55 protein-coding genes and 8 tRNA genes (2 of these 63 cut by a window edge) are annotated in these 57,671 nt (G+C 47.1%); 30 read left to right on the top strand and 33 right to left on the bottom strand.

Translation table 11 applies throughout. The features are described from left to right. Both carB and Q4Q52_RS12870 read left to right on the top strand, forming a co-directional pair. Window positions 1-2,787: the 3' portion of a carbamoyl-phosphate synthase large subunit gene (gene carB / locus Q4Q52_RS12875; RefSeq protein ID WP_263221762.1), read on the top strand. It extends 438 nt beyond the left edge of the window; 2,787 of the gene's 3,225 nt are visible here — the last part of the coding sequence; its start codon lies off the left edge, out of view; it ends in the stop codon at window positions 2,785-2,787. Window positions 2,788-2,995: 208 nt separating this feature from the next. Continuing rightward, window positions 2,996-3,730 (top strand): RluA family pseudouridine synthase, encoded by a 735-nt coding sequence (locus Q4Q52_RS12870; protein ID WP_311990777.1) that lies wholly within the window; start codon window positions 2,996-2,998, stop codon window positions 3,728-3,730. A gap of 87 nt (window positions 3,731-3,817) precedes the next feature. Here the strand turns inward: Q4Q52_RS12870 and Q4Q52_RS12865 are convergent, their stop codons facing one another. The 4 genes from Q4Q52_RS12865 to Q4Q52_RS12850 all read right to left on the bottom strand — a co-directional run bounded on the left by Q4Q52_RS12865 (window position 3,818) and on the right by Q4Q52_RS12850 (window position 8,303). Further along, a complete protein-coding gene (locus Q4Q52_RS12865) occupies window positions 3,818-4,591 on the bottom strand; it encodes an ABC transporter substrate-binding protein (protein WP_311990776.1) in 774 nt (257 codons plus the stop codon). Between the two features lie 216 nt (window positions 4,592-4,807). Beyond that, window positions 4,808-5,896, bottom strand: a complete 1,089-nt coding sequence (locus Q4Q52_RS12860; protein WP_106651402.1) for a methyl-accepting chemotaxis protein — start codon at window positions 5,894-5,896, stop codon at window positions 4,808-4,810. A 306-nt stretch (window positions 5,897-6,202) separates the two neighbouring features. Next, window positions 6,203-7,576, bottom strand: coding sequence for a magnesium transporter (mgtE, locus tag Q4Q52_RS12855; protein WP_311990775.1), 1,374 nt, complete (start codon window positions 7,574-7,576; stop codon window positions 6,203-6,205). A 19-nt stretch (window positions 7,577-7,595) separates the two neighbouring features. Then, window positions 7,596-8,303 carry a hypothetical protein gene (locus Q4Q52_RS12850; protein ID WP_311990774.1) on the bottom strand — a complete coding sequence of 236 codons (708 nt, stop codon included), beginning with the start codon at window positions 8,301-8,303 and terminating at the stop codon, window positions 7,596-7,598. Between the two features lie 782 nt (window positions 8,304-9,085). On the opposite strand from Q4Q52_RS12850, the gene Q4Q52_RS12845 reads away from it, so the two are divergent. Next, the gene (locus tag Q4Q52_RS12845; protein ID WP_311990773.1) at window positions 9,086-10,312 is read left to right on the top strand and encodes an endonuclease/exonuclease/phosphatase family protein; all 1,227 of its coding nucleotides are present in this window, start codon (window positions 9,086-9,088) and stop codon (window positions 10,310-10,312) included. 76 nt (window positions 10,313-10,388) lie between these two features. On the opposite strand, the gene Q4Q52_RS12840 is transcribed toward Q4Q52_RS12845, so the two are convergent. The 3 genes from Q4Q52_RS12840 to Q4Q52_RS12830 form a co-directional block, all read right to left on the bottom strand. Continuing rightward, entirely contained in the window at window positions 10,389-11,201 is an 813-nt protein-coding gene (locus Q4Q52_RS12840; protein WP_311990772.1) for a DNA-binding domain-containing protein, read from the bottom strand. Beyond that, window positions 11,198-12,097 carry a DUF692 domain-containing protein gene (locus tag Q4Q52_RS12835; protein ID WP_311990771.1) on the bottom strand — a complete coding sequence of 300 codons (900 nt, stop codon included), beginning with the start codon at window positions 12,095-12,097 and terminating at the stop codon, window positions 11,198-11,200. The genes Q4Q52_RS12840 and Q4Q52_RS12835 overlap by 4 nt, the downstream gene beginning before the upstream one ends. Window positions 12,098-12,214: 117 nt before the next feature. Further along, window positions 12,215-12,667 carry a hypothetical protein gene (locus Q4Q52_RS12830; RefSeq protein WP_087486520.1) on the bottom strand — a complete coding sequence of 151 codons (453 nt, stop codon included), beginning with the start codon at window positions 12,665-12,667 and terminating at the stop codon, window positions 12,215-12,217. A 497-nt stretch (window positions 12,668-13,164) separates the two neighbouring features. Here Q4Q52_RS12830 and Q4Q52_RS12825 point away from each other — a divergent pair, with 497 nt between their 5' ends. Beyond that, a complete protein-coding gene (locus tag Q4Q52_RS12825) occupies window positions 13,165-14,355 on the top strand; it encodes a class I SAM-dependent rRNA methyltransferase (protein ID WP_106651397.1) in 1,191 nt (396 codons plus the stop codon). A 254-nt stretch (window positions 14,356-14,609) separates the two neighbouring features. Here the strand turns inward: Q4Q52_RS12825 and rpiA are convergent, their stop codons facing one another. Further along, window positions 14,610-15,272 (bottom strand): ribose-5-phosphate isomerase RpiA, encoded by a 663-nt coding sequence (gene rpiA / locus Q4Q52_RS12820; RefSeq protein WP_028761507.1) that lies wholly within the window; start codon window positions 15,270-15,272, stop codon window positions 14,610-14,612. A 251-nt stretch (window positions 15,273-15,523) separates the two neighbouring features. Between rpiA and Q4Q52_RS12815 the strand changes: the two genes are divergently transcribed. Genes Q4Q52_RS12815 through Q4Q52_RS12800 form a run of 4 tightly spaced genes read left to right on the top strand, consistent with a single transcriptional unit; the run spans window position 15,524 to window position 18,586 of the window. Next, the gene (locus Q4Q52_RS12815) at window positions 15,524-16,459 is read left to right on the top strand and encodes a DUF808 domain-containing protein (RefSeq protein WP_311990770.1); all 936 of its coding nucleotides are present in this window, start codon (window positions 15,524-15,526) and stop codon (window positions 16,457-16,459) included. 48 nt (window positions 16,460-16,507) lie between these two features. Beyond that, entirely contained in the window at window positions 16,508-17,443 is a 936-nt protein-coding gene (locus tag Q4Q52_RS12810) for a 3'-5' exonuclease (RefSeq protein WP_311990769.1), read from the top strand. Beyond that, window positions 17,440-17,598, top strand: a complete 159-nt coding sequence (locus Q4Q52_RS12805; protein ID WP_220590941.1) for a hypothetical protein — start codon at window positions 17,440-17,442, stop codon at window positions 17,596-17,598. The genes Q4Q52_RS12810 and Q4Q52_RS12805 overlap by 4 nt, the downstream gene beginning before the upstream one ends. 46 nt (window positions 17,599-17,644) lie before the next feature. Further along, window positions 17,645-18,586 (top strand): hypothetical protein, encoded by a 942-nt coding sequence (locus tag Q4Q52_RS12800; protein WP_311990768.1) that lies wholly within the window; start codon window positions 17,645-17,647, stop codon window positions 18,584-18,586. A gap of 111 nt (window positions 18,587-18,697) precedes the next feature. On the opposite strand, the gene Q4Q52_RS12795 is transcribed toward Q4Q52_RS12800, so the two are convergent. Continuing rightward, on the bottom strand, window positions 18,698-19,036 hold the full coding sequence (locus Q4Q52_RS12795) for a PBPRA1643 family SWIM/SEC-C metal-binding motif protein (RefSeq protein WP_106651392.1): 339 nt from the start codon (window positions 19,034-19,036) through the stop codon (window positions 18,698-18,700). A gap of 368 nt (window positions 19,037-19,404) precedes the next feature. Between Q4Q52_RS12795 and Q4Q52_RS12790 the strand changes: the two genes are divergently transcribed. From Q4Q52_RS12790 to Q4Q52_RS12775, 4 genes are all read left to right on the top strand, one after another. Continuing rightward, window positions 19,405-19,481 (top strand) — tRNA-Trp (locus Q4Q52_RS12790). 243 nt (window positions 19,482-19,724) lie between these two features. Beyond that, the gene (locus tag Q4Q52_RS12785) at window positions 19,725-20,015 is read left to right on the top strand and encodes a DUF2946 domain-containing protein (RefSeq protein ID WP_311990767.1); all 291 of its coding nucleotides are present in this window, start codon (window positions 19,725-19,727) and stop codon (window positions 20,013-20,015) included. An 85-nt stretch (window positions 20,016-20,100) separates the two neighbouring features. Next, window positions 20,101-22,263: a TonB-dependent siderophore receptor gene (locus tag Q4Q52_RS12780; RefSeq protein ID WP_311990766.1), complete on the top strand. Its 2,163-nt coding sequence runs from the start codon at window positions 20,101-20,103 to the stop codon at window positions 22,261-22,263. After that, on the top strand, window positions 22,253-23,536 hold the full coding sequence (locus Q4Q52_RS12775) for a heparan-alpha-glucosaminide N-acetyltransferase domain-containing protein (protein ID WP_311990765.1): 1,284 nt from the start codon (window positions 22,253-22,255) through the stop codon (window positions 23,534-23,536). Before Q4Q52_RS12780 ends, Q4Q52_RS12775 begins: the two co-directional genes overlap by 11 nt. A 137-nt stretch (window positions 23,537-23,673) precedes the next feature. Here Q4Q52_RS12775 and dpsA read toward each other — a convergent pair whose 3' ends face one another. After that, complete coding sequence (gene dpsA / locus Q4Q52_RS12770; RefSeq protein ID WP_311899901.1) at window positions 23,674-24,141, bottom strand: DNA starvation/stationary phase protection protein DpsA; 468 nt, start codon at window positions 24,139-24,141, stop codon at window positions 23,674-23,676. A 253-nt stretch (window positions 24,142-24,394) separates the two neighbouring features. Here dpsA and Q4Q52_RS12765 point away from each other — a divergent pair, with 253 nt between their 5' ends. Together Q4Q52_RS12765 and rimI are read left to right on the top strand one after the other, a co-directional pair. Further along, window positions 24,395-24,760, top strand: a complete 366-nt coding sequence (locus tag Q4Q52_RS12765; protein WP_106651378.1) for a hypothetical protein — start codon at window positions 24,395-24,397, stop codon at window positions 24,758-24,760. A gap of 48 nt (window positions 24,761-24,808) precedes the next feature. Then, window positions 24,809-25,357 carry a ribosomal protein S18-alanine N-acetyltransferase gene (rimI, locus tag Q4Q52_RS12760; protein WP_371830300.1) on the top strand — a complete coding sequence of 183 codons (549 nt, stop codon included), beginning with the start codon at window positions 24,809-24,811 and terminating at the stop codon, window positions 25,355-25,357. 163 nt (window positions 25,358-25,520) lie between these two features. On the opposite strand, the gene lipA is transcribed toward rimI, so the two are convergent. The 14 genes from lipA to leuS form a co-directional block, all read right to left on the bottom strand. Beyond that, on the bottom strand, window positions 25,521-26,486 hold the full coding sequence (gene lipA / locus Q4Q52_RS12755; RefSeq protein WP_028761485.1) for a lipoyl synthase: 966 nt from the start codon (window positions 26,484-26,486) through the stop codon (window positions 25,521-25,523). Continuing rightward, entirely contained in the window at window positions 26,483-27,136 is a 654-nt protein-coding gene (gene lipB, locus Q4Q52_RS12750) for a lipoyl(octanoyl) transferase LipB (RefSeq protein WP_063883405.1), read from the bottom strand. The genes lipA and lipB overlap by 4 nt, the downstream gene beginning before the upstream one ends. Window positions 27,137-27,229: 93 nt before the next feature. Then, window positions 27,230-27,496: a DUF493 family protein YbeD gene (gene ybeD / locus Q4Q52_RS12745; protein ID WP_063883373.1), complete on the bottom strand. Its 267-nt coding sequence runs from the start codon at window positions 27,494-27,496 to the stop codon at window positions 27,230-27,232. Between the two features lie 119 nt (window positions 27,497-27,615). Continuing rightward, a complete protein-coding gene (locus tag Q4Q52_RS12740; RefSeq protein ID WP_106651376.1) occupies window positions 27,616-28,791 on the bottom strand; it encodes a serine hydrolase in 1,176 nt (391 codons plus the stop codon). Between the two features lie 141 nt (window positions 28,792-28,932). Further along, on the bottom strand, window positions 28,933-29,766 hold the full coding sequence (locus tag Q4Q52_RS12735; RefSeq protein WP_220590935.1) for a septal ring lytic transglycosylase RlpA family protein: 834 nt from the start codon (window positions 29,764-29,766) through the stop codon (window positions 28,933-28,935). Then, window positions 29,750-30,820: a lytic murein transglycosylase B gene (mltB, locus tag Q4Q52_RS12730; RefSeq protein ID WP_311988231.1), complete on the bottom strand. Its 1,071-nt coding sequence runs from the start codon at window positions 30,818-30,820 to the stop codon at window positions 29,750-29,752. The genes Q4Q52_RS12735 and mltB overlap by 17 nt, the downstream gene beginning before the upstream one ends. Window positions 30,821-30,836: 16 nt before the next feature. Continuing rightward, complete coding sequence (gene rodA, locus Q4Q52_RS12725; RefSeq protein ID WP_106651373.1) at window positions 30,837-31,943, bottom strand: rod shape-determining protein RodA; 1,107 nt, start codon at window positions 31,941-31,943, stop codon at window positions 30,837-30,839. Beyond that, a complete protein-coding gene (gene mrdA, locus Q4Q52_RS12720) occupies window positions 31,940-33,796 on the bottom strand; it encodes a penicillin-binding protein 2 (RefSeq protein WP_106651372.1) in 1,857 nt (618 codons plus the stop codon). The genes rodA and mrdA overlap by 4 nt, the downstream gene beginning before the upstream one ends. Window positions 33,797-33,857: 61 nt before the next feature. After that, window positions 33,858-34,328, bottom strand: a complete 471-nt coding sequence (gene rlmH / locus Q4Q52_RS12715; protein ID WP_006082752.1) for a 23S rRNA (pseudouridine(1915)-N(3))-methyltransferase RlmH — start codon at window positions 34,326-34,328, stop codon at window positions 33,858-33,860. Continuing rightward, window positions 34,328-34,657: a ribosome silencing factor gene (rsfS, locus tag Q4Q52_RS12710; RefSeq protein ID WP_106651371.1), complete on the bottom strand. Its 330-nt coding sequence runs from the start codon at window positions 34,655-34,657 to the stop codon at window positions 34,328-34,330. Before rsfS ends, rlmH begins: the two co-directional genes overlap by 1 nt. A gap of 107 nt (window positions 34,658-34,764) precedes the next feature. Then, complete coding sequence (gene nadD, locus Q4Q52_RS12705; RefSeq protein ID WP_311988230.1) at window positions 34,765-35,412, bottom strand: nicotinate-nucleotide adenylyltransferase; 648 nt, start codon at window positions 35,410-35,412, stop codon at window positions 34,765-34,767. Window positions 35,413-35,436: 24 nt separating this feature from the next. Further along, entirely contained in the window at window positions 35,437-36,468 is a 1,032-nt protein-coding gene (gene holA, locus Q4Q52_RS12700) for a DNA polymerase III subunit delta (protein WP_311906384.1), read from the bottom strand. Between the two features lie 35 nt (window positions 36,469-36,503). Beyond that, window positions 36,504-36,998, bottom strand: coding sequence for an LPS assembly lipoprotein LptE (gene lptE, locus Q4Q52_RS12695; protein ID WP_006086960.1), 495 nt, complete (start codon window positions 36,996-36,998; stop codon window positions 36,504-36,506). Window positions 36,999-37,098: 100 nt separating this feature from the next. Continuing rightward, window positions 37,099-39,678: a leucine--tRNA ligase gene (gene leuS / locus Q4Q52_RS12690; RefSeq protein WP_311990764.1), complete on the bottom strand. Its 2,580-nt coding sequence runs from the start codon at window positions 39,676-39,678 to the stop codon at window positions 37,099-37,101. Window positions 39,679-39,799: 121 nt separating this feature from the next. Here leuS and Q4Q52_RS12685 point away from each other — a divergent pair, with 121 nt between their 5' ends. After that, a complete protein-coding gene (locus Q4Q52_RS12685; protein WP_106651367.1) occupies window positions 39,800-40,300 on the top strand; it encodes a zinc ribbon-containing protein in 501 nt (166 codons plus the stop codon). Window positions 40,301-40,389: 89 nt separating this feature from the next. On the opposite strand, the gene Q4Q52_RS12680 is transcribed toward Q4Q52_RS12685, so the two are convergent. From Q4Q52_RS12680 to Q4Q52_RS12645, 8 genes are all read right to left on the bottom strand, one after another. Next, window positions 40,390-41,049, bottom strand: a complete 660-nt coding sequence (locus tag Q4Q52_RS12680) for a methyltransferase domain-containing protein (protein ID WP_311990763.1) — start codon at window positions 41,047-41,049, stop codon at window positions 40,390-40,392. Between the two features lie 222 nt (window positions 41,050-41,271). Next, the gene (locus Q4Q52_RS12675) at window positions 41,272-41,775 is read right to left on the bottom strand and encodes a prepilin-type N-terminal cleavage/methylation domain-containing protein (protein WP_311906386.1); all 504 of its coding nucleotides are present in this window, start codon (window positions 41,773-41,775) and stop codon (window positions 41,272-41,274) included. A gap of 10 nt (window positions 41,776-41,785) precedes the next feature. After that, a complete protein-coding gene (lnt, locus tag Q4Q52_RS12670) occupies window positions 41,786-43,360 on the bottom strand; it encodes an apolipoprotein N-acyltransferase (RefSeq protein WP_311990762.1) in 1,575 nt (524 codons plus the stop codon). A 6-nt stretch (window positions 43,361-43,366) separates the two neighbouring features. Then, window positions 43,367-44,242 carry a CNNM family magnesium/cobalt transport protein CorC gene (gene corC / locus Q4Q52_RS12665; RefSeq protein WP_006082742.1) on the bottom strand — a complete coding sequence of 292 codons (876 nt, stop codon included), beginning with the start codon at window positions 44,240-44,242 and terminating at the stop codon, window positions 43,367-43,369. A 39-nt stretch (window positions 44,243-44,281) separates the two neighbouring features. Beyond that, the gene (ybeY, locus tag Q4Q52_RS12660; protein WP_012587022.1) at window positions 44,282-44,743 is read right to left on the bottom strand and encodes an rRNA maturation RNase YbeY; all 462 of its coding nucleotides are present in this window, start codon (window positions 44,741-44,743) and stop codon (window positions 44,282-44,284) included. Next, window positions 44,733-45,779: a PhoH family protein gene (locus Q4Q52_RS12655; protein WP_006082740.1), complete on the bottom strand. Its 1,047-nt coding sequence runs from the start codon at window positions 45,777-45,779 to the stop codon at window positions 44,733-44,735. The genes ybeY and Q4Q52_RS12655 overlap by 11 nt, the downstream gene beginning before the upstream one ends. A 224-nt stretch (window positions 45,780-46,003) precedes the next feature. Then, window positions 46,004-47,428, bottom strand: a complete 1,425-nt coding sequence (gene miaB, locus Q4Q52_RS12650) for a tRNA (N6-isopentenyl adenosine(37)-C2)-methylthiotransferase MiaB (RefSeq protein ID WP_311990761.1) — start codon at window positions 47,426-47,428, stop codon at window positions 46,004-46,006. Between the two features lie 85 nt (window positions 47,429-47,513). Next, a complete protein-coding gene (locus Q4Q52_RS12645) occupies window positions 47,514-47,921 on the bottom strand; it encodes a hypothetical protein (protein ID WP_311990760.1) in 408 nt (135 codons plus the stop codon). A 418-nt stretch (window positions 47,922-48,339) separates the two neighbouring features. On the opposite strand from Q4Q52_RS12645, the gene Q4Q52_RS12640 reads away from it, so the two are divergent. From Q4Q52_RS12640 to Q4Q52_RS12595, 10 genes are all read left to right on the top strand, one after another. Next, window positions 48,340-49,632 carry an FAD-dependent monooxygenase gene (locus Q4Q52_RS12640; protein WP_311990759.1) on the top strand — a complete coding sequence of 431 codons (1,293 nt, stop codon included), beginning with the start codon at window positions 48,340-48,342 and terminating at the stop codon, window positions 49,630-49,632. A 152-nt stretch (window positions 49,633-49,784) separates the two neighbouring features. Further along, window positions 49,785-50,372, top strand: a complete 588-nt coding sequence (pth, locus tag Q4Q52_RS12635; RefSeq protein ID WP_311990758.1) for an aminoacyl-tRNA hydrolase — start codon at window positions 49,785-49,787, stop codon at window positions 50,370-50,372. A 129-nt stretch (window positions 50,373-50,501) separates the two neighbouring features. After that, window positions 50,502-51,593 carry a redox-regulated ATPase YchF gene (gene ychF / locus Q4Q52_RS12630; protein WP_106651360.1) on the top strand — a complete coding sequence of 364 codons (1,092 nt, stop codon included), beginning with the start codon at window positions 50,502-50,504 and terminating at the stop codon, window positions 51,591-51,593. 208 nt (window positions 51,594-51,801) lie between these two features. Further along, window positions 51,802-51,878 (top strand) — tRNA-Met (locus Q4Q52_RS12625). 95 nt (window positions 51,879-51,973) lie between these two features. Further along, a tRNA-Leu gene (locus Q4Q52_RS12620) sits at window positions 51,974-52,058 on the top strand. A 45-nt stretch (window positions 52,059-52,103) separates the two neighbouring features. Then, window positions 52,104-52,178 (top strand) — tRNA-Gln (locus Q4Q52_RS12615). A 24-nt stretch (window positions 52,179-52,202) separates the two neighbouring features. Continuing rightward, window positions 52,203-52,277: transfer RNA gene (locus Q4Q52_RS12610), tRNA-Gln, on the top strand. 1 nt (window position 52,278) lies between these two features. Continuing rightward, window positions 52,279-52,355 (top strand) — tRNA-Met (locus Q4Q52_RS12605). 75 nt (window positions 52,356-52,430) lie between these two features. Then, a tRNA-Leu gene (locus Q4Q52_RS12600) sits at window positions 52,431-52,515 on the top strand. Between the two features lie 41 nt (window positions 52,516-52,556). Next, window positions 52,557-52,631, top strand: a tRNA-Gln gene (locus Q4Q52_RS12595). Window positions 52,632-53,100: 469 nt separating this feature from the next. Here Q4Q52_RS12595 and Q4Q52_RS12590 read toward each other — a convergent pair. Next, a complete protein-coding gene (locus Q4Q52_RS12590; protein ID WP_311990785.1) occupies window positions 53,101-53,805 on the bottom strand; it encodes a hypothetical protein in 705 nt (234 codons plus the stop codon). 471 nt (window positions 53,806-54,276) lie between these two features. On the opposite strand from Q4Q52_RS12590, the gene Q4Q52_RS12585 reads away from it, so the two are divergent. The 5 genes from Q4Q52_RS12585 to Q4Q52_RS12565 all read left to right on the top strand — a co-directional run. Continuing rightward, window positions 54,277-54,873, top strand: coding sequence for a PepSY-associated TM helix domain-containing protein (locus tag Q4Q52_RS12585; RefSeq protein ID WP_311990757.1), 597 nt, complete (start codon window positions 54,277-54,279; stop codon window positions 54,871-54,873). Window positions 54,874-54,889: 16 nt separating this feature from the next. Next, window positions 54,890-55,402, top strand: coding sequence for a DUF2271 domain-containing protein (locus Q4Q52_RS12580; protein WP_311988218.1), 513 nt, complete (start codon window positions 54,890-54,892; stop codon window positions 55,400-55,402). A 54-nt stretch (window positions 55,403-55,456) separates the two neighbouring features. Continuing rightward, window positions 55,457-56,275, top strand: coding sequence for a DUF4198 domain-containing protein (locus Q4Q52_RS12575; protein WP_063883390.1), 819 nt, complete (start codon window positions 55,457-55,459; stop codon window positions 56,273-56,275). A 352-nt stretch (window positions 56,276-56,627) separates the two neighbouring features. Then, on the top strand, window positions 56,628-57,104 hold the full coding sequence (gene greA / locus Q4Q52_RS12570; RefSeq protein WP_028761461.1) for a transcription elongation factor GreA: 477 nt from the start codon (window positions 56,628-56,630) through the stop codon (window positions 57,102-57,104). A 456-nt stretch (window positions 57,105-57,560) separates the two neighbouring features. Continuing rightward, window positions 57,561-57,671: the start of a hypothetical protein gene (locus Q4Q52_RS12565; protein WP_311990784.1), read on the top strand. It continues 498 nt past the right edge of the window; only the first 111 of its 609 coding nucleotides appear in the window; its start codon is at window positions 57,561-57,563; its stop codon lies beyond the right edge, outside the window.

The following is a 57,671-nucleotide window of genomic DNA, read 5'->3' as shown; positions in this document are numbered from 1 at the left end:
GGCATTGCCCACAACATGGAAGAAGCTTACGGCGTACTCGATCAAGTGGGTTTCCCTTGTATTATCCGTCCATCCTTTACTATGGGTGGCTCGGGCGGCGGTATCGCCTACAACAAGGAAGAGTTCGAAGAGATCTGTTCACAGGGCTTAGAGTTATCGCCAACAAGTGAACTGCTGATCGACGAATCACTGATCGGTTGGAAAGAATACGAGATGGAAGTGGTACGTGACCGCAACGATAACTGCATTATCGTCTGTGCCATCGAAAACTTCGATCCTATGGGTGTACACACTGGCGACTCTATTACCGTTGCGCCAGCGCAAACCCTGACTGACAAAGAATACCAAATCATGCGTAACGCCTCTATGGCCGTACTGCGTGAGATTGGTGTTGAGACAGGCGGTTCGAACGTACAGTTTGGTATCAACCCGAAAGATGGCCGTATGGTTATCATCGAGATGAACCCACGTGTATCGCGCTCTTCAGCATTGGCATCAAAGGCAACGGGTTTCCCGATTGCGAAAATCGCCGCTAAGTTAGCGGTCGGTTTTACCCTTGATGAGCTGATGAACGATATCACTGGCGGTCGCACGCCAGCGTCATTCGAGCCTGCTATCGATTACGTTGTGACTAAAGTGCCACGCTTTAACTTTGAAAAGTTTGCTGGCGCCAATGATCGCTTAACTACACAGATGAAGTCTGTGGGTGAAGTGATGGCGATTGGCCGTACTTTCCAAGAGTCACTGCAAAAAGCCTTACGTGGTTTAGAGGTTAGCCGTAACGGTTTAGACCCTATCACAGATATGGCAAAACCGGAGGCAATGCAACGTATTCGCCATGAGCTGAAAGAGCCAGGTTGCGACCGTATTTGGTACATAGCCGATGCGATGCGTGCGGGGCTGAGCTTAGATGAAATCTTTAAGTTGACCAATATCGACCCTTGGTTCCTCGTACAAATCGAAGAGCTTATCAAGCTTGAAGGTGTGGTTGCTGAAGTTGGGCTGGCTGGTCTGGATCATGACTTACTGCGCAAACTGAAACGTAAAGGCTTTGCTGATGCGCGTCTGGCCGATGTATTAGGCGTGAACGAAGCCGAAGTGCGTAAGCTGCGTGACAAGTTTGACCTGCACCCTGTCTATAAGCGTGTGGATACCTGTGCGGCTGAGTTTGCAACAGACACAGCTTACATGTACTCAACGTACGAAGAAGAATGTGAAGCTAACCCATCGACCCGTGACAAAATCATGGTGTTAGGTGGCGGGCCAAACCGTATTGGTCAAGGTATCGAGTTCGATTATTGCTGTGTACACGCGGCGTTAGCGCTACGTGAAGACGGTTATGAAACCATCATGGTGAACTGTAACCCTGAAACCGTTTCAACCGACTACGACACTTCAGACCGTCTGTACTTCGAACCAGTCACACTGGAAGACGTATTAGAAATCGTCCGCATCGAGAAGCCAAAAGGCGTTATCGTGCAGTACGGTGGTCAAACACCATTGAAATTGGCCCGAGCCTTAGAAGCCGCTGGCGTACCTGTCATTGGTACTAGCCCAGATGCAATTGACCGCGCCGAAGACCGTGAGCGTTTCCAACAAGCGATTCAACGCTTAGAGATGAAGCAGCCTGAAAACGATACCGTGACTACGGTTGAAGGTGCTGTGATTGCCGCTGAGCGTATCGGTTATCCGCTAGTTGTGCGTCCATCCTATGTACTGGGCGGCCGCGCGATGGAAATCGTCTACGACAAGCAAGATTTGCTACGTTACTTCAACGAAGCCGTGAGCGTATCGAACGCGTCGCCAGTATTGCTCGATCGTTTCTTAGATGATGCGATTGAAGTGGATATCGACGCAGTATGTGACGGTGAAATCGTGGTGATTGGCGCGATTATGGAGCATATCGAACAAGCGGGTGTTCACTCAGGTGACTCAGGTTGTTCGCTGCCGCCATACACGCTAAGCCAAGAAATCCAAGATCGCATGCGCGTTCAAGTCGGCAAGTTGGCGATGGAACTCGGTGTTGTCGGCCTGATGAACGTACAGTTTGCCGTGAAAGATAACGAAATCTATATGATTGAAGTTAACCCACGTGCTGCCCGTACTGTGCCATTCGTGTCTAAAGCGACCGGTGTGCCTTTGGCTAAGATTGCCGCGCGCGTGATGGCGGGTCAAAGCTTAACGTCGCAAAACTTCACTAAAGAAGTGATCCCACCTTTCTACTCAGTGAAAGAAGTGGTGTTGCCCTTTAACAAGTTCCCGGGTGTTGACCCACTGTTAGGCCCAGAAATGCGCTCTACCGGTGAAGTCATGGGCGTGGGTGATACGTTCGCCGAAGCCTATGCCAAGGCGCAGTTAGGGGCCACTTCTGAAGTGCCTAAGTCGGGTCGTGCATTATTGTCTGTGCGTAACAGCGATAAGAAACGCGTTGCCGATTTAGCGGCTAAGTTAATCGAGCTCGGTTACCAAATCGATGCCACTCACGGTACTGCGATTATCCTTGGCGAAGCGGGTATCAACCCACGTCTAGTGAACAAGGTACACGAAGGTCGTCCACACATTCTCGATCGCATCAAGAATGGTGAATACACTTATATCGTGAACACTACCGAAGGTCGCCAAGCGATTGAAGATTCTCGTCAATTGCGCCGCGGTGCACTGCGTTACAAAGTTAACTACACGACGACCATGAACGCTGCATTCGCCACGTGTATGGCCCATGCCGCTGATGACCGTACTAACGTGACGTCAGTACAAGAACTGCATTTACGCGTACTGGCTAAATAAGCCACAGCGTTAATGCCGTGAATTAGAGGGCCGCATAACTTAGGTTATGCGGCCTTATTATTTAGGCCCGTGTCTGTTTTTCTAAGTTAATGAGTCTGTTTTATCGAATTATTGGGTCTATTTTATTTAGCCTGTTTTATTGAGTTGTGCAGTTTGTTTTGAGTATGACTTCACTCATTTTATTGCCCATTTAGGTTGCCTGAAAACTATGTCTGCTCCTGCCGATAGCCCTGCCAAAGTTGATACTTTTATTGCGCCGCCTTGCCTCGGGCAAATACGCGTGCTTTATCAAGATAGCGACATTCTGCTGATTGATAAGCCGAGCGGATTATTGAGTCTGTCGGGGAAGAATCCGCTCAATCTCGATTCAGTGCATTATCGCTTAGTGCAGGATTTTCCGACGGCCACTTTGCTGCACAGACTTGATTTTGGCACTTCGGGCATCATGCTGGTGGCGCTGAATAAAAGCGTGAATGGCTTGCTGACCAAGCAGTTTCAGGCGCGCACGGTCGAGAAGCGTTATACCGCCTTGCTGCACGGACATATCGCCGCTGACAGCGGGGTGATTAATCTGCCGATCGCTAAAGATTGTGACCATTTCCCACTACAAAAGATTTGCCACAGCACAGGTAAACCTGCGATCAGCGAATATCGGGTGCTGGAACGGTTAACCGACCCTTTCGCCACGCGGGTCGAATTTACTCCGGTTTCTGGCCGAACCCATCAACTGCGGATCCACAGTCAGCAATTTGGTCACTCAATTCTGGGGTGCGATCTCTATGGTGGCGTAGGTGAGAGTGTGGCTGATAACGCTGCTGCACCTGAACCAGACATCACTAAGATGACGAATAACAGCAGATTAATGCTGCATGCGACCCGCTTAGCGTTTGATCATCCTATCACGGGTGAGCGTATCGACTGGATTTGCGAGTGTCCTTTCTAAGAGTTTGCTAAAGAGTGATAGAGTTTTGCACTTAGCACTTAGAAATCAAAACTTAGCACTTAAAACGTAGAACGTAGCGCAATAGGTTTAGTTGCCCAGCCCGATACGTTCGGTCTGCATTGGCGGCGCATCGTTGGGGAGCCAAGTATGGTAAATCGTTGCGAAGGTGCCATCCGCTTTTATCGCTTCTAGGGCGCTTTTCCACTGCTCGATCACATCATTGGGTGTGCCTTGTGAGAAGGCAATGTAGAGATGATTAGCGCTAATCGTGAAGAGGGACTCTACATCATCAATACTGGCGCCAGCATCCGACAAAATACTTGGCGCAGTGAGATTGGCATTACACCAAAGATCGATGCGGTGCTTCATCAATTGTTTCGCACTTAACAAGGGCGTTGATGAGGCGGCGACATTGGTAAAGCCGTGTTCGGTAAGCAAGCGCTCCTCCACTGAGGCACGATAGACGCCAATCGCCTTCGCCGTTTTAGCATCTTCTATCGAGGTAATTTTTATGCCGCTATTTTTTAAGGCATAAAAATTGGTCGTGCCGACAGCAACGGGTCCTATCATAGTAAACATCTGTTCCCTTTCAGCCGTGCGCGTCATTGTGAACAACACAGTATTGGGCTGCTCGGTCAGCATTTTCCAGCCGCGAGCCCAAGGTACGACTTTAATTGGATCTGGGTTCTTGATGCGTTTTTGAATTTCTTCTACGACTTGCACCGCTAAACCAGCAGGTTTGCCATCGATAGAGAAACTGATCGGTGACCATTCTTCTGTATAGATGTTTAGCGGCTGTGCGCGCAGGGGGAAAGCGCCGCAGAAGATAAGTGATAGCAAAAAGCTTGTGACTAGTTTCATTAATAACCCTAAAAATTAGAATGTTATAATTGAGTCTCACTGCTTGCTCTTGAAACGATTAAAGATGAACGCTGTGTTCAAATCAAGTATAGCTAGGGGTTCATTTTCTAAGAGTAAATTTAATATACCGTTTTGAACGATAAAAAAAGAGCGCGAGTATGGCGCTCTTAGGTGGGTATTTCTATCAATGCAGACTTAAAGCATGTTCGAGAAACATCAGGCTCGATAAACGTCACGCATCAGATTATCAATGCAGTGGACAACACGCATACTGGCGTCTTCCATTGAGTGCAGTTGTTTAACCATTTCAGGCAGATTACCTTTTTGCCTGGCATTGAGTGCGGCTTTACCCGCTTCGTGCACCGCTTTATGTGGTGCATCTAAGGCTTTGAAGTTACTCAAATGCTGATAATTCTCAGCCCCAAACCCTTTGAAATACCATTGTCCGAGACGGCACTCAGTGTGCGAGTTTACACTGTGATTATGCTGTGGTTTTTCAATTAATTGATAAACGCTGCTTTTCCAGACCGCGTGGTCGAGCTTAGTGGTATTTAAGAATGACGCGGTAGCAGCGTTATGGATAACCTGCTGCATTTGCTTTGAACGATTCAGTACATCCTCGACCACTTGGCCGATTTGGGTAGAAGAGCTGGCCACGTCAATAGCGCTACTTTGATTGTTATGGACAATTTCTTTAATTTCAGCCGCTTGGATAACGATTTGTTTTACGAGTTTTTCAATGTGGCTACTGGCTTCGTGGGCTTTACTGGCAAGCTGGCGTACTTCATCGGCAACCACAGCAAAACCGCGTCCCGCTTCGCCTGCGCGAGCGGCTTCAATGGCGGCATTCAATGCCAGCAAGTTTGTTTGTTCTGAGATGCCTTGAATCGCGGCGACAAATTGGTTAATTGAAGAGGTCGTCGCATCTAGCTCAGTAACGGCTTTCATGCTGCTTGACGCTTGCTCATTAATATAAGTCGCCCTAGTGCCTAAACTTGCCACGGCGATGCGTGTTTGATCAAAAATCTTATCGAGCTCTGACAGTGAATCTTGTTCAGCGGTAAGTAATTCGGCGCTGTTGGCTAAGCCTTCGCGCACCGCATTGAGCATGTCTCCACCTTGGTTTTGGCAGGCAATGACCTCAGTGTAGTGATCGGCATTTTGCCGTGATTGCTGCTGCATAGTCTCATTTTCACGGATCATGCCACGCAGTTCATCGATTTCATTTTGGCGTTGTTGTTCTAATTGGATAAGCCGCTCTTTAAGCGCCTTATTTTCAGCTTTGAGCTGGGAATTAAACCACATAAAAAAAACCTCTAACGTCGCAAGGACTATGGCTATTGCTTATCGATTTACAGTGACTGGGCTCAGCGGTAAATATTGCAATGTTAATAAAAAGTAAAACCATTTGGGTGTTGAAATATTAACTGATCCTTGCGCTTTATTCTTAATTTTTTTAGGGTTTTTGTCGCTTTAATGCGTTGGCGCAAATTAACCCTATTTTTTGAATGAAAAGTGAACCAAGCTAACATTGAAAACTGGGTCAAGTCAGCTGGTTCACTTTGAGGTTTTATCGCTATTGATTAGCGCTATGAAGGCTTTATTGCATGCCTATGGCATGGGTAAGTCGAGCACCATAGTCGCAATGCTGAAATAAACCAGCACGCCTATGATATCGGCGATGGAGGTGATGAGTGGCGCACTCGCCGCAGCAGGATCCATCTTTAACTTGCTCAGTAAGAAGGGCAATGACATACCAATCAAGCTGCCAATAATCACCACAATTTGCATAGTGAGCGCGACAACCAGCGCGATTTCAGGCCCACCGCGCCAGAAGCCGAGCAGTGATACGGCGGCCGCCATGCTGGCACCTAATAATCCGGCGACAAATAACTCACGGCCTAACATAGATAGCCAGTCCTTGAGTACCACTTCTCCCGTGGCTAACCCGCGTACCATTAAGGTCGCCGATTGTGATCCCGCATTACCGCCGCTATCGATCAGTAGTGGCAGGAAGAAGACCAAGGAAACATAACTGGCAATCGTGTCTTCGAAGAAGGCGATACCGGCCCCTGAGAAGATATTGCCAAACACCAAAATCACCAGCCAAACCACGCGCTTGCGGTAAAGCAAACCTATGCTAGCGGTCTTGAGGTTATGGTCGATATTGCCTATGGCCGCGGTTTTTGTGAACTCAAGATCCGCCTGTGAGCTGGCAATATCCATGGCATCATCATAGGTGACGATACCGACGAGCTGGCCTTTCCCATTGACTACTGGCAGCGCCATTAAGTCGTAATGGGCGATCATCTGCACCGCTTCTTCGCGAAAGGCATTGGCATCAAGGGCGACGGGATCGGGCTTCATAAAATCGACCACTCGCTCGTGTGGCTGAGCCAGCAATAGCTGCCTTAGCGATACAGTTCCTATTAAGCGGCCTAACATATCAACCACATAGGTTTGATAAATGGTTTCCTTATCGGCGGCCTCTGTGCGTAGGGTATCGATGGCTTCTGCCGCAGTATGGCGGCTATTCAGTAATGTGTAATCCGAGGTCATGACAGCGCCGACCTTGGCTTTATCATAGGCGGCGAGGGTGCGCATATCTTCCCGTTTGGCCAATGCTAGCGCAGGTAAAATCGCCGCTTGCTGGGTTTCATCGAGCAGATTATAGAGGTCGGCACGTTCATCTGCAGCCATGTGAACCAGTAGCGCAGAAAGCGTGGTTTTATCTAATTGCTGTACTAAGCTGGCTTGCAATTCATCGGTCAGGTAGCGAAACAAATTGGCGCAAACCTTAGGTGAGGCCAGTTGCAATAATAGGACTTGTTGAGCTTGATTAAAGACGTTAAATACGGCTGCAATATCGGCAGGGTGGCGTTTTTCGGCTAATTCAGCCATGGCGCTGGCACTGCGTTGCTCGATAATCATTTGCAGGTTATGGATGATTTTTTTAGTGTTGTTTGTGCTGTTATTCATGTTCATAGTTCATTCTCTCAACGATCTAGTGACCAAAGTAAAAGGTGATGTCTGCGCCAAGTTGCAGCGCGTTGCCACGAAGGGCATTGCCTAAGCTCAATTCCAGCTGTAGCTGTTGTTGCGGCGAGTGTTGATAAGCGAACTGATAGGTAGTCTCGCTCAATTCTTTTTGATAAATCTCGGCTATCACGCGATGGTGACTACTGAGTTCATACGCCGCCGCGATACCCACAAGCAATTGGGTCGATTCATTAAACTCATGGGTGAAACCTAAGTTGGCATACAGGCTGACATCGGAATCGCCTAAGGTTTTGCCAACAATGCCGAAGGCTTCGGTGGCAAATCCGTTGCCGATATCGAGTTTTTTCTGCAAGTTGATCACCACTGCGCTGTGCCAATCATCCTGCTGCCGATCTGAATCTGAGTGAGAGTTTACGTTGAGCGGTAGCTTGATACCGACTTCAGCCTGCTCCTCACGATTATCGTCATTGGCATTGGACGCTAATCCTAAATGCCATTCCCATTGATTACGGCTGCAAGTCGTTATTGCGTTAAATTGTGGGCGAGCATGATCCGACCTAGGTTGTTGCCAGCCGAGTTCTAATTCGCAGTGTTCTGCGAGGGCAGGATCATCCACTTCGAGATGGGATGCTGCCGCACTCATGCTGTAGTACAAGCTGAAACTTGCACAGGATAAAGACCGCAAAATTGCTGCGTTGTTTATGTAAGCCATGTTAAGGCTCCTCAGGTGTAAACCCTTAGGTGTTAATCCATCGGGGTAAACGGAGGGGACTGAGGCAAAAACTTGCTTTGAGATGCAAAAAATACACATAACTGAACCCCAGCGAATATGCTGGAATTGCGAAAAGCGCAGCCATAGGCTCAGGCTTTATGGTTTGTGATTGATATTTTGGGGGAGGCGGAGTGAAGAATGGTTCACACTACTACCCTGCTTAGCAGGTAGCAGCAAAAAATTGCGGGCTAGTGCTAGGCGTTAAATCCTGTCTTTTGGACAGGGCATCTACTGTCGCTTATGTGTGTGCCCACAGTGGGTCTCCGCAATGATTAAAAGTCGCCATCATTCTAATAGGCCAAAAGTGAAAGTCAACCGCACAAGTCGTTACCTATGTTTTTGTTTAAATTTAGATTTTAATCAAATGTTAATATTATGGTATTGCTTGGGTCTGTGTATGGTTATTGGGCTGCTTGATGAATTTGTGTGCAGTGGCTTGTTGTTGATTTGTTTGTTTTATGGGCGTTGGCTGTGATATTGCCTATATGAGGTGTCTTTTAGTGGTATCGGGCATTGGGTATTGATGTCTCGGGATCGGATATTGATGCGTCGATTGAGTTTGGCTAACACCTTATCTCAAATGGATTATTTGGCATTGATGCGCATCGGGTATACCCTTGTAGTGTCTGTACCTGTGAGTCAAAGTGATCATTCAGACAGGTTCAGACAGGTTCAGACAGGTCAAGACTGGTCGCCGTATTCAGATTTGGAGGTATTAAGCTGTGGCACACAATATCGATGTTGATGAGTTGGACTCCATAGCTGTGGCTGTTGAGCATAATGACATCGCCCAGATGAGAGTCGCCAATATCAAGATAGCCAGTATCAATCTGTTTAACTTTATTGAGCCGCCTTTGGCTTACTACGATTTTGAAAATATCTATAGCCATGGTCAGTGGCAGAAAAAGTGCCAATGGCTGAGTGAGTTTCTCGCCCATCGTCAGCCCGATATTGTCGGATTTCAAGAAGTGTTTAGCCCTGAACCGCTCAAACGAATCGCCAGCGAGCAAGGGCTAGTGCATTTTGCTGTCATTGATGCGCCTACCCTTATCAGTGATTATATTTATCGCAGCCCTGTGGTCGCGCTTGCCTCCCGTTATCCCATAGTGGAAATCTGCAGTGTCGAACCAGATGCGCGCTTAGTGGCGGCGATGGGATTATCGAGTGAATTTGCCTTTAGCCGTAAGGTGCTGCGCGCAACCGTTGAGGTGCCGCATATCGGCAAGTGCGACTATTATGTGGTGCACTTTAAGTCTAAACGCGCCGGATTAGCGCTCGAACCTAAGCTATTTGAACATCAGCCACTTGAACCTAAGCGATTTGAAAATCAGCCCCTAGGATTCGATAACTCGGCGCCCGCAGTGAGCATGAAACTGCATTCAGAAACCCAATTACTCACAGAGCAAGCCTTAGGCCGTTGGGCATCCACCATGCAGCGCGGCGCGGAAGCTGCGTTATTATTCAATGGCATATTAGTACGCAGGCAAGCATCTAAACATCCCGTCATAGTGATGGGAGACTTTAATGACAGCCTGACGATGGGCGCCTTAGATGCGCTAACAATACAGGGCGAGAGTATCCACAGTAATGACATAAAAGCCGCTGGCCTTGGGCATTTATCGGATGCGGCGTTAGCGGCGGTGTTTGCTCAATATCAGCTTAAGGATGCCTATGAGTTATTTATTGAAGCGAACTTGAGGGACAGTTTGACGGGTAACACCGCTTACCATAGGGAACACAGAGCGGCGACCCATTACTACGGCCCCAAAGGTTCTGTGCTGGATTATATTTTGCTTTCGAGCGAGTTTGATGCGAGCCATGGCCGCAGTTTGGCTCAAGTGGTGGATTATCAAACCTGCGACAGGCACTTAGTCAGACCCGAATATGAGCGCGATGCTTACAGCACTGACCATGCGCCAGTGATTGTTGAGTTGGCGCTGCGGAGTTAAGTAAATCCTTCAATTAAGCGCACTTGAAATCACTTTATATCAAGCTAACTCAGTATTTCTCAAACCGATTTGCGCATTAGGCGATATCGCGGATAAGCCCCATTTGAAACCAAGCTTGCAGTGCCTGCAGCACTTGCATCGGCGCCTGCGCGTCACTAAAAAATGCCAACATCATTTCGCATTGTTCGGCAAAGGTGGCACCACCAATAAATCCCAGCAGCAGGGCGAGTTGATATTCGGATAGGGAAATAAACTCAGTTAATCGGCTTTCGCCGCGCCAAAGTAACCAAGCTCGTTTGCCTTGATAATCTGGACTGGGCGGTGATGCTTGCTGTTTTAATGCTTGCCAAGTTTCAACCGCATTACTGTTGCATTGGAATAGCTGCACGCTGGGGTGAAAACGCAGTTGGCAACCCGGCCATTGCTCGGCAGGCAGTGCTTGCAGGCGCGCAAAAGTGGCGCGCTCGGTATCAAAAGCATCGAAGGCATTCAATAAACGCCGCTCGAAGCGAGCAATATCGGCAATAATCGGATACTGACTGAAAAACGCATCTTGGGTTAAATAGTCGGGCAGGGCATCGGCAAAACTGCGCAGTGAGGTAAACGCCGATGGCTGACTGGCAATATAACCTTTGGCCATGCGTTCAAAGAGTTCATCCCCCAGATAGATACCCAGCATTTCGTGGTCGGTTTCGAGGGTTTCGGTTAGACGAATGCGATAGGCATTGGCATAAATCTGCATCCGAATATCAGCATTAATGCCGCCTTGCTCGGCAATCTTATCTTTGAAGGTTTGCGTGGTTTGCTCAAGTGTGGGCGGTGTATCTACCGCAGCACTCGCCAGCAGATAATTCATAAATGCGTGTTGTAGCTGCTGAAGTTGGCTCATGCGATAACCTTTCCTTCATGCATGTTCTTTCTACCTTTGGCGGCGTTGAGTGGATGCGCCTCACCTAAGGTATCGCGGGCGATATTTCTGGCAATCGTGAGTTCGGCTTCGAGGGCGTAAAACTCGGGGATATTGGCGTCGCGCTCTATCATAGTGCTTATGCCGCCAAAACGTTTCAGTGCTGCACAGTAGAGGTCCCACACGCTGCTCGGTACATCATGGTCGTGCGTGTCTATCACATAGTCGCCATAGTCGCTGTGTCCGGCGAGGTGGAATTGTTGCACTCGCTTGGGATTGATTTTATTCAAGTAGTCCAACGGATTGAAATTATGATTGCGGGCACTAACGTAAATATTATTGATATCTAACAAGATTAAACAGTCAGCGGCCTCGGCAACGGCATTAACGAACTCCCATTCGTCCATGCTGGAATCTTGGTATGACAAATAGCTAGATACGTTTTCCATCAAAATGCGCCGACCTAAAAAGTCTTGCACGGTTCTAATCCGTTGCGCTACATGCTTAACGGTTTCTTCGGTATAGGGCAGTGGCAGGAGATCATGGCTGTTCACTCCATGAATTGAGGTCCAGCAGATATGATCGGAAATCCATTGGGGCTGCACATCGTTAGCTAGCTGTTTTAAGGCTTTAAGGTAATCCATATTGAGCGGATCGGTACTGCCAATCGACAGGGAAACACCGTGCATGACTAAGGAATAACGCTCGCCTATTTCCTTGAGGTAATAGCGGGGTTTACCGCCGGCGACCATGTAGTTTTCCGAGAGCACTTCAAACCAATCGATATCGGGCTCAGTATTGAGCACGACATCAAAATGCTGTGTCCTCAGACCTAAGCCAAAACCTAATGCTGCTTGCGTAATGACATCTTGCGCCACATTGACTCCTTATCCTTAAGTTTTCTGCTGCTGTTGTATAGGTTAACAGGGTGGTAAACAGGGGGATAAACGTGACCAGCACAAACTGGTCACGATTTATAATCAGCATATTGGCGTTTAAGCGCCTGCTTTGCCGCCGATATCACCGCAGGATTTTGCCGGTGCTGCAACAAAACCACTGCCTTTACAGCTGGCGTGGCCCGCACAGGCGTTGTCGGCAGTTTTACAATCGTTATGGCCTTTACAGGTGTTAACGCCATAGCAGTGAACGAGTTCGGCGTTGGCAATTTTGCCTACCCAATCATCGGCGACTTTACCGCCGACATCGCCACAACTTTTTGATGGCATGGCCACAAAGCCACTGCCTTTGCAGCTGGCGTGTCCAGCACAGGCGTTATCGGCGGTTTTGCAATCGTTATGGCCTTTACAGGTATTCACGCCATAGCAATGTACGAGATCGGTACTGTCGGCGCCAGCCATAGGTTCGGCGGCATTGGCGTAACCCGCCATGCTTGCCATTGCCATAGCTAATGCGGCGCCCGTCAGTGCAGTTTGTGTTTTCTTATTCATGGTTCTAATCCTTTTGAGTGTGACTGCTAATGAGTAATCTTGATTTGGTTGCTTTGATAACGACTGCTGTAAATCGACGACTTATAAAGCAATGACTAATAAATACAGGAGTAAGCCTAGTTGTTATCGAGCGATTCGTTTGAATATCTTGTGCGCTGGCTAAACGAGCCTTTCGAATGCGCAGAGCTTTTCCTGTTGCGTTAATGAGACCCGCACTTAGACCAATATCTTTCAATTTAAGTTAAAATGATGTTGTGAAAATCGAGACCTGCGCGATCGAGAGAGTCGGGAAATCGCCCTATTTATGGAAAAAAATGGCGTTTCTTACACAGGTTTTACGACGTAAATAAGGTATGATCGGCAACCCGTGGATGATGGTAAATAAGCGCTGCGGCGCGTTCGGTACTCGCACTTAGGTGACATTGGGTATATCATCCGTTTCCCATTTTTTAGACTGCAGCCCTTTTTTAGTGGCGGCACTATTTTTAAAGGCAACTATGGCTATCAGAATCAAACTTAAACCCGGCCGCGAGAAGTCACTCGAGCGTCGCCATCCTTGGGTATTTTCCAATGCTATTCATAACATTAAGGGAAAACCTGAAGCGGGTGAGACAGTCGATGTGGTCGCGCATGATGGTCATTGGTTAGGTCGTGGTGCTTGGTCGCCTGAGTCGCAAATCCAAGTGCGGATTTGGACTTTTGATCGCGAAGAAGAAATTGATCGCGCGTTTTTTGCCAGACGTTTGCAGCGGGCGCAAATCGGCCGTAACGATCTGATCCGCGAGCAAGGCTTAACGGGCTATCGTTTAGTGGCCGCCGAGTCCGATGGTTTACCTGGGATCACCATCGACAGATACGCCAATGTGTTGGTGTGCCAGTTACTGAGCACAGGTGCTGATTTATGGCGCGACACCTTAGTTGAGTTATTGGCCGAGCAATATCCTGATTGCGCTATCTATGAGCGTTCCGATGTGGATTCGCGTAAGAAAGAAGGCCTGCTGCCTGTTACGGGTTTGCTGCATGGCACTCTGCCTGAAATGCCAGTGATTATCGAAGAAAACGGCATCAAGATCGCCGTCGATGTGATTAAAGGCCATAAGACAGGTTTCTATCTCGATCAACGGGATAACCGCGCCATTGCTGCCCGTTTTGTGAAAGATAAATCGGTATTGAACTGTTTTTGCTACACGGGCACCTTCGGTTTGTACGCCGCCAAAGCGGGCGCCGCCAGCATAGAAAACGTCGATGTGTCTTCTTTAGCATTAGCGACGGCGCGCCAAAACATGCAAGTGAACGGTTTGAGTGATGACAATGTGCATTACAATGAAGCCGATGTGTTTAAGTTGCTGCGCCAATACCGTGATGAGGGCAAGACCTTCGATGTGATCGTACTCGACCCGCCTAAGTTTGCTGATAATAAGGCGCAGTTAAACGGGGCTTGCCGTGGTTATAAAGACATCAACATGATTGCATTGCAGTTGTTGAATCCGGGCGGCGTGTTATTGACCTTCTCTTGCTCGGGATTAATGCCTGCGGATCTGTTCCAAAAAATCGTGGCCGATGCTGCGCTCGATGCGAAACGTGAAATCCAGTTTATTGAACGCTTAAGCCAAGCGAGCGATCACCCTATCGGTAGCGCCTTCCCAGAAGGATTCTACTTAAAAGGCTTAGTCGCCAGAGCTTGGTAAGAGCGGCAAGAGCTTGGTAGATAGTCGCTAGAGCTTAAGCCAAGCGTTTGATATAAGCTGCCTGCGATGTGGGTTTAGTTAGAGAATAGGCCGTTTAGTCAGAGAATAGATGGCTGAGTCAGATAACATTGAACCCTAAAAAACCATAAAAAATGCCAGCCCTTTGAAAAAGTGGCTGGCATTTTTATTGCGTATTTTTACCGTGTTTTTACATCAGCAGCCTTGTGACTGCGATGGAAGCTTTAACGCTTAACTTATTTGGCGGTAAAGGTTTTTACGCCATCAGGGGTGCCGACTAACAACACATCTGCGCCGCGTTTAGCGAACAGACCGTTAGTGACGACACCGACGATCTCATTGATCTGACTTTCCAATTCTTTTGGATTAAGGATCTTAAGATTGTACACATCGAGGATCACGTTGCCGTTATCGGTAACAACGCCTTCACGGTACACAGGATCGCCGCCTAGCTTAACTAACTGACGTGCCACATAAGAGCGCGCCATAGGAATGACTTCAACTGGCAGTGGGAATTCACCTAGGATGTCGACTTGCTTAGTGTTATCCACGATACAAATAAACTTTTCAGCCACAGCCGCGACAATTTTCTCGCGAGTTAATGCCGCGCCGCCACCTTTAATCATATCCATGCGGTCGTTGATTTCATCGGCACCGTCCACATAGACAGATAAACGATCGACGCTGTTTAAGTCATAAACGGGGATACCCAGCGCCTTCATTTTCTGAGTTGATGCCTCAGAGCTAGAGACTGCGCCTTCGATATCGGCTTTCATGGTTGCCAGTGCATCAATAAAGTGATTCACAGTCGAACCCGTACCAACACCAACAATGCTGTCTTTTTCAACGTACTTAAGTGCGGCCCAACCGGCAGCTTTTTTCATTTCATCTTGAGTCATGTTGACATCCTGTAACGGCAAATGAGTAAAAAATTCTGCGCTTAGTATACTCTTTTCCGATAAATAATGTGGCGCAATTCCGCCTTAGCTGTGATCTAGATTGCAGGCTGGTCAATATCAGTCAGCGGCCCCAATAACCTAAGCAACTGAAGTAGTTAAGTTGGAAAGCATTTCGCTATACGTCACTAATCTAACTAAGCTACTATGGCAAAAGCAGAATGGTTTATAGATGATTTGTAGAGGGATTTAGCATGGCTGGCGCAAGTTTATTAACCTTACTTGACGATATCGCATCGATTTTGGATGACGTAGCGGCAATGAGTAAAGTGGCGGCAAAGAAAACCGCAGGTGTACTGGGGGACGATCTAGCCCTCAACGCTCAACAAGTCACAGGTGTGAGTGCCGATCGTGAATTGCCCGTTGTTTGGGCGGTAGCTAAGGGATCGTTTCGTAATAAATGCATTTTAGTGCCCGCAGCCCTGCTGATCAGCGCCTTTATTCCTTGGGCGGTAACACCGTTATTGATGTTTGGTGGACTGTTTTTATGTTACGAAGGGTTCGAAAAACTGCACCACAGCTATAGCCACAGAAAAGGCCTACCACACAGCGAAACGCAAGAGGAAAGCGAACTTCCAGACATCAAAGATTTAGCCGCTTACGAGGCTGAAAAAGTCAAAGGCGCGATTCGTACCGACTTTGTGTTATCGGCGGAGATTATCGCGATTACCTTAGGCATAGTGGCGGACAAATCCCTATCGACGCAGTTTTTCACCTTATCCGTTATCGGGATCATCATGACCATAGGTGTGTATGGTTTAGTGGCCGCGATTGTGAAAATGGACGATGCGGGTTTGTACTTGAGTCAGCGTGAAGGCGAGTCGGCCTTAACGCAAATGAACCGTAAACTGGGTTTTGGTTTATTGAGCGCCGCACCTGTGCTGATGAAAAGTTTAACCATTATCGGCACTGCGGCCATGTTTATGGTGGGCGGCGGGATTTTAACCCATGGCTTACACATGATTGGCGAGCAAATTCACCATGCTGAGCAAGCCATCGCGGCGATGAGTTTTGTCGGACCAGTGCTTGCCGTGCTGACGCCAAGTGTGCTCAATGGCCTATTTGGCGTTGTTGCTGGCGCAGTCGCACTCGCTGTGATGACAGGGATACAGAAACTGCGTGGCGAGTGAGGTGCGTGCATCGACAATCGAGGATTAACTCAACAAGGAAGGGCGACGATGAAGTTAATGAAATACTGTATCTCCCCGAGTAAGTTGGCTTGGTTACGCAAAGAATTGGGTAAAGATGCCAACGGCTTGATTGCGGCAATGGATGCTGCGGGCACAGCTTATCTCCATAAGCTCAATGCATCGACCGAGGCGTTAGAGGGAGATCTGCTAGAAAGTGAGGTGGCTGAGACTGACACGCCCACCAATGCGAAGACTCAGACTCAGCGTCAGTTGGCGTATTTGTGGTTGCAACAGCGGATTGCCTTAGCGACGCGTATCGATGATGCTGACATGGCGGCACTCGCAGCTTTTGAATTGCAACAGGTTCACATTGAAGTGGTTCAGCCATCGGAGTTTGATGCAGTTGTCGCGCGATTACAGGCTGAGCCAGTCTTAGGTTTTGATACTGAAACCCGTGCGAGTTTTGAGCGCGGCGTACAATATCCCCTGAGCCTTATCCAAATCGCGACAGCGGACGCTTGTTATCTATTTCAGCATGCCATTTTAGGTGAGCAATTCACTCAGTTAAAAACCGTATTAGAAGATGAAAACATACTCAAAGTTGGCGTTGGATTACGCAGTGATGCGCATGCCCTCAAGCGGCAATGGGGGATCAATGTCGCTTCAAAGTTGGATTTAAACTGGGCATTGGCGCAACTGGGGGCTGATAAGGAGATGGGGACGCGCCAATTGGTGGCGACTCTGCTGGGTACCCGTATTGATAAGCCGAAAAAAATCACCCTATCGAATTGGCAGCATGTGCCTTTATCTAGCGCGCAAATCGATTATGCCGCTGCCGATGCCTTGGCGGCGCTCAAGTGTTTCAATGCGTTAATCACTCTGCTGACGCCTTTTTATCGTGTATCGACTGTTCCAAAAGCCGCGCCGTTAATCCCTTTGAGTCTAGTGGTGCCTTTGGCGAAATATTTCAAGGAGGTTGAATGAAGCGCAAAAACCAAGATGCCGCAAAGGAAAACAGCAGACTATTACACTCGGATATGAGCTCGCAGGGCACCAGTACCTTAGGTTTGATATACCGCGTGCTGGGCATGTTGATCCTGTTAGCGATGATTACCCTAGGGGTGAATGCCTGGGTTTAGTGATTTTGTGAGCATCTGCTAACAGGTAAAAATAAAGGAGAACGCTATGTTAGATGCCATTTGTGAACTCGAAACAGAGGATCATTTAACAGCGAGAACCACCTACAGTGTTTTTAAGTTTCAGCAATTACCCGATGACGATATCGAGCGTTTACGACAATGGTTAATTTGCCCTGCGTGCGGCGGAAAAGCGTATTTCCGTAAAGCTTCCAAGGATGGCAAAGCCGCCTGTTTCGGCTCGCGTTATCACCAAGCTGATTGCATTGAATTTAAACCCTCGGCGCAAAAATCCCGCGAGGAACAAGATGCCCTCGAAGTGCATCAGCAGCTGGTGGACGCCGATGCCTTAATGATTGATTTCAATCGCAAGCCCCGCCGCCATTCTCCCGCAAACAAAGCGTCCACCGCGTCATCCGCAAGTAAGACTGCGCCGACGTCTAAGTCGTCTTCTATATCTGAGTCGTCACCAGTACCTGTTGCATCGTCAGCGGACGGTCAAGTGCAAGAGTCGAAAACAGACTATCAAGTTAACACTGCGGCACGCACAACCGAGAAACGGGTGCCAAGCCAAGGGCTCGAAAAGTTACTGCACAGTTTATTGCGCGGTACAGATCTGGCGAAATCTGATCTCTGGGTATATACAGACAGTGAGCGCAAATACCGTTGGCGGGCGAAGAACCTGTTCGTCAACTTTGCCGATGCCGACCCGCTTGATAACAAACCCCACATGTATTGGGGCACAATATCCCATACAGACCCGACCATGAGCTGGCTTAATCCCGCTGACAGTAAAGATATCGGCATTCCTATCGATGGGATAAAACAGCCATTATTGGCGCAATTTGAAATAGAAGATAAACGCTGCCTAGAAGGGGCGGGATTGATTTTATTTGGCAAATGTTTTTGGAATAAAGAAAAGACCCGCAAAATTATTCAGCTGTGGAATAACGATTTGCAGCGGATTTTTATCTCGAAGCTGGAAGATTAGCTTTGGGCAGAAACTAGAATTGGGGAGAGAAAAGGGGCTATTCCCGACGTACAAAAACGTCACGGCAAAAGTCCCTATCTATTCTATTACTCATAACGCTGATTAAAGCGTTTACTTGCCGCAGCACTTCTTGAATTTTTGACCGCTACCACAAGCGCAAGGCTCGTTACGATTCGGTTTCTTCTCGAACGTTGTGGTCTTAGGTTTATTCAATAAACCTTCTAACTCAAGGATATCTTCAGCAACATCAGCATTGACTTCGATATTGGCGAACAGCTGGTGTTCGGCAACAATCGCGGCAACTTCGAGTTTACGCGCTTCATCTGCAACGATTAATTGCAGAGGGAAAGCTTCTGTACCCGGTTTAGCGGCACGCTTAGTGTTGTAACCAAAGCTCTCATGCTTTGGCTTAGGCGTTTTACGACCTTTGAAGAAAAATTTGTCAGACATCTTGGTTCCGTCGAGCAGTGTATGAAATTGACGATGCTTATACTATAAAACGCCGATTTTATAAATCGAACTCAGATCTTTTTTCGATAAATGTGTGGCTTTTGCCATTAAGTGGTCCAAAACTTGTCGAAACAACCATATCTGTCGAATTTACTGCAGTGATTCTAGCTAGGACATTAGGGCGGCTAATTCTCTAGATAATGCATTCGTTAAAACATCGTGCCCGATATGCGGTGGCTTTTTAATCTCAGTGGTAATTAATTCAACAGTAATCGTCTAACTTGTTTGAAAAACCTTCAGTTAATGAGTTTTGTCATAAAAAGTACTTTACCTTTGGAAGTGCTTTTAGCATAATGCCCCACGTCAACAGGGGTGTAGTTCCAATTGGTAGAACAGCGGTCTCCAAAACCGATGGTTGCGGGTTCGAGTCCTGCCACCCCTGCCAAATAAAACAACGGCTTGCATAGAAATATGCGAGCCGTTTTATTTTGTCTGCCATTTAGCCTCAATATATTCAGCGCCCTCTCTATTCATTCGCGGTTATCGCCATTTCTCACAAATACTGTTTCTCACAAAACTGTCGTATACCTCTTGTAACATTTAAGCCCTGCGGCTTAGGTAAATCGGTTTGCAACTTTAGTTGTGCTTAACATACAATCGCCTGCCAAATTATTTGAGGAAGTATGGTTTGAATAGTGTGATGCAAACAAGACGCACCCTAGCGATATGGCTTGCTGCCATGTTGGTGCTATTGTCTGTGGCCATTGCTGTTCACAGTATTTCCCATGCTAATGAAGACCCTAAGTCCCATTGTTCGCTGTGCTTACATCAGCACCAGTTGCAACATGCGATAACCAGTACGCCCTTTCATTTTCAATTGGTTCAGCAGAGTTATATTTCGGTTGAGTTCCAAGCCATTTCCTTTAAACGACCTTTTAGTCGTTTCTTCAATAGTCGTGCTCCGCCCTTAACAGCATAAGTTACTGTTTATTCAATTTATCTTAATTAACTTTGAGCGCCTTGGCTTAGCTAAGGCGCCTATGCTGTTTATTTTCGGAGTGAAAATGACCTCTTTTTATATTCCCAAGCGCGCTGCGCTGTTGCTGGGCGCCTTGTTTGTACTCAATCCTATTTCAATGCTGTTGGCTGCGGAGGATGCTCAATCTGGTAGTACTATTTTAGAGACTGACATTGAACGTTTAAGTATCCACTATCGCCAAGCTTACCGTGGCAATGTGTCTGCAACTGAACTTCCGCAAGCAATCAGTGTGTTAGACGAGCAATTGATAAAAGATACGGGGCTAACGCGGTTTCAAGATGTACTGGATTATTCCGCCAGTGTTGCGCGGCAAAACAATGGCGGCGGTTTGTGGGATAGCTTGTCCCTGCGCGGCTTTCCGGGCAACGAAAACATGCCATCGGGCTATTTAATCAATGGCTTTAATGGTGGTCGAGGTTTTAGTGGTCATCGAGATTTATCGAATGTGGCCTATGTTGAGATTTTAAAAGGCCCAGGTTCGGCGCTTTATGGCCGCTCTGAGCCCGGCGGTACAGTCAATATTGTGACTAAGAAACCTCAGTATCAAACCAGTGGTTATTTAAAGGCATCGGCAGGGAGTTTCGATCAATATCGATTAGAGGGAGATGTGACTTCCGGCTTGACCGACAATGTGGCATTTCGAATTAACGGCGCGTGGCAGGAACACGATAGTTTTCGCGATTATGTGTTCAGCGATAAAAAAATCGTCACGCCGTCAGTGCGTTGGCAGATTTCCGATAAAGCCTCGCTACTCTATGAAATGGAATACCTCAAGCAGGAACAGTTATTCGATCGCGGCATTATTGTGCTCAACAATGATATCAATACTGTGCCACGCTCGCGTTATTTAGGTGAGCCTAATGATGGCGCAACTGTGGTCAATGCGACTGGGCACCAGCTGACCTATGACTATCAATTAAATGATGATTGGTCATTAACCGCGGGCTATAACTATCGCGATTCTAGCTTGAAGGGCTATTCGTCCGATGCCGAGTTGGCAAAGGGTCGACAATCGCTATTTGATGATGGTCGCACGCTTACCAGACAGCACAGATACCGAGATTATGCCTCCGAGGATAATTCACTGCGTCTAGAGTTAAGTGGCCATGTGGATACGGGTTTTATTCGCCACAATTTGCTGCTCGGCGCCGATGCCTATCACTACAGTTTAAAGACGGGATTGTATCGCTATCGCGGCCAAAAGGGCGAATATGCCATTGATATTTATGAGCCGCAATATGGCGGACCTCAGCCAGAGGTGAGTTTGTTGTATGAGAATAACGAAACCCAAAAGGCATGGGGCACATACCTGCAAGATCAAATGGATCTTACTGAAAAGTGGAAGCTGCATCTTGGGTTAAGGTTCGATAGCTATCAGCAAGATATCAGTGAAGTCGCTAAAAATACGTTATCAGAGCAAACCGATAGTAGGGTTAGCCCTAAAGTCGGTCTGGTGTATTTATGGTCCGATGCCTTAAGTTTCTATAGTTCTTATTCTGAAGGCTTTTTACCGCTTTCTGGAACCGACTTTGCAGGTCAGCCCTTCGAAGCCGAAGAGAGCAAGTCAGTTGAGCTAGGGATGAAGTTTAATGGCAATTGGTTTAATGGCTTAGCTGAGAATGGCATAGCAGTAAGTGGCAGCTTGGCGGTGTTTGATGCACAAAAGAGCAATATTTTGACCTCAGATCCGCTCAATGTCGGATTTTCTGCCACCTTAGGTAAAGCAAAAAGTAGCGGCGTTGAACTCGATTTAGTTGCCGAGCTGACGGAGGATTTGCAGGCCAAATTATCCTACGCCTATTTGAATACCCGCACAGCCAACGACAGCTTGAATCCAGACTGGGGCGTGCTTATTCCTGCGGGAAGTCCACTGGTGAATGTGCCAAAACATACTGCGAGTGTGATGCTGAAGCGGGATCTGAATGCGTTTTCTATCGATGGACATTTAGGCATGAGTTGGCGTTATGTGGATTCTCGTCTGGGTGATTCTGCCGATCCGAGTTTCCAATTACCGTCGTATCAGTTGCTTGGAGTGTTTATGAATACTCACCTGAGCGACAACTTCGTCCTTGGCGTCAATCTGGATAACTTACTAGATGAGCACTATATCGCCAGCAGTTATTCGGCGCTCTGGGCGGTACCCGGTGAGCCACGTAGCATTAAAGTGAGTGTTAGCTATGAGTTCTAATATCAGTTCGAATTCTGCGCTGTCAGTCCATTTTTCGGAACAAGCATCGGCCAACGCATCGGAACAAGTATCGAACCGAGCGCTTGGCCGAAGCCGTATTAATAGTATCGATATGATGCGCGGCCTGGTGATGCTCATCATGCTGCTCGACCATGTGCGGGAACGGTTTTACCTGCACATGCAGGTGAGCGATCCTATGGATTTGAGTTCGACCTCTTGGGGACTGTTTCTAAGCCGCTTTGCCGCGCATTTTTGTGCGCCAGTGTTTGTGTTTCTAACGGGTGTTTCAGCATGGCTTTATGCCAATCGCAGTCATGGCGAGCCGCGTTCAGCGCGGGCGTTTTTGATTAAACGTGGTTTGTTTTTAATCGCGCTCGAAATTGTAGTGATTAACATCTCTTGGATGGGTAACTACCACACGCTTTGGTTGCAGGTCATTTGGGTGTTCGGCCTGAGCATGTTAACGCTGGCGGCGCTGATAAATCTGCCTAGAGCTTGGATGGCACTTTTAGGCTTTGCGATTGTTTTTGGCCATAATCTGTTGACGCCAATTGGTTTTCAGCCGAGTGAATGGGCTTATAGCCTGTGGACCCTATTGCACGACCGCGGATATCTTGTCAGTGAAGGGGCGCTTAAGATCAAAGTGAGTTATCCTGCGCTGCCTTGGATGGGCGTGATTTTACTGGGTTATGTGGCTGGGCCTATTTTCAGTCAAAAACTGAATAGTAATCTGCTTGAAGCCTCGCAGCGCCAGCAAACACTGCTGAGGTTAGGGATAAGCTGTTGGGTACTTTTTGCAGTGCTACGCGGGTTTAACCTCTATGGCGAAACCTTGCCTTGGCAGGCGGGGGCACATTTGGGTGAAACCTTAATGTCGGTATTCAACTTAACCAAATACCCACCATCATTAAGCTTTTTACTGGTGACCTTAGGCGGCATGTTTTTCTGCTTGGTGGTGTTTGAGCGACACTTTTCATCAGCAGGAAAAGCGGGCGAGAGTGGTAGTGAGAGATTAGCGCGAGTCGGCCATGGGTTGTCTGTGTTTGGCTCAGTACCTATGTTCTTCTATATCTTACATTTGTACGTGTTATTAATGCTTTATAGCTTAGCGAAATTCATTTTTGGTGCGAACCATGGTGAATTATTTGGGGTGAATAGTATGGGATGGATTTGGTTCATCGCGGGCGTGTTAGCTATCGCGCTGTATTATCCCGTTAAGCGGTTTAGCGAGTATAAAAAACACAGCACTCAGGCTTGGATTAAGTACCTCTAAATTAAAAAGCTTCTAAATTTAAGCGCTTCTAAACCTAAGTACTTTTAAACCTGAGTCATGTCGCTTTAAAGAAAAGTCGCCAAGCGGTTATGCTTGGCGACTTTTTGTTTGACTTGTGCCGCAATCGGGTTAGTTAATTATTCCGTTAATAAGCTGCGTAGCATCCAGGCATTTTTCTCATGCTGTTGAATGCGCTGGGTAAGCAAGTCCGCAGTGGCTTCATCATTAGCTTGATTCACCTGTGGATACAGGGCTCTAGCATTACGGATCACTAACTCTTGATCGTTTAACAATTCGCGGATCATGGTTTCGGCTTTGGTGACGCCCTGATCTTCTTTAATTTCAGTCAGTGCGGCATAAGCCGAATAGGACCCTAGCGCTCTGGCGCCTAATGCACGTACTCGCTCTGCGATAAGGTCGACCGCAAGGGCAAGCTCGGTATACTGCTGTTCAAATAGCAAATGCAGGCTAGTGAACATGGGGCCGGTAACGTTCCAGTGAAAGCTGTGAGTCTTAAGGTAAAGACTGTAGCTGTCTGCCAATAGTTGGTTAAGGCCAGCGGCGATTTCTTCTCTGTTGGCTTGATTGATACCTATGTTAATCATGGCGTTCTCCTGCTATTGTCTTACTGAGTTCGTTCAGTCTAATCTTCTGATATTAAATGTAAAATGAGTAAATTAGATTTTGTAAATCTATAAATTCGATTGAACTTTTCTGCGTTAAACGTCGTAATTGTGCTGCCATTAATCGGCTTGTGCCCAACTCCCTTAGCCGCATGGCAGTAACAATGCCTAGGCAGAACTGCTATCCTAGCGGCATGTTGTGAGTCGATACTTGAATTGAATAAAACTGACCCTAATGAATAAATCAGCCTATTTAACCGCCATGAATGTGACAACTTGGCGAGTGCGCGACACTAAGGTGAAACCTTATTTAGTGATTTGGGATGAACACGGTGAGTTACCCGAGGCTGAGCCACTGATTGACGCTGTGCTAACACTTATCGACATAAAGCGTGATGAATGTGATTTTGATTGTGAGCCCCATACGGGTAAACAGATTGTCTGGGATTTGCGCCGCCATAAAGTTAGGCCACGTACCGCATGGTTAGTGTCTGAACCCTTGGCCGATTTATTAGTGGGTTGGCAGGCTAAAAGCGCGCTCTGGCAGCAGATTTACCAATGGCGCGAGCAAGTGAGTGGCCAAGCTCCAAGCAAGTCTTGATCTTTACTCGTAAATATCATTAATAACCAATACTTTGGAATACCAGCGTTGAACATCCCACCAGAAGATAGTCTATTCACAACACCCTTCGCAGCACAATTGACAGCAGGTTTGCCTGTTGAGCTTGTGGCACTCACGCTTAAAGATGTTCCTCAAATGGCGCAGCTTGAATCTATGGCCCATAGCCACCCCATGAGTGAGGGCAATCTTGCTGATTGTTTCGGGCATTTATACCGAGTTCTAGGTTTAAAGCAGGCGAAACCTAACGCAGCTTCAGTTTCGGATTCGGTCGATGGTCTTTTAGGCTTTGCGATAGTGCAGCAAATTGTTGATGAAGTGACTTTGTTGGATATTTGCCTATTACCAAGCCAGCAGGGCAAAGGTTACGGCAAGTTATTACTTAAGGCTGTGGTAGCTTCGGCCAAGGCTTCGGACGCCGTGGTGCTTATGCTAGAAGTGCGAGAATCCAATCTTGCCGCCCGTGCTTTATATCAAAAGGCTGGCTTTATTGAATCGGGACGTCGCAAAGGTTACTACCCAATAGCTGGCGGTAAAGAAGATGCTATCTTGATGGATTTAGCGATAACCCAAGAATAAGTTGAGCATTAGCATTCATGTTGTAAAACGATGGCTAGTTGAGTAGTGGTTATAAACAACAGCTATAAAACATTTCATAAAAAAAACAGCGCTTAAGCGCTGTTTTTATATTTTATTAACCCTGAACTCTACATCACTTGAGCTCTACATCTAAGCAAGAAGGTTATTTCACTTCTTTACCTTGGGCTTGCAGGTCCGCATGGTAGCTTGAACGCACTAATGGGCCACAGGCTGCATGGGTAAAACCTAATTCATCGGCTAAGGCTTTCAGCTCGTCAAACTCTGCTGGTGGCACATAACGTTCAACCGGCAAGTGGAACTTAGACGGTTGTAGGTATTGGCCTAAGGTCAGCATTTCAACCTTGTGCTCACGCAGGTCACGTAGCACTTGGGCGATTTCTTCATTGGTTTCACCCAGTCCCATCATCAGGCCAGATTTAGTCGGCACATTTGGATGACGTTCTTTAAAGCGTTTGAGTAGATCGAGCGACCATTGGTAATTTGCACCCGGGCGCGCTTTACGATAATGCATTGGCGCTGTTTCTAAGTTGTGGTTGAACACATCAGGCGGCTCAGTCGATAAAATATCTAAGGCGGCATCGATACGACCACGGAAATCAGGCACTAAGGTTTCGATCTTGATATCTGGATTCAGTTTACGAATTTCGCGGATACAATCGGCAAAATGCTGGGCGCCACCATCACGTAAATCGTCACGATCTACCGAAGTGATAACCACGTATTTCAGCTTCATATCGCGGATCGTTTGCGCCAATTTAACCGGCTCTTCAGCGTCAGGCTTAAGCGGACGACCATGGGCTACGTCGCAGAATGGACAACGACGGGTACAAATCGCACCCAAAATCATAAAGGTCGCTGTGCCGTGGTTAAAGCATTCGGCGAGGTTAGGGCAAGAAGCCTCTTCACAGACCGAGTGCAGGCCATTTTTACGCAGCGCTTGCTTGATATCTAAAATGCGTTGATTCGATGCCGGCAGTTTAACCCGTAACCAATCGGGTTTACGCAACATAGTGTCGCGCTCTGAGGGGACGATTTTGACCGGAATACGAGACACTTTATCGGCATCTCTTAATTTGACTCCGGGTTGTAAACGTTCAGGCCTATTCATGACGCTGCTAATCCTTGATGATGAACTAGGTGTTGATAGCCCAGTAATTGGCTAAAAGTAATGGTGAGTTGCTCGCCCGCTTCAATCACGGTTTGTGGTCCGCCAAGCGCTTTGCATTGCACCATTTCAAGACCGGCATAACCACAAGGGTTGATGCGGCGAAATGGCGCCAGATCCATGTCGACATTGAGGGCTAATCCATGGAATGAACAGCCTTTACGAATGCGTAATCCTAGGGAGGCGATTTTGCGTTCATCCACATATACGCCCGGCGCATCGGCCTTGGCATAAGCGTTAATGCCGTACTTGGCGAGCATATCGACAATGCTTTGCTCTATATGGGTGACGAGTTGACGTACGCCGACTTTACTACGTTTTATATCGAGAAGAGGATATACCACTAGTTGGCCTGGGCCGTGGTAAGTAACTTGACCGCCGCGATCTACTTGGATAACCGGAATATCGCCAGCATTTAAAATATGCTCGCTCTTGCCGGCTTGGCCTTGGGTAAACACGGGCGGATGCTCGACAATCCACAGTTCATCATGGCTTTCGCTGTCGCGCGTATCCGTGTAATGCTGCATCGCATGCCACACTGATTCGTAATCTTGTTTTCCAAGATGTCGAATGTGCAAAGTCGTGTCTTGCAAGGGCAACCTCTCCCCTTAGAATTGAGTGGCGCTATTATACGCCTCTTGACCATAAATGTAAGACAGATCACATTTCATGGCCTTGAGGAATATTTATAGTACGCGGCGTACACCTTCAATGGCGGCAAGTTCAGTGTACAAAATCTCGATATGATCTTTGCTGGTGACTGTCACGCGAATCGTGATGGAGTGATAGCTGCCTTTGCTCGACGTTTTGGTCGACGGTGAGTAATCACCTGGTGCATGTTTCTGTACCACAGCCACGACTTTGTCAGTTAGCGTTTCATGGGCTTCGCCGACGACCTTGAAAGGAAATGCGCAGGGGAAATCCATCAGTTCATCAAATTTAGTGCCTAACATAATCAGTACTCTTAGCTGTTTCAATGAAGTCTATATGGTGGTTATTATACCCGATTCAAGGGCGGCGGCAGCCAAAAAAATAAAGCCACCCAGAGGTGGCTTTATTTATATGATTTAGCTTAGCTAAACCAACCAGAAAACAGTTGTTTAAAGTAATCAACTAATTTACTAAACCAGCTGCCTTCGTTGACTTCTTGCAATGTCACCAGTGGGAACTGGGCAATATCTTTACCGTCAAGTTGGAAGAATAGACGGCCAACCGTTTCGCCTTTCTTCAAAGGAGCATCTAATGGTTTAGTCAGTTCGAAGTTGGCTTTTAAGTCTTTACCACGGCCACGGCTAATAGTGATAGGGGTATCAGTTGCTACGCCTAAATCAACCGTGCTCTTGTCACCGTACCAAATCGGCTGAGTAATAAAGCTGTCGCCAGCTTTATAGGGGGTTACCGTTTCGAAGAAGCGGAAGCCATAGGTCAGTAATTTCTTACTTTCAGCTTTACGGGCTGATTCACTTTGCGTGCCCATTACCACTGAAATTAAGCGCATGCCGTCTTTGGTGGCCGATGCCACTAAGTTGTAGCCTGCACCTGATGTGTGGCCGGTTTTAATGCCGTCCACGTTCATGCTGTTATCCCACAATAAGCCATTACGGTTGTATTGTTTGATACCATTGAAGGTATAGAATTTCTCGCTGTAGACGCGGTATTCTTCTGGTACGTCGCGAATTAACGCGGCGCCCAGTAATGCCATATCATAGGCGGTAGATTTGTGATTTTCTGCATCTAAACCGTGGGAGTTTTCGAAGTAGCTATCACGCATTCCCAGTTGTTTGGCCCATGAATTCATCATGTCAACGAAGGCGCCTTCAGTACCGGCTATGTGTTCGGCCATGGCCACACATGCATCGTTACCCGATTGAATAATGATACCGCGGTTTAGATCGCCCACTTTAACCGTAGTGCCGACTTCAATGAACATCTTAGAAGAGTCAGAGAAGTTTTTAGACCAAGCATTTTTACTGATAGTCACATCATCATCAACGGAGACATTGCCCGCTTTGATTTCTTGACCGATCACGTAACTGGTCATCATCTTAGTTAGACTGGCTGGGTTAAGGCTTTCGTAAGCGTTACTTTCAGCGATAATCTGGCCCGAATTATAATCCATCAATACGAACGCTTTGGCGGCTACTGAAGGTGCATCAGGTGTAATAATAGGCTGCGCAGCATAAACGGGGAGAGAGACACTGGAAATTAGCAGCAATGTTTTAATGGGACTTTTTACAAAATTCATCATTAACTTGGCACGTCTTTTAGTTGTATTAAATGGAAAGGATTCGAGAAGATCTTCAACAGTGTACCACTTTCGGACAGTGAGTTTTAGTGAAGGTTCCTTCATCTCTATTTTTAAATCAATTCTGTTCAGAGCAAACGGTCATTATTCATGGACGATATAGCCCTCAGGAAACCCATTTTGCTTGACGTTATTGAGCAGCTTGTCGGCTAACTCAGGCTGACCTATGGGGCCGAGCTGTAGTCTAAACATATTGTTTGCCGCTTGTACACGGGTCTTGACCTGATATTTCTGTTCAAGATTCTTCGCCATGGCATTGAGTTTGGCTTTATCTTTGGAGGCCACTAACTGAATGTAATGATTACCCGTATCTTGAGCGCTGGCTACGGCCGAATTAGTGGCCGCAACACTGCCAATATAAACCACATCCAGTTTGATCCGCGCCGTACCTTTGCCGAGCATGCCGAGTTTATAGGCGGCGGCGTAGGAGACATCGAGAATGCGATCTGAGTGGAATGGCCCACGATCGTTGATGCGAATGATCACTTGCTTATTGTTCTCTAAGTTAGTGATCCGAGCGTAACTCGGCAGTGGCAGTGTCTTATGGGCGCCAGACATAGAATACATGTCATAGGGCTCGCCATTAGAGGTCTCGTAGCCATGGAATTTTTCACCATACCAAGAGGCGCGGCCAGTTTCACTAAAGCCTTGGCCTGTGTTCATCACAGTATATGACTCACCGTAAACCGTATAGGGCTTGTTGCCACGGCGGCTATAGGGCTCGTACTTAGGCGTCGCGTTCGGCACATTATCCACATTCGGTGGATTCAGTGGCAGCTTGTCATTTTTCAGCGAATAACGGCCCTTGTTCGGGTCCATATTTTTCTTGCTGGCGTTGTTTGGGCTCGAAGAACACGCCGCAAGGGCGAAGCACATAACTAAGGCGGCAAGCTGTAAAAGATTATTTTTTAGAGGCATGCTGTTCTTTTAATTGCTGGCTAAATTGATAAACGGCCATTGAATACAAAGGGCTACGATTATAGCGAGTGATCACGTAAAAGTTATTTAAGCCAAGCCAGTAGTCACTGTGATCGGCTTGTTCTAGCTCAATCAATAAGGCTTTTTGCGAAACATCTAAGTCCCGCGCATCGGCGAGGGCTAAGGTCGGCGTTAAAATATCTGCAACTTTATAGTTCAGCTTTTCACCTGCCCACACTTTCGCTTTAGGTGCTGCTTTGCTGTTATTGACTAACGGTAAAGCGACCGGCGCATTGGCTTGCCAACCGTGTTCATGGAAATAATTGGCCACACTGCCGATAGCATCCTCTGGACTTTGTAATAGATCGCGATTGCCGCTGCCATCGAAATCAACCGCGTAATGGCGGTAACTAGAGGGAATAAACTGCCCATAACCCATAGCGCCCGCGTAGGAGCCCTTGAGGGTATCGATATCTAAATGTTCTTCTTTCACTAATTTCATCAGCTCGCCAAATTCCTTACGGAAAAAGGTGGCGCGCGGCGGATAGTGAAAACCTAAGGTATAGAGGGCATCAATCACAGGATAATTGCCCGTGTATTGGCCGTAGAAGGTTTCAATGCCGATGATGGCGACAATAATCTGTGGATCAACTTGGTACTTGGCCGCCGCTTTTGCGATGGTTTTCTCGTGTTTTTTCCAAAAGGCGAGACCAGCGTCGAGGCGTTTCTCTGTTAAGAAGATGGGATAATACACATGCCAAGGTTTTGCTTCCCATGGGCGGGTCATTGCATCGATAACCCCTTGGTTATATGTTGCTTTATCGAGAAAAGCGAGCACTTCTGCCCGAGTAAAACCTTGTTTTACTTGAGCTTGGATAAACTCTTCTTTAAGTTCAGCGGGAATTGTGGGCGCGATTTCAGCGGCCGGCGCCACTGGCGTGCTTGGAGCGGGTGCCTGCGCGGGTGTCGGTTCGTTCGCCGTGGTACAGGCGACTAAACATGAGCTTAAACACAGTAAGCCGAGTGGAGCTAAAAAAGCTCGGAGAGTAGGCATGAAAAGTCCCTAAAAATTATCTATCTACAAAACGTCTATGGGTATGAATGCTCATAAGAATGCCAAACCCTGTCATCAATGTCAGCATGGAGGTTCCACCGTAACTGACAAGGGGCAGTGGTACACCGACCACGGGCAGGATACCTGAAACCATGCCAATATTCACAAAAACATAAACGAAAAAGGTCAGCGTGATACTACCTGCGAGTAGTCGAGCGAAACTGGTTTGCGCCCGAGAGGCTATGACTAAGCCGCGGCCAATAATATAAAGGTACATAATTAACAGTAAGATACTGCCAATTAAGCCAAATTCTTCACCGATCACCGCAAAGATAAAATCGGTATGGCGCTCGGGGATAAATTCAAGTTGCGATTGAGTACCGTCGAGCCAGCCTTTGCCCCAAAGTCCGCCGGAGCCAATCGCGATTTTCGACTGAATAATGTGATAACCCGCCCCCAATGGATCTTGCTCAGGATCGAGTAAGGTTAATACCCGCGTTCTTTGGTAATCGTGCATCAAGAAATACCAAAGAATAGGTAGGAAGGCGAGTACTGCCGCGATAAAACCGCCGACAATGATCCAACTCATGCCCGATAAAAACAACACGAAAATCCCCGATGCGGCCACCAGAATCGAGGTACCGAGGTCGGGTTGTTTCGCGATAAGCAGAGTCGGCACCAGTAAGATTACTGCAGCACCAGCAAGATAGCGTTTCTTCGGCGGCAGAGGGAACTTACTGATATACCAAGCCATTGTGATGGGGAAGGCAAGCTTAATCAGTTCTGAGGGTTGAAACTCCATAAAGCCTAAGTTCAACCAGCGTTGTGCGCCTTTGTTAATTTCACCGAAAAAATGTACCCCGAGCAGCAAGACAATCCCCGCCAGATAAATGGGTAGGGCCCAGCGTTTAAGTGCCTCAGGATTGATCTGAGCCATAGTGAACATAATGCCGAGCGACAACACCATACGGAATAGCTGCCGCTCCATCATCTCTAAATCTTCGCCGCTGGCAGAATAGATGACGAACAGGCCAAAGCCCATGACAGCCAATAGGCCGAGCAATAATGGCAAGTCTATGTGCAAGCGTTGCCAGATGTTTTGATATTGGCTATGGCTACTCATGGCTGCGGTTTCCAAGTATCTCTAAGCATATATTCATCGAGCATGGCGCGGGCGACTGGGCCAGCATTTGCGCCACCCCATCCTGCGTTTTCCATCACGACGGCGAGGACGATTTTAGGATCTTCGAAGGGCGCATAGGCCACAACTAAGGCATTATCGCGGAAATGTTCGGCAATTTTATTTGCATCATATTTGGTATTTTCGGCCACGCCAATGACCTGCGCCGTGCCGGTTTTCATTGCGGCTGTGTAAGTGGCATCAGTGAAACGTGACTTATGTGCCGTCTGGCGCATCGCTTCGTTAATGATATTCCAGTTACGGGGATTTTTAAGTTCGATTGGTGGTAACTCATTAATCGGAGAGTCAATTTTGGCAGTATTGTCTTTAATCGATCTCAGCAGATGCGGCGGGAAACGACGGCCCTTATTCGCCATAATGCCTACTGCATTCGCCAATTGTAATGGGGTTGCCGTCCAATAGCCTTGGCCGATGCCGACGGAAATGGTGTCACCTATGTACCAAGCTTGATTGTATTTCAAGCGTTTCCATTCTTTGGATGGCATGTTGCCAGCTGATTCTTCAAAGATATCGATACCAGTATTTTGACCAAAACCAAATTGTTCCATAAAGCGAGCAATATGGTCGACACCGACTTTATAGGCGAGTTCGTAGAAGAAGGTATCACAGGATTCAGTAATGGCACTGTAGACGTTAACCCAGCCGTGTCCCCAGCGTTTCCAGTCGCGGTACTTACGTTCAACACCAGGAATCTGCCAAAAACCTGGGTCCCATACGCGGGTGCTCTCGGTAATGACTTTTTCATCAAGCCCTAAAAGTCCAAGATGTGGCTTGATGGTTGATGCTGGCGCATATTGGCCTTGGGTTGCACGGTTGATCAAAGGTCGTGATTTATCATTGAGCAAGGCGCTGTAATCTTTGTTATTAATCCCTTGCACAAATTGGTTTGGATCATAGCTTGGACTCGAGACCATAGCTAAAACCCCACCATCACGGGGATCGATTGCGACAATAGAACCACGCAAACCTGTGAGTAGCTCAACCGCTTTTTGTTGCAGCTTGAGATCTAAGGTCAGGTAAATATCTTGTCCCGGCTCTGGCGGTACTATTTTTAAGGTACGAATTGCGCGGCCGCGGTTGTTCACTTCTTCTTCTAAGTGACCCGGTTTGCCATGCAGTAGGGACTCATAAAACTTTTCAATGCCTTGCTTACCAATGTCCTTGGTGGCCGCATAGTTTTTCCACAGATCGCTGCGCTCTAACTGGGCTCTGTCTCGGGTGTTAATTTTGCCAACATAACCCAGCACATGGGTGATTTGCGCGCCGTAGGGATAATTACGCTTCAGACCCGCTTCGACGGAAATGCCTGGAAATTTATGTTGGTTAACACTGAAAATCGCCACTTGCTCTTCGGTGAGCTGGTTTTTGAGCGTCAGTGGTTTGAAGCGGCGATGAAATTTCAGCGCTTCGGTAAAGGTTTCGCGTTCATCTTCACTGATCTCAATTAACTTGCCGAGCTCATCTAAGGTCTCTGACATGTTACTGATTTTTTCAGGAACCAGATCGAGGGAATAGAAGGGTAAGTTTTCGGCTAACAGCACGCCGTTACGATCGTAAATGAGGCCGCGACTAGGAGCAATGGGAACAACACGAATGCGATTATCATTCGAGCGAGTTGCATAATCCTTATAGGATTCAACCTGTAAATGATAAAGGTTGGTGACTAATACGCTTAATAGGGCGAAAACGCAAAAAAAAGTGAATAGCGCTCGGCGCTTAAAAAGAGACGCCTCGGCGGCGTGATCATGCATTGTTATCCGCTTTTTTGGCGACACTTATGCTATCTCCGGCAGATCCCATGACGGGTGGTTGACACTCGTTAACATCAAGATCCCGCTATTCTCTATGGTAGGGGTGATTCGTGTTCACGCTCCACGCGCGGTACAAACTTTCGGCGACTACAACCCTAACTAAGGGATGAGGTAAGGTTAATGCCGATAGGCACCAACTTTGGTTTGCCGCTTCTTTGCAAGCTGGCGCTAATCCTTCAGGTCCGCCGATCAGTAAACTGACGTCGCGACCATCGAGTTGCCATTTAGTCAACGCGGTTGCAAGCTCGGGGGTCGTCCAGTTTTTTCCGGGGAGATCTAAGCTAACAATATGATTGCCTTTGGGAATGGCCGCCAACATTTGTTCGCCTTCTTTTTGAAGGATCCGGACAATGTCGGCATTTTTCCCCCGCTTTCCAGCGGGTATTTCGATAAGCTCCAGCGCCATATCACGGGGAAAACGGCGCTGGTATTCTTCGAAACCACGGGTAACCCAATCGGGCATCCGTGTTCCTACTGCGATGAGCTGTAACTTCATCAGTCTTGCTTTTCTGACCAGAGCTTTTCAAGCTGGTAGAAATCACGGGTTTGATCTTGCATAACGTGCAGGATCACATCGCCCATGTCCACAAGAACCCATTCGCTGCTTTCGCGGCCTTCAACACCTAAAGGTGGAATACCGGCTTGCTTCGCTTCAACCACAAGGTTTTCAGCGATAGCTTTAACGTGAGTCTTTGATGTACCTGAACATATGACCATGTAGTCAGTGATGTTAGATTGCTTGCTGACATCCAGAACAACAACGTCTCTGGCTTTTAAGTCGTCGATCTTGTCGACAACAAACTGTTTTAATTCCGCGCTCTGCACGCTGGCGTACCTCATTAATTTTAAATAGCGCGGTAGTATACCAGTGTTGCTTGCCGGAATACATTGCCATTGGCAGTTGAGTGGGCGATATCTGCTTACGTTTCGAGCTAAGGTAAGTAAAGTCGTTGATTTTGGATGTAATCTAGCGTGACGGGCATGAGTAAATCGGCGGGGATTTCGCCTTTTGCCAGTTGCTCACGAATGTGCGTCGAGGAAATATCCTGTGGCGTAATTGTCACAGGGAAAATCTGCCCACCATTTCTATGGGCGGGGTTAGCAGCATGCTCTGCGAGTGCTTGGGCTTGACTGCGGGCCGTTAATATTTGCTGCATAGGATGCTCGGCATCGAGCTGCCAGCCCGGACGCTGGCAGACAACGAGGTGGGCAAAGTCGAACAAGCGTTGCCACTCATGCCAGCTTTGTAATTGGATGAAAGAGTCCATCCCCATGATAAAAAACAGTTCGTCTTTAGGATGTAAGGCTTTCAGTTGCTCAAGGGTGATAACTGTGTAGGAAGGCGTGTCGCGCTTTGCCTCGATATCGCACAGCTCAAAGCCATCAAGCTGCGAGCAGACATCGGCAACCATCTTGAGGCGCTGCGCTGTGGTTAAGTTAGGCTGCTGTTTATGGGGCGGAATATGGTTCGGCATCAGCAGGATTTTATCCAAGGCTAATGCGTGTTTCACTTCCATCGCCGGACGGATATGACCATAGTGTATCGGGTCGAAAGTGCCGCCTAAAATACCAATGCGCATATCAACTCTTTGGTTAACTTATGATTAGTCTATGGCTATATGTGCCAGATGCCGATGGGCTCTAGGATCAAATAACAGACACAGGTGGCTCAGCCCAGTCCAATCCTCTTTACCCTGCTGCTTTAAATTGAGCTCAAGTTTCGAAGCGAGGGCGAGCATATGTTCGAGTTGTTCAAGGCTAAGTCGTTGCAGCGCCGCTTGATACAGTGGCTTACGCTTATCCCAAATACGATGCTTACCCCAGAGTGCACTCAGTGCAACGCCTTGGGCTTGCTCGCATTTTAAATTGAATAACAAGCCGAGCTCTTTAAACAAGGCCCACAGCAGGATAGGTAAGGCTGTGCCTTCGCCATTGAGCTGGGCCAGCATGTGCTGCGCGCTATCCTGTTTATTATTCAGTAATGCATCCGTGAGTTGAAATACAGTGAAGCGCGATTGATCTTCAAAATAGTGGCTCAGTTCATCGGCACTGACGGGATTTGTTGGGCTTAGGAGTTGCAGCAACTGCATGGCTTGATCGGCAGCCAGTAAATTGCCTTCATACAGCGAATGCAGCATAGCACGCGCATCCGGCTGCAGATTGAGCTTAAAGTGCTTGATGCGGCCATCGAGCCAGCGCATAAACTGATCGCCCTCAGGCGTGGCGCAGGGCAGATACATGCCATGGGCATCTAAGGTCTTAAACCATTTACTGTTGGTTTGCTCTGTGGCGAGCTTTGGCCCTTCGATAATCAACAGCATATCGGGATTGGGCGTCTGCAATAGGGCTTGCAGTGTGCTAGAACCTTCGGCTCCGGGCTTAGCTTGGGGAAGCGTTAGCTCAATTAAGCGTTTACTGGAAAACAGGCTCATGGCCTGCCATTCCTGAGTCAGGTCGTTCCAATTAAAGCCCGTCTCTTGAATGAGTTGGACTTTTTCATCGAATCCCTGACGCTTGGCGAATTGGCGGATCTGATCTTTGGTGGTTTCAATCAACCAAGGATCATCACCAAAAATCAGATAACAAGGAAATAATTGGTTAAGGTGGCGGGAGAGTTGATCGGGATAGACTCTCATTTAGTCGATTATCCGCATTGAATTGATGGCCCGCATTAATTCACCTCAGTACTGGCCATCGCTTGCAGAATACGATCCGCAGCTTGGATACGCATTTCCTTCGTCAGCAATTCCATTTCACGACTCTTTGCTAATGCGGTACGGGGATCGTCTAAGTAGTCACGGCGAATTTCAACCTTGAAAGGCTGGGCTTCTTTGCCCGGCAATGCCACAGCAAATTCGACTAAATAAATCAGCTCATACTCGGCGACGTTACCCGTGGGATACAAAGATAAGGTCGAGCGTTCTAGAGAGTCGGTGATTAACCTTAATACTGGAACGTCATCGGCGGCGTCGACAACTTGGATATTGTTCAAGCGCAGGCGTTCACGTACTAAACGGGTGAGTTCGCTGTATTCATCCGCGCTGCTCAAACTTAAATGATTGAGGACATCGGGGATTTGATAACTGCGTTGAAGCTTAAAACCGCAACCGGCGCTAGTCATAATCACTAGTGCCATGATTGCGAAGCATATGCGTTTGATTAGCATAGATTTCGCGGTTTCCTATTCGTGGTATACCCTGCGGACTTGAAGTTGCAGCTATGCTGCAACTTCAATAGCTTTGAGTATAGCGAGTTATTAGCAGCCGTTAGTTAGCAACTATGCTAAGCAGTTTGCCCGGCACATAGATCACTTTACGCACCGTCAGGCCGTCTAGGTATTTGATCACGTGCTCATCACCCATACCTAAGGCTTCTACTGATTCTTTATCAGCATCGGCGGTCACTGTGATTTTTGCGCGAACTTTACCGTTAACTTGCACAACGATGAGTTTGCTGTCTTCAACGAGCGCCGCTTCATCAACGACTGGCCATTGGCTGTCTTCGATGTTGCTGCTGTTGCCTAACTCGTTCCACAGGTTAAAGCTCACATGCGGAATGATAGGGTACAGCAAACGTACTATGGCCGATAAGGCTTCGCCGATAATGGCTCTGTCTTGACCTGTGGTTTGTGGCGCTTTTTGCAGATGGTTCATCAGTTCCATCACGGCGGCAACCGCAGTGTTGAACATCTGACGGCGGCCGATATCGTCGGTCACTTTAGCAATCGTCTTGTGGACTTCACGGCGCAGCGCTTTTTGGTCACTTGTTAACGTGCTGACATCTAAGGCTTGGCTGTTAGCTTGGTTCACATGCTCGTTTGCCAGTTTCCACAGACGTTTAATGAAGCGGTGTGCGCCTTCAACGCCAGACTCTTGCCATTCCAGAGTTAATTCTGGTGGTGAGGCGAACATCATAAATAGGCGAACGGTATCGGCGCCGTATTTTTCAACCATGACTTGAGGATCGATACCGTTGTTTTTCGACTTAGACATCTTGCTCATGCCGGTATAAACCAGCTCGTTGCCGTCTTTGTCGATAGCCTTAGTAATGTGGCCCTTGTCGTCTTTTTCTGTGGTCGCTACATCTAAAGGAGAAACCCAAACACGGGCGCCTTTTTCGTTGATGTAGTAGAAAGCATCTGCCAGCACCATGCCTTGGGTCAGCAGTTGTTTGGCTGGCTCGTTAGAGTTAACCAGACCTGCATCACGCAGTAACTTGTGGAAGAAGCGGAAATATAACAAATGCATACACGCATGTTCGATACCGCCAATGTATTGATCCACGGGTAGCCAGTAGTTGGCTTTAGCAGGATCTAACATTTCGTCTGCATGCGGGCTGCAGTAACGGGCGTAATACCAAGACGATTCCATAAAGGTATCGAAGGTATCGGTTTCGCGCAGCGCATCTTGACCGTTGACTTGGGTTTTCGCCCATTCTTTATCGGCCTTGATTGGGCTTTGAATACCGTCCATCACGACATCTTCTGGCAGTAATACTGGCAGTTGATCTGCTGGCGTTGGGATCACAGTGCCGTCGGCTAAGGTCACCATAGGGATGGGGGCACCCCAGTAACGCTGACGTGAAACACCCCAATCGCGCAGGCGATAGTTGACTTGGCGCTTGCCTTTACCTTCGGCAACTAACTTGTTGGCTATGGCATTAAAGCCCGCTTCAAAGTCTAAACCGTCAAACTCTCCTGAGTTAAACAGTACGCCTTTTTCGGTATAAACGGCTTCGCTGATATCAACGTCGCCATCAACTGGCTTGATCACAGCCTCAATCGCCAGGCCGTATTTTTTCGCAAATTCAAAGTCACGTTGATCGTGGCCTGGAACTGACATCACAGCGCCAGTGCCATAGTTCATCAACACAAAGTTAGCTGCCCAAATCGGGACTTGCTTACCAGTGATAGGATGAATGGCGAAAAGCCCTGTGGCGACACCGCGTTTTTCCATGGTCGCGAGTTCGGCTTCTGATGTTGTGCTGTTTTTGCACTCATCGATAAAGGCGGCAAGCTCAGGATTCGTTTGCGCGGCGATTTCAGCTAATGGATGACCTGCGGCAATCGCCACATAGGTCACGCCCATTAAGGTATCTGGACGTGTGGTATAGATATCGAAGCTTTTATCGTGGCCTGCGACACCGAAGGTCATTTCTACGCCTTCGCTGCGACCAATCCAGTTACGTTGCATGGTTTTGACCTGATCTGGCCAACCATCTAAGGTATCGATATCGTTTAATAATTCTTCTGCATAGGCAGTGATCTTAATGAACCACTGTGGAATTTCTTTTTGTTCCACAGGGGTATCACAGCGCCAGCAGCAACCGTCTTGAACTTGCTCGTTCGCCAGTACGGTTTCATCGTTTGGACACCAGTTGACTGAAGCTGTCTTTTTATAGACTAGGCCTTTCTCGTACAACTTAGTGAAGAACCATTGTTCCCAGCGATAATATTCAGGGGTACAAGTGGCGATTTCACGGCTCCAATCGTAACCAAAACCCAGCAGTTTCAGCTGGTTCTTCATGTATTCTATGTTTTCATAGGTCCATGGCGCAGGCGCTGTCTTGTTGTTAATCGCGGCATTTTCTGCGGGCAGGCCAAATGAGTCCCAACCGATAGGCTGGAGCACGTTTTTGCCTTGAAGACGTTGAAAGCGTGCAACTACGTCACCTATGGTATAGTTGCGTACGTGTCCCATGTGGAGTCTGCCAGAAGGGTACGGAAACATCGAAAGGCAATAAAACTTTTCTTTGTTTGCGTCTTCAGTGACTTCGAAGGTTTTGTTGTCATGCCAGTGCTTTTGCACTAAGGCTTCAATTTCTGAGGGATTATATTGCTCTTGCATCACTCTATTTCCGGCAGTGCCGCCTATTATTTGATCTAACGCCATATCAGCGCGAGTAAGATCTGCATAGAATAAACTAGAAGCGATGCATTAAAAAGGTTCGTATGAAGGAGTATTGATTATGAATGATAGAAGTAACGTGTTACTAGGACTGTATCAAGCCTTAATTGCCGAAGTTAAATCTCAATTTTCAGAAGATAACACGCTGACTGCAAAGAATTTATTTAAATCTGTCACTCAAGGAAAGGAGTTTTTACGCCTTAAACAACAGGCAGGGGAAGATGAACTCGCTTTAGTAGAACAATTCTTAAAGCGTGATATAGCGAGTTTTCTGCGTGAACAAAATGCAGATAGTCTGAGTCATAGCCCCACAGTGATTACTTTGGAGAATACACTTTGGCATTGGCTGAGTGAAATCACCGACCGCAGCCAAGTTGAATGGCATGAGCTAGCGCAAGATTTTAAGCATCATGGTTACTATCAAAGTGGTGACATAGTGAATCAGGGCATCATGGTATGCACTAACTGTGGCAATGAAATGAGTATTGAATTTCCGGGACCTATACCCGACTGCCCAGAGTGTGACCACGAGGAATTTACCCGCGAGCCGCTAACGCCTTAATGATCCTATTCCATTAAAACGACGCTTCTGCGTCGTTTTTTTTGCTCAATTAAACCGAAATCACCGCTATCTCGGTTAATCAGCCAATATCAACTGTTCGTACGACAGTAACTGAGGATTTGGCCATCGAAAGGCGCCAATAAGAATTCAGTGTGAATGGGTTTATGTTGTGTATGCTCGTAACCTAATGCCACCATGCGTTTACTGAATTTGGCATGATTACCACGGCCGGGATCGACTAAGACTACATCGCAAACTGGTTTAGCATGCTGTTCTATAAATTGTGATAACAGATCGGCATGCTCTTGTTCATATAAAAGATCGCTACCAATGATCAGATCAAATAAGCCTAAATTAGTTTCTGCATCTGCCCAGCCAGTGCGCACAAACGGGATCGCCCGGCCATGATTTAAATCGACATTTTGCTTAAGGAAATTCTCTGATTCTGGGTGATAGTCGGTTGCTGTGATATCGGCGTGCCTATGGTTAAGCACTAGACTCGCGAGCCCAATACCGCAGCCCACCTCAAGAATCCGCTTATTGCCAATCTTGTAGTCTGCCATGTGGTGCGAGAGCACTTGGCTCGATGGCCAGACTATGCCAAATAACGACCAAGTTGCGGAGGAAATACCGAGCTTTTCGGCTTCGCCATCGATGTCGTCAAATTCCTGATTGTCTCTTAGGGTTCTGACATGAATATCGAGATCGCCAAACTCGTGGGTTTGGTAGCGCACGCGAAGCAGTGCCATAGAGTTGCCTTGATGTGTACCTTGGTTAAGGAACGAGGTAATGGTACCAATCTATTGGCTATGCAGGCACAGCAACAGTAACAGCAACAGTAACAGTAACAGTAACAGTAACTATGATTGGTATAAGGCCACGTCTAATCGTTCACCTTAACGTGGAACGCGCAATCAGCCTAATGTATTCGCAGACAATTGCGGGATAACACAGGTTAATTGAGTGTCAGCCTAACAACCTTGGGTGTTGATATCATATAGCGGCGGGGTGTTGGCATCGCTGGCTTGGGTGTAGCGGAAATAGCATTGATCGTCATTTACTAAGGTATTGTTGTTAAGATCGTAACCTATGTAAGTGATATCAACGCCTTGATATTGAATGATGAGCTTATCATCTGAGGTGATCCAGTTTTCCACATCGGTATTATCGAGGTAACCCCATTTCAATCTGGTATCGGGCGTGCCATCACCATTGAGGTCGATATCAATAATATCATCGCGGCCTGCAACGGCTTGGCTTCGCAGGCTGGGCATTTGGTTTTTTGAGTAGGCCAGCGTGTTGGCAGTTTTTACGCTGGCCTGTAATTGGCTCAAGGTTTGTACCCGAGCTTCTTTACTCAAACCGATAAATTTAGGCGCGGCAATGACAGCCAAGATCCCAAGCACAATAATGACCACAACCAGTTCAATCAAGGTAAAGCCAGCCGCATCTTGTTTATTGATTGGGTAATGCATGGTCTCTATCCTATTGCGCTTTAAAACGTCGGGCAAGACCAAGCAGAACGATTAAACCACAGAGCAGTAGCAGGGGTGTTTGGCCTAATATTGCGAACCAAGTTTGGCCTGTCACCAAGGGAATGGTTGCGCTTAGTACACCTGTTTCAAACTGGGGTAAGGATGCGGTGATATTGCCCTGTTCATCGACTACCGCTGTCACGCCATTGTTGGTTGCCCGCAATAGAGGGCGCCCCAATTCAACTGCGCGCATTTGGGCGATTTCCATATGCTGTAATGGGCCGTTTGAACTACCAAACCAAGCGTCATTTGAGACAGTTAACAGTATATCTGTCCCTTGATTAACGCTGTCGCGTAATTGCTCGGGGAAGGCAATTTCATAACAAATGGCGGGCGCGATTTTATGGCCTAGGGCACTTAGATTCGGCTGCTGGTATTCGCCTCTGGCAAAGGAGGACATAGGCAAATTAAAGAAAGGCGCAATCGGGCGAAGTAGCGCTTCAAACGGCACAAACTCGCCAATCGGCAACAGATGATGTTTCTTAAATTGATTGCTGCCATCGCCCTCATAGTCAGGGCCAGCTTGTTGTTTCTGATTATGATTACCAAGCACAATCAATGAATTATAAAACTCATTATTTTGATGGCTAATAATGCCAGTGATGATTGAGGTATGGTTTAGATTGGCGACTTTATTGGCGTTATCTAAAAAGTCCTGCACCATAGATTCTGGCGCGGGAACTGCCGCTTCTGGCCAAATAATGATATCGGCATCCAAATGTTCGCGGGATAAATCCATGTATTTTAATAGGGTCGGCCACAGGGCGTCGGGTTCCCACTTCATGCTTTGGGGAATATTGCCTTGCACCAGTGCCACTTTAACATTTTCACCCGTAGGATGAATGTCGGAAACCTTAGGTGTAGCCCAAACGGCCAGAATACTGAGCGGCAGTAAAAGCAGTAAACTCTTATAACGCTTAGTTAAACAAAGGGCTAATGCACCAGCGAGCATGGCCAGCACAAAGCTTAACCCTAGTGCGCCTATAATACTGGCAAGGGGTTTTAGCGGCCCTTGGGTTTGCGAGTAACCTGCCCATAACCAGGGGAAACCTGTCATCACCCAGCCACGAGCCCATTCGGTCAAGGTCCACAGGGCGGGGAAGAGGGCGAGATTACGCCAAAGGCTAAACGTGGTTTCGCCATTTTTACAGAGTGTTTTAGTTAACCAAGCCAGCGCTAAACCTGTTAGTGCCGGATATAAGGCTAAGTACAAAGCCAACAAGGCCATCAAGCCAACAGAGGCGATGAGCGGCATACCACCAAAGGTATCCATACTCACATGTACCCAACTGATCCCTACGGCAAAACAGCCAAACCCAAAGCTTAACCAATAGTAAAAGCTCGCCTTAGCGTCAAGCGCTCGGCTATGCCAGAGGGCAATCGCCATGGCAAACGGATAGATGATCCAAATGGAATAGGGCGCAAATGAAAGCGCCGTACTGGCGCCAAGGGCAAATGCCAGTACGAGTCTCAAAGCACTAGGTCGGGACTTTTGTTGGGCAAAAGCCCGGATTTGTTTTAGCACGAGTGATTATTCTACGTCTTCGCCAGTATTAGGATCGGGGAGTTTAACTCTGAGTTGGATTAAACGCCTTGTGTCAGCATTGATCACTTTAAATTCGATGCCTTCAATGATGATGCTCTCGTTTCGTTCTGGCAGATGGCCAAAGGCGTGTGAGACTAAGCCACCGACGGTATCAAACTCTTCATCGCTGAATTCAGTGTTGAATTCTTCGTTGAAATCTTCGATTGGCGTCAAGGCCTTAACCATATAAACCGTGTTGCCGACTTTGCGGATCTCGGTTTCTTCCGTGCTATCGTGGTCGAATTCGTCTTCAATCTCACCGACAATTTCTTCCAAAATATCTTCGATAGTCACTAGACCTGACACGCCGCCGTATTCATCGACCACAATCGCCATATGGTAGCGTTGTGAGCGGAATTCTTTTAGCAATACATCGACGCGTTTGCTTTCGGGTACAACCACAGCAGGACGGATCACCCGATCCAGTGAGAAGGGCTCATCACTGTTGGAGAAACCGTAAGGGATCAAATCTTTAGCTAGTAATATGCCTTCGATATGGTCTTTATCTTCGTTTACGACGGGGAAGCGCGAGTGACCTGAACCAATCACAGTGGCGAGTAATTCTTCGACCGAGTTGTCTATCTGGAGGGCGACAATTTGAGCTCTTGGGATCATGATATCCCGAACACGCATATCAGAAACGTCTAATACACCTTTTATCATCTCGCGGGTGTCTTGAGTGATCAGATCGCGCTGCTCGGCACCATCAATCACATCGACTAAATCTTCGCGATTTTGAGGTTCGCCCTGAAATAGCTGACTTACTCTATCAAACCAACCTTTCTTGTGGGCGTTCGTACTCGGGGGGATATCGTCACTCATAGTTTTCTCATTAGCTTTGATAGGGATTATCTTAGCTAACTATTGTTCCTTATATGGGTCAGTAAAGCCTAAGCCTTCAATGAGTTGTGTCTCTAACGACTCCATCTCTTCAGCTTCTTCATCTTCGATGTGATCATACCCTAGCAGATGCAAGCAACCATGTACAACCATGTGTGCCCAGTGCGCTTCTAAGGTTTTTTGTTGCTCACGGGCTTCATTTTCAACGACTGCCGCGCAAATGACAAGATCTCCGAGTAAAGGAAGTTCAATTTCTGGCGGTGCCTCAAAGGGAAATGACAACACATTGGTCGGTTTGTCTTTGCCGCGGTAGGTGCTATTGAGCATCTGACTCTCGCGGCTGTCGACTATACGTATAGTTAATTCAGCTTCATCCATGCTATTGCCAATCGCGGTCGTGGCCCAAAGGGCGAATTGCTCGTCCGTTGGCAACCAGTCGCAGGTGGTGGCATGTTGAATATCTAAGGCTAAATCAAGACTCATGTGCTGCGGCTTCCTGTTGTTTCTGGTATTGGCTTTCTTTCTTTGCCTTTAAGGTTTGCTCTTTTAAATCAAAGGCCTCATAGGCTTCGACGATGCGAGCAACCACAGGATGGCGCACGACGTCTTGGGAGACGAAAAAGTTAAAGCTGATTTCTTCTACTTGGCTTAACACTTCAATCGCGTGGCGTAGGCCGGACTTTTGATGTTTAGGCAAGTCGGTTTGGGTGATGTCGCCTGTGATCACCGCGCGGGAATTAAAGCCGATACGGGTAAGGAACATCTTCATTTGCTCGATTGTGGTGTTTTGGCTTTCATCGAGAATAATAAAGGCATCGTTCAAGGTGCGACCGCGCATATAGGCAAGCGGTGCCACTTCGATGACGTTTTTCTCAATTAAGCGTTCCACTTTTTCAAAGCCGAGCATTTCGAATAGTGCGTCATAGAGTGGACGTAAATAAGGGTCGACCTTTTGACTTAAATCACCGGGTAAGAAACCAAGTTTTTCACCCGCTTCTACCGCTGGGCGAGTCAGCAAAATACGGCGCACTTCTTGGCGTTCTAACGCATCCACTGCCGCTGCAACGGCAAGGTAGGTTTTGCCGGTTCCCGCAGGACCAATACCAAAGGTAATGTCGTGGCGCACAATATTGGCCACATATAGGCTTTGGTTTGGATTGCGTGGCTTAATGACGCCGCGGCGGGTTTTGATATTAATGCTGCTGTCGTCGCTCGCGTCTTCTTGCTCTAGGGCGATGGCTTCTTGAATGGCGATATGGACTTGCTCAGGCTCAAGATCGGGCGTGCTGCCTTTGACCGTTTGGGTCTCGATGTAGAGTTCTTTGAGTAAGTTGTTGGCGCTTAAACAATTGCGTGGCAGTCCGGTGATCTGGAAATGATTGTTTTTACGAACGATTTCAACGCCAACGCGACGTTCTATCTGTTTGATATTGTCATCGAATGGACCGCACAGTGAAGCCAAGCGGCGTGTTTCTGCGGGTTCGAGATACAGATTCATGGTAGTTAATTTACTGGACAAATAGCACTCCCAATAGCGAATAAGAAAGCAAGGTACGAGGTTGGTTAACCATCGCAAGATAATTTTAGTTTACGAGCCATGGCCGATAATTGCTAACGGAAAATAGCAATTGCCTCGGTAGACTTAAACAAAAGTGCGTTAAAGCAAAAGGGCGACTAAGTCGCCCTTCTTTATGATACGTACTGTGCAAGTTTATATCGGTAGTGTTTAAGCCAATTTAACCCTTATGGCTTAAATTGCGTCACACCCAGTTCATCATCTTGTTTGTGCTTGGCCAGAATTTCAGCCGGACGCAGGCTACGGCGTAGATCCATTTCATCTTCACCGCGGATAAACTTACCGCGCAGCGAGTTAGTATAAACGTCGACGATTTCGACATCCACAAAAGTACCAATGTGTTTTGGCTGACCTTCGAAGTTCACCACACGGTTGTTCTCGGTACGGCCACGCAGTTCCATTGGATTTTTAACCGATGGACCTTCCACCAGAATACGCTGCACTGTGCCCATCATATGGCGGCTGTAGCGCATGGCTTGCTGGGTGATGCGGTCTTGCAGAATCGCGAGACGTTGCTTTTTCTCTTCCATATCAACATCATCAGGTAAATCCGCCGCTGGCGTGCCCGGACGTGCGCTATAAATAAAGCTAAAGCTGTGGTCGAAACCTATGTCTTCAATCAACTTCATGGTGTCGGCAAAATCTTCTTTGGTTTCGCCTGGGAAGCCAATGATAAAGTCTGAGCTGATTTGAATGCCTTCACGGGCTTTACGCAGACGGCGGATGATTGACTTATATTCAATCGCCATGTGACCGCGTTTCATCGCCGTGAGAATACGGTCAGAACCTGATTGTACTGGCAAGTGTAAGAAGCTCACTAGCTCTGGGGTATCTTCGTAAACGTCGATAATATCTTGTGTAAATTCAATCGGGTGACTGGTCGTGAAGCGGATACGGTCAATACCGTCGATGGCCGCCACGAAACGCAGTAATTCCGCAAAGGTACAGATAGCGCCATCGTGAGTTGCGCCGCGATAGGCATTCACGTTTTGGCCTAGCAGGTTCACTTCGCGCACACCTTGCTCCGCCAATTGGGCGATTTCAAGGATGATGTCGTCCGATGGACGGCTGACTTCTTCGCCGCGAGTATAAGGCACTACACAGAACGAGCAGTATTTGCTACAACCTTCCATGATAGACACAAACGCGGTTGGGCCTTCGGCGCGTGGCTCTGGCAGACGGTCGAATTTTTCGATTTCAGGGAAGCTGATATCGATAACCGCTTTGTCACCACGGCGCACTTGCTCGATCATCTCGGGCAGACGGTGCAACGTTTGTGGGCCAAAAATAATGTCGACACATTGGGCTCTGTCTTTAATCGCTTTGCCTTCTTGTGAAGCAACGCAGCCGCCCACGCCAATAATCAAATTGGGATTTTTATCTTTAAGCGTCTTCCAGCGTCCTAGCTGATGGAACACTTTTTCCTGCGCTTTTTCACGAATTGAACAAGTGTTCAGCAGGAGAATGTCTGCCTCAGACGCTTCTTCAGTCAAGGTATAACCTTGGTATTCGCCTAACAGATCAGCCATCTTGGATGAGTCATACTCATTCATTTGACAGCCCCAAGTCTTGATATGGAGTTTCTTACTCATCAGTTGTGTCGCCCTAAGATGACCAATAAAAATAGCGCGACATTTTACCTGCTGTTATGGCTGCTGACCAGCTTTGTCCACATTTTTACCGATTGGCTTTTGCTGAGGGCGATACCCATACAAATGCTAGGTTTTTATTACTCGCTTGTACTTGGGCGAGGTTAAGACGGTTAACATGCTGAGCTTTGGCCATTTCCATCAAGCTATTACGCGCTTGGATGCCGATGTCTTCACGAATTTCTAGTCGAAATGCGCTCAACATTTCCGTGGTATGTTGATATAAGGCATAATCGAGCGGGTCGCGATAGGTCACTGTGATGGTTTCAATGTTTGGGCTCGCGACTGAGTTAGTTGCTGAGCTAGCCGCGATGGCTTGGCCTAGCGGTGCAATGCCTAATATGAGTGCAGTGCCCAATGTAAATGCTGTGCCTTGTGTAAGTGCGCTGCAAATTAATAAGCGGCTGGCTATGGGTAAAAGAGTCAGTGTTTTCATGACATCCTCGCTAATTTATACGGTGGATTCACTTGTTAACTCGTCCAATACGGCTTAGGGCTGGGTGCTAGTTAAGTGAGAGTGTTCAGCACGGATAACGCCAGCCAAATCACAAAATCGCGATTAAGTGATTTTGGCTATGATGCCCGTGCCACTTGAGTTTAGTCAGTGTTGAAACGGGTAAGTCTTGTCTTTGTAAGCAACTGTGAGCAGACGGGCTGATAGCAACATTTGCTCACGTTTGAGTGCTAAGAGACATACTTTTGATACAAAGTTCGTGGCTATCTCCTACATAGGTTTAGCCAATGCTGTCTGGGTAAAATAGCTGGCGCATAGACTTGCGCATAGATAGTGTAAAGACGTCGCTTGGGCAGCAATAAACATGGCAATAAAGGTGGTAACTAAGGTGGTAAGTAAGATGAGCCAAATTGATGAAACAAGTGCACCGATGACATCCGATACAACTCATTCTGACGTGACTCATGTTGATGTGATTCATTCAGACGTCACTCATGTTAAAGGCACTCATGTTAAAGACGCTGAGTTCGATGTCATTCTCGTCGGCGGCGGTATGGTCGGTGCGGCGACAGCAATTGGATTAGCCCTGCAGGGCTTGCAAGTGGCGGTAATTGAATCATTTGCGCCAGAGGCTTATCTAGCCGAGCAGCCGTTAGATGTGCGAGTCTCGGCCATTAGTGTGGCCTCTGAAACGCTGCTTGAACGTCTTGGCGCCTTGGACTCACTGCTGAAGATGCGCAATGTGCCTTATCTTGGCTTAGAAACTTGGGAGCTCGATGGCTGCATCACCCAATTCCACAGCTCGCAAATTGGCGCTAGTCATTTAGGTCATATAGTTGAAAACCGTTTAATCCAACTTGCCCTGTGGCAACAAATGGCGCAATTGGCGGGAATCACCTTATATTGTCCCGATAAAGTGGCGGCATTTACCCGTAATAGTGATGGCGTCAGTGTGCACTTACAATCGAATAGTAAACTTAACGCTAAGTTATTGGTCGGTGCCGATGGTGCGCACTCGCAGGTACGCCAATGGGCGGGGATCGGTATTTCAGGGTGGGATTATGCTCAATCGGCGATGCTGATCAATATCAACACCGCACAGGGCCAGCAAGATGTCACTTGGCAGCAGTTTACGCCTAAAGGACCGCGTTCATTATTACCTCTGCCCGGCAACAACGCGTCGCTGGTGTGGTACGACGATGCCAACCGAATAAAACAGTTAATGCAGCTTAACAACAAACAGTTGGCCGAACAGATACGTTTGCATTTCCCTGCGCGCTTAGATGCCGATTTCACCGTTGAGAATAAAGGCAGTTTTGGCCTCACTCGTCGCCATGCCCAGCGCTACTATAGCCAGAACGTGGTGATTTTAGGGGATGCCGCCCACACTATTAATCCGCTCGCTGGCCAAGGGGTGAACCTTGGGTTTAAGGATGTTGAAGCGTTTTTGGCGGTCATCAAGGATGCATTGGCCCAAGATAATATCTGGTGGTCAAATGAAGTGCTGGCCCAATATCAGCGCAAACGCTATCGCGATAACCAGCTGATGATGACGGCGATGGATTTGTTTTACGCAGGTTTTAGCAACGATATCCTGCCGTTAAAGCTGCTGCGTAATGGCGCGTTAAAGTTGGCAAACATCGATTCTCCAATCAAAAAGACCGTCCTTAAATATGCAATGGGGCTTAATTAATCCTGAGTTGTTCTGCGTTCTGACTCAGTGTGATGACGTGGCATTTGTTGACTTGGGCTTTGAGTGCTAAAATGCCGCGTTTTTAGCAGCTATGGTCAGTTCAGTCGGCGCTTTGCGCGGCTGCCATCGACGAAATAACGATATTGAGTGTCATGAGCGAAATAAAATTAATAGTTGGTCTGGCTAACCCTGGTGCTGAATATGCGCACACTCGCCATAATGCGGGGGCTTGGTACGTACTAGAGTTAGCTCGAATTTGCGGCGTGACTTTAGTGGCCGACAGTAAGTATTTTGGCTTGACCGCCAGAGCCGTATTGCACGGAAAAGATGTCCGCTTATTGATCCCGACGACTTATATGAATTTAAGTGGTAAAGCCGTGGGTGCTTTGGCGAACTTTTTTCGTATCACACCGGAAGAGATTCTGGTCGCTCACGATGAACTCGATTTGCCGCCAGGCGTGGCTAAGTTCAAGTTCGGTGGGGGCCATGGCGGCCACAATGGTTTGAAAGATATTATTGCTAAACTGGCTAACGATAAAAATTTCTACCGTTTACGCTTAGGTATCGGTCATCCCGGTGATAAAAACCAAGTGAGTGGTTACGTACTGGGAAAAGCGCCAGCTAAAGAGCAAGAGCTTATCGATGCGGCGATAGATGAAGCCGTGCGTTCTACCGAGATTTTGTTTAAGCAAGACATGGTGAAAGCCATGAACAGATTACACTCCTTTAAAGCGGAGTAGGTTTTGCTTTGGCGAGACCCAAGTATAAAGTGATTTAATTATTCAGTAATGTGCTGCCATAGGGCAGGACGACTAAACCTCGCTGATGAGTGTGACTCGTTAGCCAATAATCGAGAGAAAGGTAAGCATATGGGTTTTAAATGCGGCATTGTTGGTCTTCCTAACGTTGGTAAATCAACGCTTTTTAATGCGTTAACTAAGGCTGGCATCGAAGCGGCTAACTTCCCGTTTTGTACCATTGAACCTAACACGGGTGTTGTACCTGTGCCGGATCCACGTCTGGATGCGTTAGCTGCGATTGTGAATCCACAACGTATATTACCGACCACGATGGAATTCGTAGATATCGCGGGTCTTGTGGCTGGTGCATCTAAAGGCGAAGGTTTAGGTAACAAGTTCCTTGCTAACATCCGTGAAACCGATGCCATTGGTCACGTAGTACGCTGTTTCGATGATGACAATATTGTTCACGTTGCTAACAAGGTTGATCCCGCTGGCGATATCGAAGTGATTAACACTGAATTAGCCTTAGCTGACTTAGACAGCTTAGAGCGCGCGGTTCAACGCCAGCAAAAACGTGCTAAAGGCGGTGATAAAGACGCTAAGTTTGAAGTGGAAGTATTAGAAAAAATGCGTCCAATTTTAGACGAAGCGAAAATGCTGCGTTCAATGGAATTATCTAAAGAAGAACTGGAAGCCGTTGCTTACCTTAACTTCTTAACCTTAAAGCCGACCATGTATATTGCTAACGTGGCGGAAGATGGTTTTGAGAATAACCCACACTTAGACGCTGTTCGCGCTATTGCTGCCACAGAAAACGCTATCGTTGTTGCTGTGTGCGCCGCGATTGAATCTGAATTAGCTGAAATGGACATCTCAGATCGCGATGAGTTTATGGCTGATCTGGGTATCGAAGAGCCCGGTTTAGATCGCGTTATCCGTGCTGGTTATCAATTACTGAATTTGCAAACCTATTTCACCGCAGGCGTGAAAGAAGTGCGTGCTTGGACTGTGCCAGTCGGTGCGAGTGCTCCGCAAGCGGCAGGCGTGATCCACACCGATTTTGAACGTGGTTTTATCCGTGCTCAAGTGATGGCATTTGATGACTTTATCGCTCACAAAGGTGAAGCGGGCGCGAAAGAAGCCGGTAAGTTACGTGTGGAAGGCAAAACCTATATAGTTAAAGATGGCGATGTGATGCATTTCTTGTTTAACGTATAACTAGGATTAGACAAGCCCTAAACCTTGATAAATTAAGCTAAGTACGAGTAACAGTGTGTTATTTAGCACATCTGTTGCTCAGTTTGGTGAAGTAATAGCCGAACAGCTTAACCTAAGGGAAATAGCGAAAAAAAGCTGTTGACCTCGATACCTCGAATAAGCATAATACGCCCCGTTCCTCGCTGAGAGGGGCGCGTAATATCGAAGTGGCAATGTAGCTCAGCTGGTTAGAGCACAGCACTCATAATGCTGGGGTCGCAGGTTCAAGTCCCGCCATTGCTACCATTTTATTTAAGAAGCATATTCTTATATAAAATAGACGGCGATTTTACTCTAGCATTGATTGCTAGCATCTCTTCAAGATGTAAACACGAAGCTGTGCGGGAATGGTGAAATTGGTAGACACGCCAGATTTAGGTTCTGGTGCCGCAAGGTGTGAGAGTTCAAGTCTCTCTTCCCGTACCATTTTTAGAAACATCGGCGATAGCGGATGTTTGAAACAGAGTTAGTTGGGGTATCGCCAAGTGGTAAGGCACCGGGTTTTGATCTCGGCATTCCAAGGTTCGAATCCTTGTACCCCAGCCATTTTTTCTCAGTTTCCAAGTTGATTGGGGTATCGCCAAGTGGTAAGGCACCGGGTTTTGATCTCGGCATTCCAAGGTTCGAATCCTTGTACCCCAGCCATGGCAATGTAGCTCAGCTGGTTAGAGCACAGCACTCATAATGCTGGGGTCGCAGGTTCAAGTCCCGCCATTGCTACCATATTTAACTCTGTTAAAGTGATTTATCAGAGAAAAATCCAAAGTTGTTGAACAAACAATTTTGGTACATTTTGATGCGGGAATGGTGAAATTGGTAGACACGCCAGATTTAGGTTCTGGTGCCGCGAGGTGTGAGAGTTCAAGTCTCTCTTCCCGTACCATCAAAATGCAATCTTCAGAAAGAAGATTAAACACAGTTTATTGGGGTATCGCCAAGTGGTAAGGCACCGGGTTTTGATCTCGGCACTCCAAGGTTCGAATCCTTGTACCCCAGCCAAAAGTTAAAAAGCCTGTCTTCGGACAGGCTTTTTGCTATTCCCACTATTCGTTTTTACTCTCTGTTTTCGCACTATTCTTTCTTCCGCAGTGCTTCATTTAACCTTTCCCTTTTTTACTCATGTCCCTGTTTTAGCTGGCTTTAATTTCCGTTTTTTGTTTTTATCCAGTGGCTTTTTAAAGCGTAACTTTATAATGCGGTATCGGATAAAGTATCGACAAGTGAATAGGCCTATTCCAGCTTGGGTCCATATATGCTCAGCATTGAGTAAGGCTTTACATGAACTAAGGCCGAGCATTCTCTAGTAGAGTAAATCTGTGAGCGAGCATAAGCGCCAACATAAAAACCAGCGTAACGGCAGGCATAAGAAGCTGGGCTTGGATCAGAATGTCGAGCTGGGGAATTGGCACTTTATAAGACGACAGTGAATACCACAGTGCCAGTGGATTAGGCACTGTGGTGAGCTGTGTTATTGCTTTTTGACTTCTGGCACGACAGGCAGCGATTTTATTTCCGCTGGAACTGCTAGAACTGCTGGCATTGCTGGTGTGGCCACTTTTGCTGCCGCTTCAGTGAGCGTTGCTGGCAATACAGCATGCTCAGTGACAGCACTTTGAGCCGCATTAACTTCACCGGTGGCGACTGCTTTGACGGCATTAGGCACTGCTAACTGTTGCTGAACTTGATTCGCGCCCGCATCTAAGGCTTTTTGTTGTAACTTCTGCGGATCGGTATAGTCGGCTAATTCCTTCGGCCAGCTTGGGACCAGCTTTTGCGCTTGATTACTAAATTGCTCAGAGAACACTGAGGGCGCGCCGCCTTTCATTAGCATGACTGCCATTTGGTTGGTGTCCGAGTTCCAAACCAGACCGGCTTTTTCTGCCATCTCAGGTACAGGAGTATAAGTTGACACTAAATAGATGAGTGGACCTTCCTGCTGGATCTTGTCGGCCGTTTTTAGCAGCGACAGGGTAGTATCGTAATTTTTACCCAGCAATTCCTGCATACGGTTCTTAATGAGTGGCTGTTCGAATAAGCCGACATCATTTGGATCTAAACCGACAAGGGGCTTGAGCAAGGCCCACATCAATTGACCTTGGGGCGACATTAATAAAAGTGGAGCAACACAGGCGTTGAGCATTAACGCGAGCCACAGAATATGCAGGCAGCGCATTTTTTTGAGCAGAGATTTACTCAAGATAATATTTCCTTGGGAGTACCAGCAAGTCGCCGGCGGCGGATTGTAGCCGATTGGCATGAGGTAAACGAGTGGGGGCGTAAAGTAAATTTTATGCCAAAAAGTTAGCGTGAATGTTGGATTTTATCTCTATGAATCTAATGAATATTTACAGATGATACCGTAAATAACTTGCTGCTAATTTAATCAAAGATAATGGCTTTTGAGTGTTAAATGCAGATTTGCCTGTAAGCGGTTTATTTTTCAGTCTTACTCTTCAATCCTATATTTCAGCTTCTTTTTCAGTATTGAATATGTAAAGTTTGTAAACTTTGTTCTATTTGATAATCGATCTCATTTAATCTCGCACATTAAATTAGTTTAATGCAGCTCATTTCAGTCTTAGGCTGCATAGGGAAAGCCGATTCTGGAGGCATTTCTCTTCGGGTTGCTTTTGAGAGTGCACCATTGAAATTAAGAGTCAGTAAGTCGTCTTTGTCCTTTGCTCGAATTATTCATGTTTATGTGTCTATGGCGTTGTTGCTGCTGATGCTGTTTTTTGCGGTGACAGGCATAACGTTAAATCACCCCAATTGGTTTTCTCAAACAGATCAAGAACCTAAACGGGAGCAAGTGCCCATTCCTGCCTATTTATTACCCGTCGATACTCAAGATGCGCAGTGGCGTTTGGCAACGGGCCATTGGCTGAAAAGTGAATGGGCTATGGATATGGCCACTGCCGACATAGATGAAGACGAAATTAGCATAGTCAGCAAAGGGCCCGGAACTTACCGTAGCCTGACGTTGGACTTACTCGACGGCCAAGCCTATGTCGAAACCTTAGATTATGGTGTCGTAGCCGTAGTGAATGATTTGCATAAGGGCCGCAACACAGGCACTGCTTGGGCTTGGATACTCGACCTTAGCGCCGTACTGATTATTTTATTTTCGCTCACGGGGGCTTACTTATTATTGCCTCAAACTAAGCGCCTCAAAAAGTCATTGTTATACATGGTACTCGTCAGCGGTAGTTGCGGACTTGTGTATGTTTATTTCGTTCCCTAAGGAGTGTAGACCGAGTATGCGTCATCTTATTCGTACTGTTGCGGTGAGTGCTTTGTTTGTGAGTTCAGCTGCGTTTGCTGCGCCACAAATGACTGTCGATTTAACCTTGCCGGAAATTACCGAAGGCCAATATCACAGACCTTATGTGGCGGTATGGGTTGAGGATGCCCAAGGACAACCGGTAAAAACCTTAAGCCTTTGGGTTTGGGATGAAGGTCATAAATGGCTTAAAGACATCCGCCGTTGGTGGCGTAAAGCGGGTCGTGACGATATGAGTTTTGTTGATGGAATTGCATCTGCCACACGCCCTGCGGGTCATTACAAAATCGATTGGGATTTAAAAGATGAGGCGGGTAAAGCACTTGAGCCCGCTCGTTATACTGTGTTTATTGAAGTGGTGCGTGAGCATGGTGGTCGCGATCTCGTGCGACAAAATATCGATTTAACCACGGGGGACTTCTCTGTGCAGTTACCCGCCACTACTGAAACTGGCGTTATCGACATACGCTTAAGCGGCATGGCTCGCTGAGCCTTCAAATGAACATATTGCCCGTACATTACTCGTTAAACTTAAGGAAAAGGCATGAAATTACGTCTTATTGCATTACTTAGCACACTTTGTATTAGCCCGTTGGCAAGCAGCCACGACAGATGGATCTTACCTAGCCACTTTAACGTTTCGGCCGAAAGCCAAGAGGCCGTGTGGATCACTTCAGATGTGTCTGCCAGCAATCAAGTGTTTATGATGGATAAACCTTTCAGTGCCAGTGATGTACGTGTGTTATTGCCCAATGGTGAGTCAAGCTCTCCAAGCTCAAGTTATACCGGCGGCCGTAAGTCGGTATTTGACGTGCAATTGCTGCAAGATGGCACCTATAAGTTCGAGAAAGAAGTCACGCCGCGCTACTTCTCCCGCTATAAAGTAAAAGGCAAAGAAGGTTTTGTTCGTAGTCGTTTAGATAAAAATGCAACCGCCGCAGTCATGCCTAAAGGTGCCTCAGAATTAGAAGGTTCTTTAAATGTATCGCGAGTGGAAACCTACGTGACGCGAAATAAGCCGACAGATAAGGTTTTGGCTCCTAAGGGGGAGTATTTGGAATTAGTCCCTGTGACCCATCCTGCCGATATCGTTGAAAATGAACCCGCCACATTGCAGTTTGTTTATGATGGTAAACCCGTGGCAGGCGTCAGTGTTGCGATTATGAAAGACGGCAGTTTATACCGAAACAAGCCTGAAGAAATCGCCTTAACCTCAGATAAAGACGGTAAAGTAGCCATGACCTTGCCAGCGGCGGGACGTTATCTTTTACATGCATCGATTGAACGTCCAAACTCAGACACTTCCCTTGCCGATAAAACCGTTAGTGAGATTTTCCTTACGTTTGAAGCTGGGCTTGAATAGGATTCATTTTCCGCTTAAGTGACTAAGCGTTATAAATGACTGAGTGTTATTAATGAGTTAGCCTTCATAGTTAAATGCCCACAGCCGCAACGTCGAGTGGGCATTTTTGTATTCAGCCTCCCTTATCTATACGGCTTTTTATCAATGTCACCACAATGATCCTATCTGGCTCGCGGATTTAGATTTCATTGCTGGTAACTCCGCTTAAGGTTGGGTAAGCTGCGTCAATGCATTGTTCTTGATGCATCAAAGGCGCATAACGATTAGAATAGCGCAATTCCACCCTCATTTGACTGTGTTGACCTTAGCGTTGGCACGGGTTGCTTTTGTTTTAAAGGAGACGAAAGAAGTTATGACTAAGGTTCCTATGACAGTTGTCGGTGCAGAGCAGCTGCGTAAAGAGTTAGATATTCTAAAGTTTGACCGTCGCCCTAAGATCACTGAAGCCATTGCTTCAGCGAGAGAGTTAGGCGACCTGAAAGAAAACGCGGAATACCATGCGGCTCGTGAGGAACAAGGTATTTGTGAAGCACGTATCCGTGATATTGAGGGTAAGTTATCTAACGCGCAAATTATCGATGTCACTAAGATGGTGAACAACGGTCGTATCATTTTTGGCGCCACTGTAACTATTTTGAATCTCGATACTGACGTTGAAGTGACTTATCGCATAGTCGGTGATGATGAAGCGAATATTAAAGAAAACCTGATTTCAGTTAACTCACCTATAGCCCGTGGCTTAGTGGGTAAAAATGAAGGTGATGAAGTGTCGATTACCACACCTGGTGGCATGACAGATTACGAAATCATCTCAGTACAGTATTTATAATCAGCGAATCGATTTAGCTATAGAGTCTGCTAAGTCGTGCCGAGAGTATGATTTGTGCTCGTTCTAAAACCGCCCTCGGGCGGTTTTTTTGTTATCTGTAAATCCAGTTGGCATGCATGTTTAGAGATTGAGTTTTGCATGTGAATTTAAGATGTAGCTATGGATTTAAGATTTAGCTATGAATTTAAGATTTAGCTATGGATTGAGAACGCGCTTCAGGGTTGAACTCGAAAGATGGATAAAGATTAATTTGTCTCTTGCTGCACTTTTACTTAAGCTGCAACTCTAGAGCTTAATCAGAAAGTTTTATCAGAATTAACTCGGTATTGTGTAATTGATTTAGCACGAGTTTTATTTTAGACCCTAACGTTAAATAGCAAATGCTAAGCATGAATGGGGTTATTTTTCGTTTTAATAAGAGGGCACGCTTTGGTAAAACACTGGCGTACGGGATTGATGTTAGTTTGCGTGGCGATCATGCTGATTGCTCACTCGGCTAGCTATACGCCAAAAACCTCAGTACAACGCAGTAATACAAGTCATCATTATATTCAGACACATACAAAT

Source organism: Shewanella sp. SP1S2-4 (assembly GCF_031932075.1).
Lineage (GTDB): Bacteria > Pseudomonadota > Gammaproteobacteria > Enterobacterales > Shewanellaceae > Shewanella > Shewanella baltica.
This window is presented reverse-complemented; position numbering and strand designations above follow the sequence as displayed.

Coding starts and splice junctions, on each gene's coding strand:
- ybeD (WP_063883373.1), bottom strand. CDS start 27,496: ATGTTAGGCACTAAATTTGATGAACTGATGGATTTCCCCTGCGCATTT.
- rodA (WP_106651373.1), bottom strand. CDS start 31,943: ATGAGTAGCCATAGCCAATATCAAAACATCTGGCAACGCTTGCACATA.
- Q4Q52_RS12775 (WP_311990765.1), top strand. CDS start 22,253: ATGAGTTCTAATATCAGTTCGAATTCTGCGCTGTCAGTCCATTTTTCG.
- Q4Q52_RS12795 (WP_106651392.1), bottom strand. CDS start 19,036: ATGTCTGACAAATTTTTCTTCAAAGGTCGTAAAACGCCTAAGCCAAAG.
- leuS (WP_311990764.1), bottom strand. CDS start 39,678: ATGCAAGAGCAATATAATCCCTCAGAAATTGAAGCCTTAGTGCAAAAG.
- Q4Q52_RS12575 (WP_063883390.1), top strand. CDS start 55,457: ATGAAATTACGTCTTATTGCATTACTTAGCACACTTTGTATTAGCCCG.
- Q4Q52_RS12860 (WP_106651402.1), bottom strand. CDS start 5,896: ATGTGGTTTAATTCCCAGCTCAAAGCTGAAAATAAGGCGCTTAAAGAG.
- Q4Q52_RS12645 (WP_311990760.1), bottom strand. CDS start 47,921: ATGAAAACACTGACTCTTTTACCCATAGCCAGCCGCTTATTAATTTGC.
- Q4Q52_RS12810 (WP_311990769.1), top strand. CDS start 16,508: ATGAAGTTAATGAAATACTGTATCTCCCCGAGTAAGTTGGCTTGGTTA.
- Q4Q52_RS12830 (WP_087486520.1), bottom strand. CDS start 12,667: ATGAATAAGAAAACACAAACTGCACTGACGGGCGCCGCATTAGCTATG.
- Q4Q52_RS12640 (WP_311990759.1), top strand. CDS start 48,340: ATGAGCCAAATTGATGAAACAAGTGCACCGATGACATCCGATACAACT.
- mgtE (WP_311990775.1), bottom strand. CDS start 7,576: ATGAACATGAATAACAGCACAAACAACACTAAAAAAATCATCCATAAC.
- Q4Q52_RS12840 (WP_311990772.1), bottom strand. CDS start 11,201: ATGAGCCAACTTCAGCAGCTACAACACGCATTTATGAATTATCTGCTG.
- Q4Q52_RS12740 (WP_106651376.1), bottom strand. CDS start 28,791: ATGATGAATTTTGTAAAAAGTCCCATTAAAACATTGCTGCTAATTTCC.
- lptE (WP_006086960.1), bottom strand. CDS start 36,998: ATGCTAATCAAACGCATATGCTTCGCAATCATGGCACTAGTGATTATG.
- Q4Q52_RS12680 (WP_311990763.1), bottom strand. CDS start 41,049: ATGGCACTGCTTCGCGTGCGCTACCAAACCCACGAGTTTGGCGATCTC.
- Q4Q52_RS12800 (WP_311990768.1), top strand. CDS start 17,645: ATGTTAGATGCCATTTGTGAACTCGAAACAGAGGATCATTTAACAGCG.
- corC (WP_006082742.1), bottom strand. CDS start 44,242: ATGAGTGACGATATCCCCCCGAGTACGAACGCCCACAAGAAAGGTTGG.
- dpsA (WP_311899901.1), bottom strand. CDS start 24,141: ATGATTAACATAGGTATCAATCAAGCCAACAGAGAAGAAATCGCCGCT.
- rpiA (WP_028761507.1), bottom strand. CDS start 15,272: ATGACTCAAGATGAAATGAAAAAAGCTGCCGGTTGGGCCGCACTTAAG.
- Q4Q52_RS12805 (WP_220590941.1), top strand. CDS start 17,440: ATGAAGCGCAAAAACCAAGATGCCGCAAAGGAAAACAGCAGACTATTA.
- Q4Q52_RS12580 (WP_311988218.1), top strand. CDS start 54,890: ATGCGTCATCTTATTCGTACTGTTGCGGTGAGTGCTTTGTTTGTGAGT.
- pth (WP_311990758.1), top strand. CDS start 49,785: ATGAGCGAAATAAAATTAATAGTTGGTCTGGCTAACCCTGGTGCTGAA.
- Q4Q52_RS12590 (WP_311990785.1), bottom strand. CDS start 53,805: ATGCGCTGCCTGCATATTCTGTGGCTCGCGTTAATGCTCAACGCCTGT.
- Q4Q52_RS12870 (WP_311990777.1), top strand. CDS start 2,996: ATGTCTGCTCCTGCCGATAGCCCTGCCAAAGTTGATACTTTTATTGCG.
- nadD (WP_311988230.1), bottom strand. CDS start 35,412: ATGCGCATTGGTATTTTAGGCGGCACTTTCGACCCGATACACTATGGT.
- Q4Q52_RS12685 (WP_106651367.1), top strand. CDS start 39,800: ATGAATGATAGAAGTAACGTGTTACTAGGACTGTATCAAGCCTTAATT.
- Q4Q52_RS12815 (WP_311990770.1), top strand. CDS start 15,524: ATGGCTGGCGCAAGTTTATTAACCTTACTTGACGATATCGCATCGATT.
- Q4Q52_RS12865 (WP_311990776.1), bottom strand. CDS start 4,591: ATGAAACTAGTCACAAGCTTTTTGCTATCACTTATCTTCTGCGGCGCT.
- holA (WP_311906384.1), bottom strand. CDS start 36,468: ATGAGAGTCTATCCCGATCAACTCTCCCGCCACCTTAACCAATTATTT.
- ychF (WP_106651360.1), top strand. CDS start 50,502: ATGGGTTTTAAATGCGGCATTGTTGGTCTTCCTAACGTTGGTAAATCA.
- lipA (WP_028761485.1), bottom strand. CDS start 26,486: ATGAATAGGCCTGAACGTTTACAACCCGGAGTCAAATTAAGAGATGCC.
- Q4Q52_RS12825 (WP_106651397.1), top strand. CDS start 13,165: ATGGCTATCAGAATCAAACTTAAACCCGGCCGCGAGAAGTCACTCGAG.
- ybeY (WP_012587022.1), bottom strand. CDS start 44,743: ATGAGTCTTGATTTAGCCTTAGATATTCAACATGCCACCACCTGCGAC.
- miaB (WP_311990761.1), bottom strand. CDS start 47,428: ATGAGTAAGAAACTCCATATCAAGACTTGGGGCTGTCAAATGAATGAG.
- rlmH (WP_006082752.1), bottom strand. CDS start 34,328: ATGAAGTTACAGCTCATCGCAGTAGGAACACGGATGCCCGATTGGGTT.
- Q4Q52_RS12735 (WP_220590935.1), bottom strand. CDS start 29,766: ATGCCTCTAAAAAATAATCTTTTACAGCTTGCCGCCTTAGTTATGTGC.
- Q4Q52_RS12850 (WP_311990774.1), bottom strand. CDS start 8,303: ATGGCTTACATAAACAACGCAGCAATTTTGCGGTCTTTATCCTGTGCA.
- Q4Q52_RS12780 (WP_311990766.1), top strand. CDS start 20,101: ATGACCTCTTTTTATATTCCCAAGCGCGCTGCGCTGTTGCTGGGCGCC.
- greA (WP_028761461.1), top strand. CDS start 56,628: ATGACTAAGGTTCCTATGACAGTTGTCGGTGCAGAGCAGCTGCGTAAA.
- mltB (WP_311988231.1), bottom strand. CDS start 30,820: ATGCCTACTCTCCGAGCTTTTTTAGCTCCACTCGGCTTACTGTGTTTA.
- Q4Q52_RS12675 (WP_311906386.1), bottom strand. CDS start 41,775: ATGCATTACCCAATCAATAAACAAGATGCGGCTGGCTTTACCTTGATT.
- Q4Q52_RS12765 (WP_106651378.1), top strand. CDS start 24,395: ATGAATAAATCAGCCTATTTAACCGCCATGAATGTGACAACTTGGCGA.